Annotated in this window: 58 protein-coding genes (1 of these 58 only partly in view); 29 read left to right on the top strand and 29 right to left on the bottom strand. The window is 61.5% G+C overall.

Features of this window, described 5'->3' with window-relative positions:
• Positions 1-950 carry the 5' portion of a hypothetical protein gene (locus tag MJ639_RS09960; protein ID WP_243371110.1) on the bottom strand. Its footprint begins 211 nt before the window's first position, so only the first 950 of its 1161 coding nucleotides appear in the window; it begins with the start codon at positions 948-950; its stop codon lies beyond the left edge, outside the window.
• A 211-nt stretch (positions 951-1161) separates the two neighbouring features.
• On the opposite strand from MJ639_RS09960, the gene nfi reads away from it, so the two are divergent.
• Both nfi and MJ639_RS09950 read left to right on the top strand, forming a co-directional pair.
• Positions 1162-1839, top strand: a complete 678-nt coding sequence (nfi, locus tag MJ639_RS09955) for a deoxyribonuclease V (RefSeq protein WP_243371109.1) — start codon at positions 1162-1164, stop codon at positions 1837-1839.
• Positions 1840-1872: 33 nt separating this feature from the next.
• A complete protein-coding gene (locus MJ639_RS09950; RefSeq protein WP_243371107.1) occupies positions 1873-2889 on the top strand; it encodes a MaoC family dehydratase in 1017 nt (338 codons plus the stop codon).
• 114 nt (positions 2890-3003) lie between these two features.
• On the opposite strand, the gene MJ639_RS09945 is transcribed toward MJ639_RS09950, so the two are convergent.
• The 9 genes from MJ639_RS09945 to MJ639_RS09905 all read right to left on the bottom strand — a co-directional run bounded on the left by MJ639_RS09945 (position 3004) and on the right by MJ639_RS09905 (position 10985).
• A complete protein-coding gene (locus MJ639_RS09945; protein ID WP_243371105.1) occupies positions 3004-3579 on the bottom strand; it encodes an HD domain-containing protein in 576 nt (191 codons plus the stop codon).
• A gap of 13 nt (positions 3580-3592) precedes the next feature.
• Positions 3593-4138, bottom strand: a complete 546-nt coding sequence (locus tag MJ639_RS09940) for an adenine phosphoribosyltransferase (protein WP_243371103.1) — start codon at positions 4136-4138, stop codon at positions 3593-3595.
• Between the two features lie 26 nt (positions 4139-4164).
• The gene (locus MJ639_RS09935; protein WP_243371101.1) at positions 4165-5043 is read right to left on the bottom strand and encodes an S-methyl-5'-thioadenosine phosphorylase; all 879 of its coding nucleotides are present in this window, start codon (positions 5041-5043) and stop codon (positions 4165-4167) included.
• A 70-nt stretch (positions 5044-5113) separates the two neighbouring features.
• Complete coding sequence (locus tag MJ639_RS09930; RefSeq protein WP_243371099.1) at positions 5114-5722, bottom strand: 2'-5' RNA ligase family protein; 609 nt, start codon at positions 5720-5722, stop codon at positions 5114-5116.
• 64 nt (positions 5723-5786) lie between these two features.
• Entirely contained in the window at positions 5787-6065 is a 279-nt protein-coding gene (locus MJ639_RS09925; RefSeq protein ID WP_243371097.1) for a hypothetical protein, read from the bottom strand.
• A gap of 80 nt (positions 6066-6145) precedes the next feature.
• A complete protein-coding gene (locus tag MJ639_RS09920) occupies positions 6146-7030 on the bottom strand; it encodes a cytochrome c1 (protein WP_243371095.1) in 885 nt (294 codons plus the stop codon).
• 23 nt (positions 7031-7053) lie between these two features.
• Positions 7054-8334 (bottom strand): cytochrome b, encoded by a 1281-nt coding sequence (locus MJ639_RS09915; RefSeq protein WP_243371093.1) that lies wholly within the window; start codon positions 8332-8334, stop codon positions 7054-7056.
• Between the two features lie 26 nt (positions 8335-8360).
• On the bottom strand, positions 8361-8909 hold the full coding sequence (gene petA, locus MJ639_RS09910; protein ID WP_243371091.1) for a ubiquinol-cytochrome c reductase iron-sulfur subunit: 549 nt from the start codon (positions 8907-8909) through the stop codon (positions 8361-8363).
• 210 nt (positions 8910-9119) lie between these two features.
• Positions 9120-10985 (bottom strand): ABC transporter ATP-binding protein, encoded by a 1866-nt coding sequence (locus tag MJ639_RS09905; protein WP_243371089.1) that lies wholly within the window; start codon positions 10983-10985, stop codon positions 9120-9122.
• 99 nt (positions 10986-11084) lie between these two features.
• Here MJ639_RS09905 and MJ639_RS09900 point away from each other — a divergent pair, with 99 nt between their 5' ends.
• Positions 11085-11579, top strand: coding sequence for a tRNA (cytidine(34)-2'-O)-methyltransferase (locus MJ639_RS09900; protein ID WP_243371087.1), 495 nt, complete (start codon positions 11085-11087; stop codon positions 11577-11579).
• 141 nt (positions 11580-11720) lie between these two features.
• Positions 11721-12617, top strand: a complete 897-nt coding sequence (gene hemF / locus MJ639_RS09895; protein WP_243371085.1) for an oxygen-dependent coproporphyrinogen oxidase — start codon at positions 11721-11723, stop codon at positions 12615-12617.
• 313 nt (positions 12618-12930) lie between these two features.
• Here hemF and MJ639_RS09890 read toward each other — a convergent pair whose 3' ends face one another.
• From MJ639_RS09890 to MJ639_RS09875, 4 genes are read right to left on the bottom strand one after another with little or no spacing between them, the layout of a single operon-like run.
• Positions 12931-14172 carry a CCA tRNA nucleotidyltransferase gene (locus tag MJ639_RS09890; RefSeq protein ID WP_243371082.1) on the bottom strand — a complete coding sequence of 414 codons (1242 nt, stop codon included), beginning with the start codon at positions 14170-14172 and terminating at the stop codon, positions 12931-12933.
• Positions 14169-14426, bottom strand: a complete 258-nt coding sequence (locus MJ639_RS09885; protein ID WP_243371080.1) for a DUF6111 family protein — start codon at positions 14424-14426, stop codon at positions 14169-14171. Before MJ639_RS09885 ends, MJ639_RS09890 begins: the two co-directional genes overlap by 4 nt.
• Positions 14423-15061 (bottom strand): CoA pyrophosphatase, encoded by a 639-nt coding sequence (locus MJ639_RS09880; protein ID WP_243371077.1) that lies wholly within the window; start codon positions 15059-15061, stop codon positions 14423-14425. The genes MJ639_RS09885 and MJ639_RS09880 overlap by 4 nt, the downstream gene beginning before the upstream one ends.
• The gene (locus MJ639_RS09875; RefSeq protein WP_243371075.1) at positions 15058-15660 is read right to left on the bottom strand and encodes a DUF1285 domain-containing protein; all 603 of its coding nucleotides are present in this window, start codon (positions 15658-15660) and stop codon (positions 15058-15060) included. The genes MJ639_RS09880 and MJ639_RS09875 overlap by 4 nt, the downstream gene beginning before the upstream one ends.
• A 198-nt stretch (positions 15661-15858) precedes the next feature.
• Between MJ639_RS09875 and MJ639_RS09870 the strand changes: the two genes are divergently transcribed.
• From MJ639_RS09870 to MJ639_RS09855, 4 genes are read left to right on the top strand one after another with little or no spacing between them, the layout of a single operon-like run.
• On the top strand, positions 15859-16875 hold the full coding sequence (locus MJ639_RS09870) for an AAA family ATPase (protein WP_243371073.1): 1017 nt from the start codon (positions 15859-15861) through the stop codon (positions 16873-16875).
• A gap of 11 nt (positions 16876-16886) precedes the next feature.
• Positions 16887-17813 carry a DUF58 domain-containing protein gene (locus tag MJ639_RS09865; RefSeq protein ID WP_243371071.1) on the top strand — a complete coding sequence of 309 codons (927 nt, stop codon included), beginning with the start codon at positions 16887-16889 and terminating at the stop codon, positions 17811-17813.
• Between the two features lie 3 nt (positions 17814-17816).
• Entirely contained in the window at positions 17817-20621 is a 2805-nt protein-coding gene (locus tag MJ639_RS09860; protein WP_243371069.1) for a DUF4159 domain-containing protein, read from the top strand.
• A gap of 4 nt (positions 20622-20625) precedes the next feature.
• A complete protein-coding gene (locus MJ639_RS09855; protein ID WP_243371067.1) occupies positions 20626-22704 on the top strand; it encodes a hypothetical protein in 2079 nt (692 codons plus the stop codon).
• An 845-nt stretch (positions 22705-23549) separates the two neighbouring features.
• Here MJ639_RS09855 and MJ639_RS09850 read toward each other — a convergent pair.
• Together MJ639_RS09850 and MJ639_RS09845 are read right to left on the bottom strand one after the other, a co-directional pair.
• Positions 23550-24059 carry a GNAT family N-acetyltransferase gene (locus MJ639_RS09850; protein WP_243371065.1) on the bottom strand — a complete coding sequence of 170 codons (510 nt, stop codon included), beginning with the start codon at positions 24057-24059 and terminating at the stop codon, positions 23550-23552.
• A 158-nt stretch (positions 24060-24217) separates the two neighbouring features.
• Positions 24218-24700, bottom strand: a complete 483-nt coding sequence (locus MJ639_RS09845; protein ID WP_243371063.1) for an NUDIX domain-containing protein — start codon at positions 24698-24700, stop codon at positions 24218-24220.
• Positions 24701-25058: 358 nt separating this feature from the next.
• On the opposite strand from MJ639_RS09845, the gene MJ639_RS09840 reads away from it, so the two are divergent.
• The 3 genes from MJ639_RS09840 to MJ639_RS09830 all read left to right on the top strand — a co-directional run bounded on the left by MJ639_RS09840 (position 25059) and on the right by MJ639_RS09830 (position 27477).
• Positions 25059-25973, top strand: a complete 915-nt coding sequence (locus MJ639_RS09840; protein WP_243371061.1) for a metallophosphoesterase family protein — start codon at positions 25059-25061, stop codon at positions 25971-25973.
• A complete protein-coding gene (locus MJ639_RS09835) occupies positions 25970-26449 on the top strand; it encodes a YbaK/EbsC family protein (RefSeq protein ID WP_243371059.1) in 480 nt (159 codons plus the stop codon). Before MJ639_RS09840 ends, MJ639_RS09835 begins: the two co-directional genes overlap by 4 nt.
• 203 nt (positions 26450-26652) lie before the next feature.
• Positions 26653-27477, top strand: coding sequence for a DUF4142 domain-containing protein (locus MJ639_RS09830; protein ID WP_243371057.1), 825 nt, complete (start codon positions 26653-26655; stop codon positions 27475-27477).
• Positions 27478-27530: 53 nt separating this feature from the next.
• On the opposite strand, the gene MJ639_RS09825 is transcribed toward MJ639_RS09830, so the two are convergent.
• Positions 27531-28457 carry a sugar kinase gene (locus MJ639_RS09825; protein WP_243371055.1) on the bottom strand — a complete coding sequence of 309 codons (927 nt, stop codon included), beginning with the start codon at positions 28455-28457 and terminating at the stop codon, positions 27531-27533.
• A gap of 8 nt (positions 28458-28465) precedes the next feature.
• The gene (locus MJ639_RS09820) at positions 28466-29920 is read right to left on the bottom strand and encodes an FAD-binding oxidoreductase (protein ID WP_243371053.1); all 1455 of its coding nucleotides are present in this window, start codon (positions 29918-29920) and stop codon (positions 28466-28468) included.
• Positions 29921-30031: 111 nt separating this feature from the next.
• On the opposite strand from MJ639_RS09820, the gene MJ639_RS09815 reads away from it, so the two are divergent.
• The 7 genes from MJ639_RS09815 (at position 30032) to MJ639_RS09785 (ending at position 36211) form a co-directional block, all read left to right on the top strand.
• The gene (locus MJ639_RS09815; RefSeq protein ID WP_243371051.1) at positions 30032-30730 is read left to right on the top strand and encodes a fumarylacetoacetate hydrolase family protein; all 699 of its coding nucleotides are present in this window, start codon (positions 30032-30034) and stop codon (positions 30728-30730) included.
• Between the two features lie 104 nt (positions 30731-30834).
• Positions 30835-31683 (top strand): lysine/arginine/ornithine ABC transporter substrate-binding protein, encoded by an 849-nt coding sequence (locus tag MJ639_RS09810; RefSeq protein ID WP_243371049.1) that lies wholly within the window; start codon positions 30835-30837, stop codon positions 31681-31683.
• Positions 31684-31925: 242 nt separating this feature from the next.
• Positions 31926-32774 carry a lysine/arginine/ornithine ABC transporter substrate-binding protein gene (locus MJ639_RS09805; protein WP_243371047.1) on the top strand — a complete coding sequence of 283 codons (849 nt, stop codon included), beginning with the start codon at positions 31926-31928 and terminating at the stop codon, positions 32772-32774.
• 217 nt (positions 32775-32991) lie between these two features.
• Entirely contained in the window at positions 32992-33837 is an 846-nt protein-coding gene (locus MJ639_RS09800) for a lysine/arginine/ornithine ABC transporter substrate-binding protein (protein ID WP_243371045.1), read from the top strand.
• Positions 33838-33976: 139 nt separating this feature from the next.
• On the top strand, positions 33977-34699 hold the full coding sequence (locus MJ639_RS09795; protein ID WP_341482647.1) for an ABC transporter permease: 723 nt from the start codon (positions 33977-33979) through the stop codon (positions 34697-34699).
• Positions 34699-35424 (top strand): ABC transporter permease, encoded by a 726-nt coding sequence (locus tag MJ639_RS09790; protein WP_243371043.1) that lies wholly within the window; start codon positions 34699-34701, stop codon positions 35422-35424. The genes MJ639_RS09795 and MJ639_RS09790 overlap by 1 nt, the downstream gene beginning before the upstream one ends.
• Positions 35417-36211 carry an ABC transporter ATP-binding protein gene (locus tag MJ639_RS09785; RefSeq protein WP_243371041.1) on the top strand — a complete coding sequence of 265 codons (795 nt, stop codon included), beginning with the start codon at positions 35417-35419 and terminating at the stop codon, positions 36209-36211. Before MJ639_RS09790 ends, MJ639_RS09785 begins: the two co-directional genes overlap by 8 nt.
• Before the next feature lie 50 nt (positions 36212-36261).
• Here MJ639_RS09785 and MJ639_RS09780 read toward each other — a convergent pair whose 3' ends face one another.
• Both MJ639_RS09780 and MJ639_RS09775 read right to left on the bottom strand, forming a co-directional pair.
• A complete protein-coding gene (locus MJ639_RS09780) occupies positions 36262-36645 on the bottom strand; it encodes a hypothetical protein (protein WP_243371039.1) in 384 nt (127 codons plus the stop codon).
• A gap of 2 nt (positions 36646-36647) precedes the next feature.
• Positions 36648-37085 carry a DUF4112 domain-containing protein gene (locus MJ639_RS09775; RefSeq protein ID WP_243371037.1) on the bottom strand — a complete coding sequence of 146 codons (438 nt, stop codon included), beginning with the start codon at positions 37083-37085 and terminating at the stop codon, positions 36648-36650.
• Positions 37086-37439: 354 nt separating this feature from the next.
• Here MJ639_RS09775 and MJ639_RS09770 point away from each other — a divergent pair, with 354 nt between their 5' ends.
• Together MJ639_RS09770 and MJ639_RS09765 are read left to right on the top strand one after the other, a co-directional pair.
• A complete protein-coding gene (locus tag MJ639_RS09770; protein ID WP_243371035.1) occupies positions 37440-38105 on the top strand; it encodes a YcbK family protein in 666 nt (221 codons plus the stop codon).
• A 100-nt stretch (positions 38106-38205) separates the two neighbouring features.
• The gene (locus tag MJ639_RS09765; protein WP_243371033.1) at positions 38206-39150 is read left to right on the top strand and encodes an alpha/beta fold hydrolase; all 945 of its coding nucleotides are present in this window, start codon (positions 38206-38208) and stop codon (positions 39148-39150) included.
• A 14-nt stretch (positions 39151-39164) separates the two neighbouring features.
• On the opposite strand, the gene MJ639_RS09760 is transcribed toward MJ639_RS09765, so the two are convergent.
• The 5 genes from MJ639_RS09760 to MJ639_RS09740 all read right to left on the bottom strand — a co-directional run bounded on the left by MJ639_RS09760 (position 39165) and on the right by MJ639_RS09740 (position 43647).
• The gene (locus MJ639_RS09760) at positions 39165-39929 is read right to left on the bottom strand and encodes a LamB/YcsF family protein (RefSeq protein WP_243371030.1); all 765 of its coding nucleotides are present in this window, start codon (positions 39927-39929) and stop codon (positions 39165-39167) included.
• A gap of 4 nt (positions 39930-39933) precedes the next feature.
• The gene (gene pncB / locus MJ639_RS09755) at positions 39934-41226 is read right to left on the bottom strand and encodes a nicotinate phosphoribosyltransferase (RefSeq protein ID WP_243371028.1); all 1293 of its coding nucleotides are present in this window, start codon (positions 41224-41226) and stop codon (positions 39934-39936) included.
• A gap of 83 nt (positions 41227-41309) precedes the next feature.
• Positions 41310-41639, bottom strand: a complete 330-nt coding sequence (locus MJ639_RS09750; RefSeq protein ID WP_423790781.1) for a c-type cytochrome — start codon at positions 41637-41639, stop codon at positions 41310-41312.
• Between the two features lie 57 nt (positions 41640-41696).
• Positions 41697-42962 (bottom strand): PQQ-dependent sugar dehydrogenase, encoded by a 1266-nt coding sequence (locus MJ639_RS09745; protein ID WP_243371026.1) that lies wholly within the window; start codon positions 42960-42962, stop codon positions 41697-41699.
• 181 nt (positions 42963-43143) lie between these two features.
• The gene (locus MJ639_RS09740) at positions 43144-43647 is read right to left on the bottom strand and encodes a pyridoxamine 5'-phosphate oxidase family protein (RefSeq protein ID WP_243372001.1); all 504 of its coding nucleotides are present in this window, start codon (positions 43645-43647) and stop codon (positions 43144-43146) included.
• A 216-nt stretch (positions 43648-43863) separates the two neighbouring features.
• Here MJ639_RS09740 and MJ639_RS09735 point away from each other — a divergent pair, with 216 nt between their 5' ends.
• The 3 genes from MJ639_RS09735 to MJ639_RS09725 are packed head-to-tail and all read left to right on the top strand — an operon-like array spanning position 43864 to position 45880.
• Positions 43864-44991 carry an Mrp/NBP35 family ATP-binding protein gene (locus MJ639_RS09735; protein ID WP_243371024.1) on the top strand — a complete coding sequence of 376 codons (1128 nt, stop codon included), beginning with the start codon at positions 43864-43866 and terminating at the stop codon, positions 44989-44991.
• A 27-nt stretch (positions 44992-45018) separates the two neighbouring features.
• Positions 45019-45657, top strand: coding sequence for a molybdenum cofactor guanylyltransferase MobA (mobA, locus tag MJ639_RS09730; RefSeq protein WP_341482646.1), 639 nt, complete (start codon positions 45019-45021; stop codon positions 45655-45657).
• On the top strand, positions 45650-45880 hold the full coding sequence (locus MJ639_RS09725; RefSeq protein ID WP_243371019.1) for a sulfurtransferase TusA family protein: 231 nt from the start codon (positions 45650-45652) through the stop codon (positions 45878-45880). The genes mobA and MJ639_RS09725 overlap by 8 nt, the downstream gene beginning before the upstream one ends.
• Positions 45881-45922: 42 nt before the next feature.
• Here the strand turns inward: MJ639_RS09725 and MJ639_RS09720 are convergent, their stop codons facing one another.
• Positions 45923-46099: a CsbD family protein gene (locus MJ639_RS09720; protein ID WP_243371011.1), complete on the bottom strand. Its 177-nt coding sequence runs from the start codon at positions 46097-46099 to the stop codon at positions 45923-45925.
• 360 nt (positions 46100-46459) lie between these two features.
• Between MJ639_RS09720 and MJ639_RS09715 the strand changes: the two genes are divergently transcribed.
• A complete protein-coding gene (locus MJ639_RS09715) occupies positions 46460-47239 on the top strand; it encodes a sensor histidine kinase (protein ID WP_243371008.1) in 780 nt (259 codons plus the stop codon).
• Here MJ639_RS09715 and MJ639_RS09710 read toward each other — a convergent pair.
• Both MJ639_RS09710 and MJ639_RS09705 read right to left on the bottom strand, forming a co-directional pair.
• Positions 47236-48486, bottom strand: coding sequence for a glycerate kinase type-2 family protein (locus MJ639_RS09710; protein WP_243371006.1), 1251 nt, complete (start codon positions 48484-48486; stop codon positions 47236-47238). The two genes, MJ639_RS09715 and MJ639_RS09710, sit on opposite strands and share 4 nt — an antisense overlap.
• 42 nt (positions 48487-48528) lie before the next feature.
• Positions 48529-49338: a DeoR/GlpR family DNA-binding transcription regulator gene (locus tag MJ639_RS09705; RefSeq protein WP_243370993.1), complete on the bottom strand. Its 810-nt coding sequence runs from the start codon at positions 49336-49338 to the stop codon at positions 48529-48531.
• 200 nt (positions 49339-49538) lie between these two features.
• Between MJ639_RS09705 and MJ639_RS09700 the strand changes: the two genes are divergently transcribed.
• From MJ639_RS09700 to MJ639_RS09680, 5 genes are all read left to right on the top strand, one after another.
• A complete protein-coding gene (locus MJ639_RS09700) occupies positions 49539-50348 on the top strand; it encodes an HAD family hydrolase (RefSeq protein ID WP_243370991.1) in 810 nt (269 codons plus the stop codon).
• Positions 50349-50372: 24 nt separating this feature from the next.
• On the top strand, positions 50373-51374 hold the full coding sequence (locus MJ639_RS09695; protein ID WP_243370989.1) for an ABC transporter ATP-binding protein: 1002 nt from the start codon (positions 50373-50375) through the stop codon (positions 51372-51374).
• Between the two features lie 79 nt (positions 51375-51453).
• Positions 51454-52734, top strand: coding sequence for an ABC transporter substrate-binding protein (locus MJ639_RS09690; protein ID WP_243370987.1), 1281 nt, complete (start codon positions 51454-51456; stop codon positions 52732-52734).
• A 65-nt stretch (positions 52735-52799) separates the two neighbouring features.
• The gene (locus MJ639_RS09685) at positions 52800-53717 is read left to right on the top strand and encodes a carbohydrate ABC transporter permease (protein ID WP_423790780.1); all 918 of its coding nucleotides are present in this window, start codon (positions 52800-52802) and stop codon (positions 53715-53717) included.
• Positions 53714-54523 carry a carbohydrate ABC transporter permease gene (locus tag MJ639_RS09680; RefSeq protein WP_243370985.1) on the top strand — a complete coding sequence of 270 codons (810 nt, stop codon included), beginning with the start codon at positions 53714-53716 and terminating at the stop codon, positions 54521-54523. The genes MJ639_RS09685 and MJ639_RS09680 overlap by 4 nt, the downstream gene beginning before the upstream one ends.
• 78 nt (positions 54524-54601) lie before the next feature.
• Here MJ639_RS09680 and MJ639_RS09675 read toward each other — a convergent pair.
• A partial coding sequence (locus MJ639_RS09675; RefSeq protein ID WP_243370983.1) for an NAD-dependent succinate-semialdehyde dehydrogenase occupies positions 54602-55662 on the bottom strand: 1061 nt, incomplete at its 5' end.

Raw genomic sequence — 55662 nt, 5'->3', positions numbered from 1 at the left:
GTCGGCACCTTCACCGCGATGGCTTTTGCGTCACGGCACGGATCGGCGGCGACGACGAAGAGAGCCGCCATGATCATCGCATGACCGACGAGGTCGATGCGGCCGAACGGGTAAACCGCGGTGAAGAAGATCACGAGCAGCGACACGGCCGAGAGACGACGCACCAGCGGGCTCCAGAGCAGGCCGAAGCCGAGGGTGAACTCAGACACGCCAGCCATGGGGATGAATACGTCGCGCGGCATGCCGAAGGTCAGGAAGGGCTTCTCCTCGACGAGCGGGTAGAACCAATCCGGATAGGCGAACTTCTCGAGGCTCGACCACATGAGCGCAATCGCGATGCCCCAGCGCAGAGCCATGAAGCGGCGCGCATGCCATTTCGGGTTATCGGTCGATGCCATCACGAGATAAGCCGCGACGCCGACACCGAGCGCGAGATAGTCGAGCAGGTGGAAGAAGTCGTATTCGCGAAGCGCCACCACCCAGAGAGCAATGATGCCGGCAGCGGCGATCGGCATGGTCCGGCGTGAGAACACGCAGGCCGCGATCAGAAGCTGCGCCCAGGAAATCACTTCCGAATTCGTCTTCAGATCAGGCGTAAGATAAATGCCGCCCACCGCGAAGATCGCAACGAAGAACGCGCCGATGGACACACGCATGAAATCGTCCGAGCGGCTCCAGAGCGGCGCGCTGACACGATCCAGACCCGACAGAACGCTGCGGCCGATGAAGGTGCGCTCGACCGTGAGCGTCGCCAAGAAGAAGGCGAGCACGAGACCGATGCCGGTCCAGAACCAGGTATTGGTGAGCGTGGCGCTGATCGGCTGCGGCGCCGCGTCGACAATGTAAGGGGCAAACCACTTCACATGCGCTTCTACAGGCAGCGCCCACATGGCGGTTCCAAGTGCGGCAAAGGCAGCCCCTGCCCGCTTCGTCATCATCATGATGTGCATGATATCCTCGTGACTCAGGTACTATCGTTTCAAGTCACGAGGGGGATACATCCGCTTGGGCGTAGCGAACATTCAGATCAAGTGCCTAAGGAATTCCCCTATGTATCCAAGGCTTGGCCATGAGCCTGAGCTTGTGACCCTTTGAAGCGCAAGACTCACGGATCGTTCCCCGACCTTGAGCGTTAGCCTGGCGACAAACTCTCTTCACCTCATGCAGCTTCATCACCGCCACCCCTGGAATCTCTCCCCCTCCGAGGCCATCGCGCTCCAGCAGGAGCTGCGGCGGGAGGTCGTGTCCGACAGGCCCATCGATCTCGATGCGGTCAAGCTCGTGGCAGGCGTCGATGTCAGCGTGAAGAACGAGCAATCGCAGGCTGCCATCGTCGTCGTGACCTATCCGGGCTTTCTGCCCGTCGAGACGGTGCTGGCGCAGCGCCCTACCCCATTCCCGTATGTTCCCGGCCTGCTGAGCTTCCGCGAGGGTCCGGTGCTGGAGGAAGCCTTCGAGAAGCTGAAGTCGGAACCTGACGTGTTCCTGTTCGATGGCATGGGCATCGCCCATCCGCGCCGCATCGGCATCGCGAGCCATATGGGCCTGTGGCTGCAGCGGCCCACCATCGGCTGCGGCAAGACCCTGCTCTGCGGGCGCTACAAGGATCTAGGCGAGGAGAAGGGCTCGGCAGCACCCCTGATCGACCGGAAGGAAACCATCGGGGTTGCGCTGCGCACCCGCACGGCCAAGAACCCGATGTTCATCTCGCCGGGGCATCTGGCCGATATCCCCAGCGCGACGGAACTCGTGCTACGCTGCTCACCAAAGTATCGCTTGCCCGAACCGATCCGCCTGGCGCACAACGCAGCTGGACAGTTCAGTCCCTCGCTGGTCTGAATCCAAGCGCATAAAACCCGCATAGAGCGAGCCATGCCCCGTTACGCTTTCGAAGACCTCACGCCCGGTACCACGCAGATGCTCGGGCCCCACACTGTCACCAAGGACGAGCTGCTCGCCTTCGCGCGCGAATACGATGCGCAGCCCTTCCACGTGGACGAGGTAGCCGCCAAGGACAGCTTCATCGGCACGCTCATCGCCTCGGGCTGGCACACCTGCTCGATCAACATGCGCCTGATCGCAGATCACCTGATCCTCGATTCCACGTCCCTGGGCTCGCCCGGCATCGAGGAGGTAAAGTGGATCAAGCCCGTGCGCCCCGGCGATACGCTTCGCTCGCGCATGACGATCCTGGACAGCCGCCCGTCGAAGAGCCGCCCTTCGCTTGGCCTCGTGAGCTTCCAGTTCGAGATGCTGAACCAAACGGACGAGACCGTCTTCACGCAGAAGAACTGGATCATGTTCGGCCGCCGCGATGCGGAGCCCGTCAAGGGCGCAGGCCCCAGCGCTCTCGCGGCTGCGGCTTCCGCCATGCCGGACCGCACGCCGAAGCGCGAGCTGCCGCACATTTCCTCCAACCCGTTCTTCGAGGATCTCGTGATCGGAGAGACGGAGGAGCTCGGCACCTACACGTTTGAAGCCGACGACATCATCGGCTTTGCGAAGCAGTTTGACCCGCAGCGTTTCCATGTGGATGCGGAAGCCGCGAAAGACAGCCTCTTCGGCGCGCTCTGCGCCTCCGGCTGGCATACGGCAAGCATATGGATGAAGCAGATGGTGGGCTATCGGAGCCGCATCCGCGAGCATGCGCTCGCTCACGGCTCGCGGCCCGCCAGGCTTGGCCCCTCGCCCGGCTTCAACAACCTGAAATGGCTCAAGCCGGTTTATGCGGGCGACACCATCACCTACCGCTCGACAGTGACAGGCAAGCGCGTATCGAATTCGCGCCCCGGTTGGGGTTTGGTGTTCCACCACAACGCTGCCACGAACCAGCACGGCGAGGAGGTCTTCTCCTTCGACGGCATGGTGTTCTGGGAGCGTCGCGCTTAATCGCATCGTCATCCCGGACGAAGCGTAGCGAAGATCCGGGATCGTTTGCAGGATCCAGCGCTTGTATCGTCACGCGATCCCGGATCGGCTGCGCCGTCCGGGATGACGTCCTTGTTAAAGGCGTTTCTGTTCAGCCCGCGCGCGCGTCTCTTCATCAAGAATGGCGCGGATCTGCGCGAGCAGCGGATGGGCGGAAGTGTGCTTGCGCCCATAGCCGAGATTGAAAGCGTAGTCGAAATCGGCGGGGTTCTTGCCTTGAACGTGCTGGAGAATGGTCTCCAGCTTGTCGAGGCCCTTGGCGAGAATGGCTTCCGGCGTTTGCGCCGCTTCGTACTCTTCCCACAACGACAAAATCTCTGCGCGCTTTTCAGCATGAAGTGATGTCGTCAGCACTTCCAGATCAGCTCTTTCCTGAGCGGATTTGTTGCTGCCTTCCGTCTGCATGATGGCGGGAATGTCGCCGCTCAGCGCCTCGCCGAGATCGTGTACGATGCAGAGCTTGATGAGGCGCAACACATCGATGCCGTCGAACTCATCCGCGAAGACGAGCGCCATGAGGCAAAGACGCCACGTATGCTCCGCCGTACTCTCAGGGCGCCCATCGGATGTGAAACCGCTGCGCAGGGTGCATTTCAGCCTTTCCGCTTCGCGCAGAAATTCCAATGCACCCAGGATGCGATCAGCCGTCATGACAGGCGTATCCTCAATGCCCCTCGAAGCTCACGAGGCTGCGCACCTCAACGCCGAGATCGCGCAGCTTCTTCGCACCACCGAGATCCGGCAGATCGATGATGAAGCAGGCAGCCACGATGTTCGCGCCCATCTGGCGCAGAAGCTGTGTTGCGGCTACCGCCGTGCCGCCGGTGGCGATGAGATCGTCCACCAGGATCACGCGCTCACCCTGGCCGATGGCATCCGTATGGATCTCCATCTCGTCCACGCCGTATTCCAGCGAATAGGCGATGCGCACGGTCTCGTGCGGGAGCTTGCCCTTCTTGCGGATCGGCACGAAGCCGGAGGAGAGCTGATGCGCTATGGCGCCGCCCAGAATGAAACCGCGCGCCTCGATGCCCGCGACCTTATCCACGCGCCCGCCAGCGAAGGGATGGACAAGCTCGTCCACGGAGCGGCGGAAGGCGCGCGCATCGCCGAGAAGCGTGGTGATGTCGCGAAACACGATGCCGGGCTTCGGATAATCCGGGATCGAGCGGATCGCTGCTTTCAGATCGGTGATGAGACGCTGGTCCATGGTTGAGCCTGCCTTGAATGATATCTTTAAGCGCGGTTTAGCACGCGCCCCGCAACGGCATCGAGCTTTTTCAAAAGCTCCGGGTCGCGTGCGGAGGGAGCGGTCATGATGGCGCCGTCGAGCGCACGGTCGGACTTTGCGGGGCAAGGCTCGTGCTCGGCTGGGAAATCGCGCGCGATGCGGGCGACGAGCCGCGCCACCTTCGCGGCGTTCTGATGGGCCACCGCGACGACGGAGGCCACATCCACACTGTCGTGGTCGGGATGCCAGCAATCGTAATCCGTCACCATGGCGATAGTGGCATAGGTGATCTCGGCCTCGCGCGCGAGCTTGGCCTCCGGCATCGCCGTCATGCCAATCACGTCGTAGCCCAGCTTCTTGTAGGTCATGGACTCGGCGTAAGTGGAGAATTGCGGCCCCTCGATGCACACGAGCGTGCCGCCAAGCGTGAAGTGGATTTTCTCGGCCACCGCCGCATCGGCGATGCGCTGCCGCAGCAGAGGACCGACCGGATGAGCCATCGGCACATGCGCCACGCAACCCGCACCAAAGAACGAGTTCTCTCGCTTATGCGTGCGGTCCACATACTGATCCACCAGCACGAAGAAGCCGGGATAATACTCATCCTTGAAGGAGCCGCAGGCGGAAACCGAAATCAGGTCGGTCACGCCCGCACGCTTCATCACGTCGATATTGGCGCGATAATTGATGTCGGAGGGAGACAGGCGATGGCCGCGGCCATGGCGCGGCAGAAAGGCCACTTGGGTTTCGCCGATACGGCCCATGCGCAGCACGTCGGAGGGCTCGCCCCAGGGAGAAGCGATGCGCACCTCGCGCATGTCCTCGATCCCCGGAAGGTCATAGACCCCCGATCCGCCGATGATGCCTAAGATTGCCTTCCTCATGCTCCCGCCTTCTCGCCTTGAGTCTCAGGCTGAGACCATAGCGGCTGTGGGGCGGGATTCCCAATAGCCCCTAGCGAAGCGGGAACGAAAAGATCTCGTCCATCGCCAGGCAGGGAAAAACGGTTTCACGAACGATCTTGAGGCGCTCGATGGGGGCCGTGATCGAAACCGGGATGGATTGCACAGCACGAACCGCATCGTCAGGCACCGCATCCGATGTCCGGTAGCGTGCAAGCGTGGAGTGGATGAGATTGTAGCGCATGGGTTTGAGTCCCGGTGGAGGCGGGATGAGGTCCGCGATCCTCTCCCGAATTCTCATGATGAGACCGGTCTCGTCCGTCGCCGTGGCGATGATCGCCGTATCCGTGACCTTCAGGCCGGAGAACCGTAATTCCAAAGGCGCATGTCCGGTGCAGAGGTCGTCCAGCAAGGCGCGGCAGGGTTCGGCAATGCTGCTCCAATAGCCTTCCTTGTCGAAGCGATCCTTCACATTGATCAGCGCATAGAGCGTGATGTGAAGCGCCTCGGCGGGAGCGAAATAGAGGGGTACGGGCCAGCTTTTGGCGATGGCATGCTGAAGCTCTCCGAGGGACGCACGCGTCTCGAGCGAGAGCTCCGGCTGAACGTGATAGGCGAGGCATGGCTCGCCCCAGATCGTGTCGGCGATGGTCTGCAGCATGACGACCGACTTAAAATCATCGCTGCCGGAAGTCACCCTATCAGAAACGTACCCCTGCAGAAGCTTAGGCCGATGCCTTGAGGGCTTGCCAATCTTCCCAGCAATGATCGGGGTCGACATCGTCGTAGCCGCGATCCTCGGCCAGCTTCTCGGCAGCCGCGAGAGGAACGCGCATGGCGTTGGGCAGGAAGTGGTCGCGAATCTTCTCCACCTCTTCCTGATTCAGAGGCGATCCCTTGCGCTCTTCCATTTGCGTGAGAATGGCCACAAGCGCGGGCATGAAGACAAGAACCTCTTCACTTTCGTCGCTTTGCTTCTTCTTGCTGAAAGGATTCCAGATCATGCTTTAGCCCCCGTTTGATGTTCCTTTGTATCATGAAAAAAGGCCCCGGGAACCGGGGCCTTTTTAAACCTCTGGAGAACTTAGGGGTTGTGGGTCATCGGAGGCGTTGCGTGGCCTTCGACCTCGCCGCCCACATTCGCCCACACCTTCTTCTTCGTGAAGTAGAGCAGGCCCGAGAGCACCAGCAGGAACAGCATGACCTGGAATCCAAGGCGCTTGCGCGCTTCGAGGTGCGGTTCAGCCGTCCAGGTGAGGAAGGCCGTCACGTCCTTGGCGTATTGCTCGACGGTTTCCGGAGCCTGAGGCTGACCGGCCTCGTTCTTCGCATACTCGACCTGACCGTCGCTGAGCGGCTTCGGCATCGCGATCACATGGCCCGGATAGTAGTGGTTGTAATGGCCACCCTGCGGAACCGTGAAACCGGCCGGAGCCTCCTCGTAGCCGTTGAGCAGCGCGACGAGATAATCGGCGCCGTTCTCGGAATACTGACGGAAGACGTCGGTGATGAACCAGGGGAAGCCGCGCTCGTATGTGCGGGCTTTGGCCATCAGGGAGAGATCCGGCGGAGCCTTGCCACCGTTGGCGGCGGCAGCTGCGTTCTCGTTCGGGAACGGCGACGGGAAGCGGTCAGCCGGGCGGCCGGGACGCTCGAACATGTCGCCGGCCTCGTTCGGGCCGTCCTGGATCTTGTACTCGGCGGCCAGCGCCTTGACCTGGGCCTCGGAGAATTCCGGACCACCTTCCGCGGAGAGGTTGCGGAAAGCCACATAGCTCAGGCCGTGGCACGAGGCGCAGACCTCGCGATAGACCTTGAAACCGCGCTGCAGCTGAGCCCGGTCGAACTTGCCGAACGGTCCCTGGAACGTCCACTTCTGCTGCGGCGGGACCGGGGTCTCGCCGGCAGCGTATGCGGAAGCGGAGAAGCCGAGGACGGCTGCTGCGATGAGAAGAGTACGCTTCATCATTGTTCTATTCCTCAACTCTCGCATCAGCCCTTGGTGTTCGGCTCGGCATTGGCGCCGGCAGGCACACCCGCTCCACCTTTCTGCACGCCCATCACCGACTCGAGGATCGAGTTCGGCAGCGGCAGCGGACGCTCGACGAAGCCGAGCACCGGCAGGACGATGAGGAAGTGGGCGAAGTAGTACACCGTGCAGATCTGCGAGGCGATCACGTACCAGCCCTCGGCGGGACGGGAACCGAGCCAGCCGAGCAGGAAGCAGACCACCACGAACAGCCAGAAGAACTGCTTGTAGAGCGGGCGGTAGGCCGTGGAGCGCACCTTGGAGGTGTCGAGCCAGGGCATGAAGCACCAGATCACGATGGCAGCGCCCATGGCGATGACGCCGCCGAGCTTGTCGGGAATGGCGCGCAGGATCGCGTAGAAGGGCAGGAAGTACCACTCGGGCACGATGTGCGCGGGCGTGACCGCCGGATTCGCCGGAATGTAGTTGTCCGCATGGCCGAGATAGTTCGGCATGTAGAACACCCAATAGGCGAAGAAGAGCATGAACACGACGACGGCGAAGATGTCCTTGATCGTGGCGTAGGGCGTGAACGGAACCGCGTCCTTGCCCGACTTGATCGGAATGCCGGTCGGGTTGTTCTGGCCCGGCACGTGCAGTGCCCAGATGTGCAGGGCGACGACGCCCGCGATCATGAAGGGCAGCAGGTAGTGCAGGGAGAAGAAGCGGTTGAGCGTCGGGTTGCCCACCGAGTAGCCGCCCCAGAGGTAGCTGACGATGGTCTCGCCGACGACCGGGATCGCCGAGAAGAGGTTGGTGATCACGGTCGCGCCCCAGAAGCTCATCTGGCCCCAGGGAAGCACGTAGCCCATGAAGGCGGTGGCCATCATCAGGAGGAAGATGATCACGCCGAGGATGTAGAGCACTTCACGCGGCGCCTTGTAGGAGCCGTAGTAGAAGTTGCGGAAGATGTGCACGTAGACGGCCACGAAGAACATCGAGGCGCCGTTGGCGTGCAGGTAGCGGATGAGCCAGCCGTAGTTCACGTCGCGCATGATGTGCTCGACGGACTGGAAGGCCATGGCGGCGTTCGGCGTGTAGTACATCGCCAGCACCACGCCCGTCACGATCTGCGAGACGAGCATGAAGGCGAGAATGGCGCCGAAGGTCCAGAAATAGGTCAGGTTCCGCGGCACCGGGAAAGCGATGAACGAGGAATGGACGAGGCCTGCGATGGGCAAGCGGCTCTCGAACCACTTACCGAAGGCGCTCTTGGGAACGTAAGTTGTGGAATGCTGGCTCATGGATATCGCCTGATCGTCGCTTGCAGTTACGCCGTGGCTTCTTGGCCGATGATGATCTTCGTGTCGGACGCGAAGGCATAGGGCGGGATCGGCAGATTGATCGGAGCCGGACCGCCGCGCACGCGGCCGGAGGTGTCGAACACCGAGCCGTGGCAAGGGCAGAACCAGCCGTGATACTCACCCTGCTGGCCGAGCGGCACGCAACCCAGATGGGTGCAGTTGCCGTAAACGATGAGCCACTGGGCCTTGCCTTCCTTCACGCGGGCCGAGTCGGCCTGCGGATCGCGGAGCGAAGCCACGTTCACATCCTCGGCAGCCTTGATTTCCTCGGCCGTGCGGTGACGGATGAAGATGAGCTTGCCGCGCCAGAAGACTTTCACGATCTGCCCTTCGGCGATCGGGGTCAGGTCGACTTCGACGGGGGCGCCTGCAGCCACCGTCGCCGCGTCGGGCGCCAGGGACTGAACGAAAGGCCATACCAGGGTGGCTCCGCCGACAACGGCGGCCGCGCCCGTGGCGATGTAAAGGAAATCGCGCCGTGTCGGCTCAGCGACATGAGTGGTGGTCTCGGCCACGTGGCTCTCCAGCAATGATCAAAAACGAGAACCGCGCATCGGCAATGCCTTGCGAAACAAGGCATTCGGCACACCGGCTCCTTGATTAAGGAACAAGCATACGCGTCAACGCGCACGCAATGCGACTGGGAGTCGCCGCGCGCTGGCTCTTTGGCACGGCCAAGCCCCGCTGTCCATAGGTGGATTGGAGATGTTCCAACCTATATTCCCTTACAGGGACACCGTCTCCGGGGCGCCTTGCCCTTCCTCCGCCCCGAGGAAGCCGCCCGACTGGCGCCGCCAGAGGCGGGCGTAAAGGCCGCCGGCGAGCAGCAATTCCGCGTGGCTCCCCTCCTCCACGATCCGCCCTTCCTCGATCACGATGAGCCGGTCGAGGGCCGCGATGGTGGACAGGCGATGGGCGATGGCGAGCACCGTCTTGCCCTCCATGAGGGTCGAGAGTGACTCCTGGATCGCCGCCTCGACCTCCGAATCCAGGGCCGAGGTGGCCTCGTCCAGCACCAGGATGGGGGCATCTTTGAGGATCACCCGGGCAATCGCGATGCGCTGGCGCTGACCGCCGGAGAGCTTGACGCCCCGCTCGCCCACATGGGCGTCGTAGCCGCGCCGGCCCCGGTGGTCCTCCAGACCCATGATGAAGTCATGGGCATGGGCGAGCCGGGCCGCCTCGATGATATCCCGCTCGGTCGCTCCGACCCGGCCGTAGGCGATGTTGTCCCGGATCGAGCGGTGGAGGAGCGAGGTGTCCTGGGTCACGACCGCGATGGAGGAGCGTAAGGAATCCTGGGAGACCGCCGCGATATCCTGCCCGTCGATGAGGATGCGTCCGCTCTCCACATCGTGCAGGCGCAGCAGCAGCGAGGTGATGGTGGTCTTGCCCGCGCCGCTGGTGCCCACGAGCCCCACCTTCTCGCCAGCGCGGATCGTCAGGTCGAGATCTTCGATCACGCCCCCCTCCTTACCGTAATGGAAGGACACGTCCTCGAAGCGGATCTCGCCCCGCGCCACCTTCAGGCGGGGCGCCGCGTCCACGTCCACCAGCCCATGCGGGCGGGCGATGGTCTGCATGCTCTCCTGGACCGTGCCGATATTCTCGAACACGTCGCGCACCGTATGCATGACCCAGCCGGACATGGCGAGAATGCGCATGACGAGCGCCAGGCCCGTTGCCGCCTCGCCGCTCGTCATGATGCCTTGGCTCCACAGCATCACCGACAAGGCGGCGGTGGCGGCGAGCAGCAGGCTGTTCATGACCGCGAGAAGACCCGCGACGCTCGCGTTCAGCCTTAAGGACCGGAGAAAGGCCTCCGTATTCGTCCTCACCGCCTCCTTGACCGCCGAGCGCTCCTCGTCGGCGCGGGCGAAGAGCTTGACCGTGAGAATGTTGGTGTAGCTGTCGACCACCCTACCTATAAGGACGGAGCGGGTATCGGCCACCTTCAGCGAGCGCTCCTTGGCGCGGGGCACGAAGAAGCGCAGGAGCAGGCCGTAGCCCACGATCCAGAGCGCCATGGGCAGGGCGAGCCAGGGGCTGACGCTGGAAAACACGCCGAGCGCAGTCACCGCATAGATCACCACGTAGAGCAGCGTATCGATCAGGGTTGTGGCGATGGAGCGGATCGCGCCGCCGCCCTGCATGACACGGTTGGCGAGTCTCCCTGCGAAATCGGCCTGGAAATAGCTGACTGCATGACCCAGCGTGTAAACATGGGTCCGCCAGCGGATCATGTTGGTGCTCTGCGGGATGATGATCTGGCCCGAGATCAGGTCATGCCCGAAATGCAGGATGGGCCTGACGAAAATGACGAGCCCCGCCATCACCAGAAGCGTGGTGCCGTGATCGGCCCAGATGGTCTCAGGGGTCGAATGGGCGAGGATGTCCACCAGCCAGCCCAGCATGATGTAGAGGGACGATTCGAACAGGCCGCCGATCAGCGCCACCACGAACAGGACAGCGAGCCAGAAACGCACCGGCTTGAGATAATGCCAGGTGAAGCCGCTCACCGTGTTCGGCGGCGTGGCATTCTCATCGAACGGGGCGAACGGATCGACCCGCGTTTCCAGCCAACGGAACATGTCCTTCCCCGAATCTTGTCCTGACGTCCCCCTGCTTTAACACGAGGAGGAACGAACCGTTCACTTGACGCGAGCCCCGGCTGCCCCGATGACGGGTGCATGCCAGGTCTTTCCAAGCCACGTCTTGCCATTTTCCAGCCGGATATCCCGCAGAACACCGGCACCATGCTGCGCCTCGCCGCCTGTCTCGGCGTGCCTGTGGACATCATCGAGCCTGCGGCCTTCGACGTCTCGGATCGGAACCTGCGTCGCTCCGGCATGGATTACCTCAACCACGTGACCATCACACGTCACATTTCCTGGAGGGCCTTCGAGGAATGGCGCCGGGAAGGCAAAGGCCGGCTGGTGCTCGCCACCACCAAGGGCGCCGTGCCCTATACGGATTTTGCCTACGAACCCAACGACATCATCCTCGTGGGCCGGGAATCGGCAGGCGTGCCGGACGAGGTTCATGTGGCCGCCGATGCCCGTATTATCGTGCCCATGCAGGCGGGCATGCGCTCGCTCAACGTAGCCGTGACCGCCGCCATGATTCTCGGGGAAGCCTTGCGGCAGACCCATTCATTTCCCCATTCGGATACACTGAGTCCGTGAACGCAAACCCCGTCCTCATCCTGAGGAGGGCCGGAGGCCCGTCTCGAAGGAGGTTCCAGCGCACTCTGGACACTCCTTCGAGACGCCGCTACGCGGCTCCTCAGGATGAGGTCTCGATCTGATCTGAAGGATAGCCTTGCCATGACCGACAAAGCCGATATCGAGCGCATGCAGATCGAGGCCCCGCTCTGGTTCGCCTCTCTCCGCGACCGGATCTGCGCCGCCTTCGAGGAGATCGAGGACGAGGTGGCGGCTCCTCTCCCCTCCGAGGCTTCCGCACCCGGCCGTTTCGAGCGCACCCCCTGGGAGCGCAAGGACCACAGCGGCGCGCCGGGCGGCGGCGGCGTGATGTCGATGATGCGCGGCCGCGTGTTCGAGAAGGTGGGCGTGCATGTCTCGACCGTGCATGGCGAGTTCGCACCCGAATTTCGCGGCCAGATTCCCGGCTCCGATCAGGATCCGCGCTTCTGGGCCGGCGGCATTTCGCTGATCGCCCATCCGTGGAATCCGAACGTGCCGACCGTGCACATGAACACGCGTTTCGTGGTGACGACGAAAGCCTGGTTCGGCGGCGGCGCCGATCTCACGCCCGTGCTCGACCGCAGACGCACGCAGGACGATCCCGACACCATCGCCTTCCACGCGATCATGGAAGAGGCCTGCAGCCGCCATGCGCCGGAAGGCTCTTACGAGAAATACAAGAAGTGGTGCGACGAGTATTTCTATCTCAAGCATCGCCATGAGCCGCGCGGCATCGGCGGAATCTTCTACGATTATCACTGGACCGGGAATCCGGACCAGGACCTCGCCTTCACCAAGGATGTGGGCGAGGCTTTCCTGAAGGTCTATCCCGAGATCGTGCGCCGCAACGTGTTCGACAAATGGACAGAGGCAGACCGTCATGAGCAGCAGGTGCGGCGCGGGCGCTATGTGGAGTTCAACCTGCTCTACGACCGCGGCACGATCTTCGGGTTGAAGACAGGCGGCAACATCGCCTCAATCCTGTCGTCCATGCCGCCGACGGTGCGGTGGCCTTAAAATCTCTCAAGCGTCATCCCGGACGGCGGAAGCCGATCCGGGATCGCGAGCAGGATGAAGCGCTGGAATACCTCTCCCTGAGGGAGAGGTCGGACCGTCAGGTCCGGGTGAGGGGTTACTGTCCTTTTCGGAGAGGTCTCACCCCCTCACCCTCGCTCCGCTCGACCTCTCCCCACCGCAAGTCGGGTGTTCCCGACTTGCTCCAGCAAAAGACTGATCTCGGAAACATCCGAGATCAGGGGAGAGGTAATCAGAGCCACATTCTGACAACGATCCCGGGTTCTGCTTCGCAGCCCCGGGATGACGGCTAGTGTCAGGCCTGCGCCAGAACCCTATTCAACAAATCCTTCGCGTAAGCCTCATCCGTCCGGCATCCTTCCGCGAGCCATGCCTGACGAGCGGCACTAAGAATCTCGCCGACCTTCGGCCCCTTCGGAATGCCGCGCTCGACGAGATCAGCGCCGCGCAGCGGAAAGACCGGCACGCTCTCCGCGCCGCTCCGATAGTTCTCCAATGCGATCCACGCATCGCCGAGAATGTGAGGTGCAGGCTCTCCCCTGATCGCAGCCAAGACGATATTCAATGTCTCGACGCCGTGCTCGGCAACGAGGCGCCGAATGGCGCTGCCATCGAACGGCAACGCCCATGTCTTCAGAACGGCGAGCAATTGCGCATAAGCCGCAAGTTTTTTCTGCTCGTCGTTGGACAGGCGCAGATGCTCGCGCAGGCGCTCCGCATCCTGCTCGACCATGACGGCGAGCGCCGCCAACCGCCAGACAGGATTGCCCTGGTCGAAATCAGCCACGCGGGCGAAGCGTCCGAACTCTGCGGCACCGGCCAGAAGCCATGTGAGAAAGCCGTGCTCGGCCATCGTGCGGATCGTCTCCTGCGCCCTTTGCGCCACGAGAAGCTTCAAAAGCTCCTGTCGGATCCGTTCCTTCGACAGCGTCGCCAAGCCCTGGCGCTCAAGCCCTGAAGCTTCGAGGCCTTCTCTATCCAGACCATCGCGCGCATATTCCGCATGGAAGCGGAAGAAACGCAGAATCCTCAAATAATCCTCGCGGATGCGAGTGCGTGCTTCACCGATGAAGCGCACGCGCCGCGCAGCGAGATCGGCGACGCCGTTGGTGTAGTCATAGAGCTTGCCGTCGAGACCGAGCGACAAAGCGTTGATGGTAAAATCACGCCGCTTGGCATCGAGCTCGAAATCGTGTCCGAAACGGACAACAGCATGTCGTCCGTCCGTTTCCACATCCTCACGCAATGTCGTGACCTCGAAGGGCTCGCCGTCGACGATCACCGTGATCGTGCCGTGATCGATGCCGGTCGGCACGAACTTGAATCCGGATTTCTTGGCGCGCTCGATGATGGCCTCAGGCAGCATCGTCGTGGTGCAGTCGATATCGGAGAGCGGCTTGCCGATCAGCGCATTGCGCACGGCGCCACCGACGATGCGCGTCTCTTCGACCGCGCCGTTATAGGCCTCGAGCAGGCGGCGCAAAGCCGGGCGCTCGAGCAGCACTTGGAGCGCCTTGTGATCGAGAGTGTCACTCACTGAAACTGTCCCGGAACGACGCGTCCATTTTCCATATGTGTCGGCACGAAGGCGCCTTTATGCCGCTCTGTTACGAGGCCCGTGACGAGGAGCGAAGCGATGACCATAACGACCCCCGCGATGGCGAGCCAGAGCGATTGATCGCTCCAGGACGACCAGACAAGCGCATTGCGGCGACGGGCGACCAGATACAGACCGAAGAGAACGAAAGGCAGGAGAAACAACACCAATCCCTGCAGGAACGCGCGCGTCACGATGCATAGAGCCTTTCATAAAGATTGCGGATGATTCCCGCCGTCACCCCCCAGATATAGCGCTCCTCGTAGGGCATTGCATAATAGCGCCTGACCTTGCCCTTCCATTCCCGTGAATGCAGCTCGTGCCGTTCGGGATTCATGAGAAAGCTCAATGGCACCTCGAAAGCATCCGCCACCTCGTTGGGATTGATGTCGAGCGTGTAGGATTCGGAAACCCGCGCCACGACGGGAACGACGAGGTAATTGGTGGTGGAGAGATAGGCATCGAGGTAGCCTAGCGGCGAGATGAAACGGCTGTCGAGGCCGATCTCCTCCTGAGCTTCCCGGCAAGCGGCCGCCAGGATCGAGTCGTCCTCCGGATCGACGCGCCCGCCCGGAAAGGCGATCTGTCCCGAATGCTGGCGCAGGTGGGCCGAACGCTCGGTGAGCAGCAGGGTTGGCTCGTCGCGCATCACCACCGGCACCAGCACGGCGGCGGGTTTCGGATTGAGAGGATAGACCAGGGGCACGTTGTCGAGGCTGTGGTCGCCGCGCGGATTGGCAAGCGCATCCTCCAGATGCGGCGGTTCGGGCCGCAGCCGCTCGGCGGCGAGCGCCAGGAAGTCCTGCGCATCGAGGGAAGCGGCCCTCATGCCAAGCTCTCCAGGTCGGCGGCCGACGCAATGGGGAAGAAAGCCTGCCCGACAGCGATCCCGAACAGGCTTTGCCCCTCGACCTCCCGCTCCTCGGCGAGCGCGATCAGGTCGAGCGCCAGAGCGCGGGTGACGAGGGCCCACAGGTCGCCGCGTACCTTCACATAGGGCTTCACGCCTCCATGAGCGTCCTGCTCGAACCGCAGAGGATGGTCGGGCCCCACCTGCACGAGATCGTCCACATTGGTGCGGAAGGCGATCTGCCGCTCTGCCCCCTCGCCTTCCACCGCCATCTCGACCGCCAGGAACGGAGCATCCTCGACGATGATCCCCACCCGCTCCACGGGGGTGACGAGCACATAGCGCTCCGGGTCCTTGCGAAGGACCGTGGAGAACAGGCGCACGAGGGCAGGCCGGCTGATGGGCGAGCCCATGTAATGCCAAGAGCCGTCCGCCGCGATGCGCATGTCGATCTCGCCGCAATAGGGCGGGTTCCAGCGCTCCACCGGAGGGGGGCCCTTTCGCTTGGCATCGGAGCCGATGGCCTGCGTGAGGCGGGCCAGGGCAGAGCCGGGAGGTGAGGAATTGGAATCCGTCATGACGCAAGCGTGAACAAGATTGTGAAGGTTGAGGATCGACGAAGGGCTGCCATCGGCTAGTTCCTCAGCATAGAGTCCCCGGACGCCACGTCCACCCTCGGGTCCTTTCGCTGCGGCGCATCGACCCTTGCCACTCGATAGCAAACGAAGGCAGACTAGGTGTTTGGGGGCGATTGCAACGAGAGGGAGAATGACCTCATGACGGCCAGCATTTCTCAAGCGCCCACCGCCCTGGACGACGCGATCATCCGTAACGCGGAGGCGACCCTTGAGACTGTCGGGCGCGCCCGAGAGGCCATTCACACGGTCATTTTCGGCCAGGAAGATGTCGTCGACCAGACCCTGATCACCCTGCTCGCGGGCGGTCACGGCCTGCTCGTAGGCGTCCCCGGCCTCGCCAAGACCAAGCTCGTCGATACCCTCGGTACGGTGCTGGGCCTGGACGCCCGCCGCATCCAGTTCACTCCCGACCTGATGCCCTCCGACATTCTCGGTTCCGAGATCCTCGACGAGGGCGCGGATCGCCGCCGCTCGTTCCGATTCGTGAAAGGCCCGGTCTTCGCCCAGCTTCTCATGGCGGACGAGATCAACCGCGCGAGCCCGCGCACCCAATCCGCCTTGCTTCAGGCCATGCAGGAGCATCACGTCTCCGTGGGCGGCGAGCGGCACGACCTGCCCCAGCCCTTCCATGTGCTGGCGACCCAGAACCCCATCGAGCAGGAAGGCACCTATCCCCTTCCCGAGGCGCAGCTCGACCGTTTCCTTTTGCAGATCGACGTGAATTACCCGACCCGCGAGGCCGAGCGCCGCATTCTCATCGAGACGACAGGCGCCGAGGATCGCAAGCCCGTCACCGTGATGAACGCCGAGGCGCTCATGAACGCCCAACGCCTCGTGCGCCGCCTGCCGGTCGGCGAGAGCGTGGTCGAGGCGATCCTCGATCTCGTGCGCTCCGCGCGTCCCGAAGGCGAGAATATCGAGGGCATCAGCGACAAGATTCTCTGGGGCCCCGGCCCCCGCGCCAGCCAGGCCCTGATGCTGGCGGTGCGCGCGCGCGCGCTCATCGAGGGCCGTGTCGCGCCCTCCATCGCCGACGTGGTGGCGCTCGCCGAGCCCGTGCTGAAGCACCGCATGGCGCTCACCTTCTCCGCACGAGCCGATGGAGAGACGCTGTCCAGCGTCATCGGCCGGCTCACCGCGCGGCTGGCAGCTTAAGGATCGCGGCCATGGCCCGTGTCCGGGTCCTTCCCGAAAGCGCCCGCTCGCCGGGGCGCCAAGTCACCGAGAGCGCGCTCTCGCTCGCCCACCGCATGCCGCGCCTCGTGCTCGAAGCACGGCGCGTGGCCGCGAATCTCGCCCATGGCCTTCATGGCCGCAGGCGGGCGGGCATCGGCGAGAGCTTCTGGCAGTTCCGTCCCTTCGTGGCGGGCGAGGCCGCGCAGCGCATCGACTGGCGCCGCTCCGGCCGCGACGACCGCCTCTATGTGCGCGAGCGGGAATGGGAAACCGCGCAGACGCTCTGGGTCTGGATCGATCGTTCCGCCTCCATGGGCTATGCGTCGGATCTCGCGCAGGCTCCCAAGATCGAGCGCGCCATCGTGCTGGGCTTCGCGCTCGCGAGCTGTTTCGTGGAAGCGGGCGAGAAGGTCGGCATGCTGGGGCTCATGGCTCCGCGCGCCACGCGGCGCATCGCCGAGACCATGGCGCAGACCCTGGTGGCGGACCGCTTCTCCCTGGAAGAAGACCTGCCGCCTTCCGCACCCATCGCACCTCAGCACGAGGCGATCCTGATCAGCGACTTCCTCTCGCCTGCGCGCGACATCGCCGCCATGGTGGAAGGCATCTCGTCACGCGGAGCGCGGGGACATCTCGTGATGATCGTCGATCCGGTGGAAGAGACGTTTCCGTTCCAGGGCCAGGCCGTTTTGCACGATCTGGAAGATGGACTCTCGCTGCGCATCGGCGACGCGGAGGCCTGGGGCCGCGTCTATCGCGAGCGCATCGAACAGCACCGGGCCAAGCTCTTGGAAGTCACGCGCCGGCGCGGCTGGACGCTCACCATCCACCGCACCGACCGCCCGGCGAGCGAAGCGGCTTTGCGTCTCATGACGCTGGTTTCGACTGCGCGCGGCACCGTCATGGGAGGGCGCTAGATTATGTTCGGCCTTCCCCTCACCTTCACCGTTCCGCTCGTGCTCACGGCGCTCGCGGCGCTCCCCGCGATCTGGCTGCTGTTGCGCATCACGCCGCCGCAGCCCAAGCGCGTGGATTTCCCGCCGCTCAAGATTCTCGCCGATCTGCGGCCCGAGGAAGAGACGCCTGCGCGCACGCCCTGGTGGCTCCTGCTCATGCGTCTGCTGCTGGCAGCCTTCCTCATCCTTGCAGCAGCAGGGCCAATCTGGAATCCGCTGGCAGAAGACGGCAGCCGCGCACCGCTTCTCGTGGTCGTGGACAACGGCTTGGCCGCAGCGCATGACTGGCGCGACCGCATGAACCTCGCGTCCGAACGCATCGAGGCGGCTGGCCGCGACGGACGCACGGTTGCTCTCGTCGCGACGGCGGAACAGCCGGCGGCGCTCGAGCTTTCCAACCCGGCTGCGGCCATGGAACGGCTGCGCTCCTTGAAGCCCCAGCCCTATCTACAGGATCGCGGCGCGCATCTTCCCTCCATCCGTGGCTTCATGGAAAGCACGCCGGATGCCAACATCGTTTGGATCAGCGATGGGGTCGCGGGCGTTGATGGGCAGGCTTTCATCGACGGCTTGGCGCAAATGGCGGATGGTCGACGGATCACGGTGCTCAAATCCGAGCGGGCCTCCACGCTTGCCGTCGCAGGCGTCGAGAATGCGGGCGGTCGCCTGACTGCCCGTGTCATCAGGCCCGAGCCCAACGGCCGCGATTCCGGAACGCTGCGCGCAACGGACCTCAAGAACCTGCCGCTCGCCGACATGCGCTTCAGCTTCGATGCGAGCGCAACGGAGACGAGCGTTTCATTCGACCTGCCCACCGAGATCCGCAATTCCATCGCGCGCATCGAGATTCTCGGCGAAGGTTCCGCCGGAGCTGTGAACCTCGTCGACGAGAGCAGCAAGCGTCGGCGCGTCGGCCTCGTCTTCGGCGGCACCGCCGACCAGACGCAGCCGCTTCTCTCGCCACTCTACTACATCGAACGCGCGCTCTCGCCCTATTCGGAAATTCGAAACGGACGCGGCGGCGTGGCCGATGCGGTGAACCAGCTCATCGACGAGCAGGTCTCCATTCTCGTGCTCGCCGATGTGGGCGGCCTCGACCGCGAGACGCTCGGCAAGGTCACCGCCTTCGTCGAGCAGGGCGGATTGCTGCTGCGCTTCGCCGGCTCGCGCCTTGCCGCAGGCAACGACGAGCTCGTGCCCGTGCGCCTGCGTCGCGGTGGACGCAGCCTCGGCGGATCGCTCTCATGGGACACGCCGAAGACCTTCGCGCCGTTTACCCGCGAGAGCCCCTTCTTCGGCCTGAACGTGCCGGAGGAGATCGGCATCCGCCGCCAGATTCTGGCAGAACCCGACGGCGATCTGCCTTCGCGCACCTGGGCCTCGCTGGCTGATGGCACGCCGATCGTGACAGCGGACAAGCGCGGCGACGGCCTGGTCGTTCTCTTCCATGTGACGGCGGACACAACGTGGTCGAACCTGCCGCTCTCGGGCCTCTTCGTGGACATGCTGCGCCGGATCACGGCTCTGGCCGGTGCGCCAAACGACGTGAATGCGGAAGCGCGCAACACGGAGATCGAAACCGTCGCTCCGCGCCTCACCCTCGACGGCTACGGCGTGCTCACGACACCGCCCGCCAATGCCCGCGCCGTCGCGCGCAATTACAGCGAACGCGCCACAGCTGAGCATCCGCCGGGCTTCTACGGCCCCGTGGATTCGAGCCTCGCGGTGAACGCGCTTCTTGCGGGCGACAAGCTCGCGCCGCTCAACATCGCCCCGCTCAATGCGCGCATCGCGCCGCTTGCGGGTGCGCAAACCGTCGATCTGCGCATGCCTCTTTTCATGATCGCTCTCATCCTTCTTCTCGCGGACACGCTCGCCTCCCTGTGGCTCGGCGGACATGTCTCCAATCTCTCGGGGCGCATCCGGAAGATGGGCGCAGCCGCCTCCGTGCTTCTGGCTGCGATGATGTTCTTCACATCCGCCTTCGACGTGAGGGCTCAGGAGCTGATCCCACGCCGCATGGACGAGAATGCGAGCCCCGCGCTCGTGACACGACTGGCTTATGTGATCACCGGCGATGCGGGCGTGGACGAGGCGAGCAAGGCCGGGCTTGCCGGATTGACGGATGTTCTCTCCCAACGCACCGCGCTCACGCCCGGCGATCCCATCGGCATCGATCTCTCGCGGGATGAGGTTGCTTTCTATCCGCTGATCTACTGGCCCATCGTCCCCTCGCGTCCCATTCCCTCGGAAGCGGCGATCCGCAAGCTCGATGCCTTCATGAAGGGCGGCGGCACGGTGATCTTCGACACGCGCGATGCCTTCAACAACCGCCCCGACGGCGCGGTGAGCGCGGAAGGTCAGTATCTGCGCCGCATGCTGGCGACTCTCGACATTCCGGAACTCGAGCCCGTGCCCACGGATCACGTGCTAACGAAGACGTTCTACATTCTCGAAAACTTCCCCGGCCGCTACGCCACAGGCCAGACCTGGGTCGAGGCCCTGCCGCCCGTACCGGAAGGCGAGGAGAACCGTCCCGCCCGCTCCGGCGACAGCGTCTCGCCGATCATCATCACATCGAACGATCTCGCCGCCGCATGGGCCACCGGCACGCGTGGAGAATATCTCTTCCCCGTCGTCGGCAGCGATCCGCGTCAACGCGAGATGGCCTATCGCAGCGGCATCAACATCGTGATGTATTCGCTCACCGGAAACTACAAGGCCGATCAGGTGCACGTGCCTGCTCTGCTCGAGCGATTGGGGCAATAAGCTAATGTCCGTTCTTTCGCTCAGCTTCTCCCCGCTCATTCCCATCTATGCCCTCTGGGCTGTCGGCGCTGTCGCCGCTTTGCTGGCGCTCCTCGCGCTGATGTCGCGCGGCCCCATCGCGATCCTTCGCGCCGTCGCTCTCGCCTTGGTGCTTCTTGCTCTGGCCAATCCGTCACTCGTTCAGGAAGAGCGCGAGAAGGTGAAGGATATCGTAGCGGTGGTTACCGACCGATCCACATCGCAGACGCTCGGCGACCGCACGGCCATGACCGACCGGGTGAGGACTGAACTCGAACGGCGTTTCGGCGCGCTCACTGACGTGGAGCCGCGCTATATCGAAGCCGATGACGGCAGCGGCGATGACGGCACACGTTTGTTCGCGGCGCTCTCCAATGGCCTCGCCGATGTTCCGCCGGATCGTCTGGCAGGTGTGATCTTCATCACCGACGGCGTGGTGCACGACATTCCGCCCTCCGCCGAAGCGCTCGGCTTCCGCGCGCCGCTGCATGCTCTCATCACGGGACGCCCCGACGAACGTGACCGGCAGATCAAGCTGCTTGAGGCGCCGCGCTTCGGCATCGTCGGCAAGGAGCAGACGATCCGCGCGCAGGTGATGGAGCGCGGCGGCACCGGCTCCGCGCTCGTCACCTTACGTCGCGATGGTCAGGTTCTCTCCCGCCAGACGGTGCGCGCCGACACGCCCTTCTCCCTTCAGGTGCTGATCGAACATGGCGGCACGAATGTGGTCGAGCTGGAGGTCGACGGCCTTCCCAACGAGCTGACGCAGGCCAACAACCGCGCCGTCGTTCCCATCGAGGGCATTCGCGAGAAACTGCGCGTGCTGCTCGTCTCCGGCGAGCCTCATGCGGGCGAGCGCACATGGCGCAACCTGCTCAAGTCCGATGCCAATGTGGATCTCGTTCACTTCACCATCCTGCGCCCGCCGGAAAAACTGGACGGCACGCCGATCAACGAATTGTCGCTCATCGCCTTCCCGACGCGCGAGCTGTTCCAGCAGAAGATCAAGGATTTCGATCTCATCATCTTCGATCGCTACGCGAACCAGAGCATCCTGCCCTCCGGCTATTTCGAGAACATCGTGCGCTATGTGCGCGAGGGCGGTGCGATCCTCGTGGCGGCGGGTCCTGAATTCGCAAGTTACGGCAGCCTCGCACAGACACGTCTCGCGCCTGTCATTCCCGGCGTTCCCAACGGCCGCGTCGTGGAGCAGCCCTACAAGGCAAGCATCACCGAGACCGGCAATCGCCATCCGGTGACGCGCGAGCTTCCCGGCTCAGAGACATCGCCGCCCTCATGGGGCGAGTGGCTGCGCATCATCGGCTCGGATGTGCAATCGGGCTCGACGCTCATGTCGGGTGCGAACGATCTGCCGCTTCTCGTGCTGCGTCGCGAGGAGAAGGGACGCGTTGCGCTGCTTCTCTCCGATCACGCCTGGCTCTGGGCGCGCGGCTATCAGGATGGCGGTCCGCATCTCGACCTGCTGCGCCGTCTCGCTCATTGGCTGATGAAGGAACCCGCGCTCGAAGAGGAAGCCCTGCGCGCCTCCGCCAGCGGCCGCAACATCCGCATCGAACGGCAGACGATGGAAGACACGGCTGAAGCCGCGACTCTCATCGCGCCGAGCGGCGCCGAGACCAGCATCGCATTGTCGGAGAGCCGACCCGGCCTGTTCACAGCGGAAGTCGAGGGCAAGGAGCTGGGGCTTCACACGGTGCGCTCGGGCGAGCTCATCGCATTTGTCAGCATCGGCCCTGCCAATCCGCGCGAATTGATGGATGTGTTCAGCAATACGGAAGCGCTCGCGCCCATCGCCGAGGCGACCGGCGGCTCCGTGCGGCGCGTGGCGACAATGGGCGATCAGAACATCACCATCCCCCGTATTCTCGCCGTGCATTCGGGCTCGCGCCTGGCAGGCAGCGACTGGATCGGCCTCAAGCCCAGCGACAGCGCCATCGTGCGCGGCGTTTCCGTCTTCCCGCTGGCGCTGGGCTTCATCGGCCTCGCGCTGCTGATCGGCGCAACGCTCGCGGCTTGGCTGACAGAGGGCCGGCGGCGGGCGTGATGCATTGAGCGCGTTATCATCGGCATAAGGCCGGTGATCCCGATGATCTCAAGCGCAGCGCTTCTCGGATCGGGATGGCCGAGACAGGAGACGACTGGCGTCCTCCCGGGGCTGCGGAGCAGAACCCGGGATCGTTGGACCAGAGTGGCGCTTGTCACCTCTCCCTGAGGGAGAGGTCGGACCGTCAGGTCCGGGTGAGGGGTTACAGGTCTTTCCGGAGAGGTCTCACCCCCTCACCCTCGCTCCGCTCGACCTCTCCCCACCGGGGAGAGGTGACCAGAGCCTTATTCGACACGCGATCCCGGCTCGGCGGCACCGTCCGGGAGGACGGCCTATGAGGAATGTTCCGCTTTTGTTCTTGACAATGGTCCTAACCTTGGCTATATGTGTTGGTGTCCTGGCTCGATGAGGGGCGCGCTCGCGAGGCGTCGTGAATGATGGAGCCGGGAACGGTCCTGGTTCGGCCTCGCAAGCCGGCCCAGGAGGCCCATCGTTGCAAGACGCGGTGTCCGCCTAAAAGAACCGTGCGCGAGGGGCCGTCAGGTTCTTCTCACTCTCACAAGCGAACCGGACGACCTCTCGCGTCTCCCTCACCCCAAACCTCGGAGCCACACGCTCGCGAGAACATTCCCGCTCGCTCTTTGACATCTCACAAGCCGTGCAAATTCCTGGTGAACAACCATCGCTCGATCACGCTCCGCCCTCATCCTGAGGAGCAGCCGTGAGGATGCGTCTCGAAGGAGGCTCCAGAGCGCACCGAAACATCCGTAAAGACGGCAATCACGCGCCTCCTCAGGATGAGGACGGAGGTTCCAAGAGACCGGCAGGCGCAAGAAAATCCGAAATCAGGCCGTCTTCGGCAGAGGCGTGACGATCCCCTTGGCGCGGGCAAGCGCTCCCTCCTCCAGCTCCAGGGCGAGGAAGCGCATCGGGTTGACCGGGCCGGGCAGTTGCAGCGGCTGGGGCGGAACGCGCTTGAAGCCGAAGCGGCTGTAATAGGGCTCGTCACCCACGAGCAGGACCAGCGCGTGTCCGCTGGCCTTGGCCGCATCGAGCGAGCGGCGCATGAGAGCGGCGCCGATGCCACGGTTCTCGAAAGCAGGCTCGACGGTCAGCGGACCCAGCATCAAAGCGGGCACCTCGCCCGCCATCACCGGCGTCAGGCGCACGGAGCCGACGAGCAGCGTGCCCACCATGGCGGTGAAGGAGAGATCGAGATGATGGCCCGCGCCCTCCCGCAGGCGGGAAGCCGTGCGGGCAAAGCGGCCTGGACCGAAGGCGCGCTCATGAAGGCGCTCGATGGCCTCGGCATCGATGGGCTGCTCGGAACGGATGATCAGGGAAAGCTCGGTCATGGACGGACTCAAAGCGCATGAAATGACAACAAGGGCGGCGTGACGAATGCGTCAGCCCTGTCGTCGTCGCTGAATCCGGATGCGGGTCATGGGTGCGGCGTTTCCTTTTATGGTCTTGGCCATAGCAGCCTCGCGGGTGCCACGCAAACCCTACTCTTCTACCAGGTCGCCGACGGGGCTTGGCCCTCGAGAATTTCGGCAAGGCGTCGGCGGGTCGCCGCCGTCGTGCCCTCGGGCAGGTTGTCGAGGGGAAAGAACCCGGCCTCCGCGATCTCTCGGTCAGGCTGCTTCTCAGCCAGAACCGTGAAGCGGCGGGCCACATAGACCAGCACATGGTCGCGCCGCGACACCCGGCTGTTGAAGAAGACGCCCGCCAAGGCCGGCGGCTCGTCGAGGACGATGCAGGCCTCCTCCACCAGCTCGCGGGTCAGGGCGTCGATGGCGGTTTCCCCCGTCTCCACTCCTCCGCCGGGCAGGTGCCAGCCGGGCACATAGGTATGTCTGATCAGGAAGACCCGGTTCTGGCTGTCGAGGACGACGGCCCGGACCCCGAGAGTCATGCCCCGGGCGAAGCGCCAATAGGTATGCAAGCCCCAGGTCAGGAAACGGGTGGCTTTGCTCGAAGGCGCAGAGTCGGACATTGGCGGAATAGATCACATGAAACTTACGGGAAGATGAACGGAGACATTCGTCCCATGCATAGCTGCTCCATGGGAATAGCGCGTGACCGACACCCTACTAAGGTCTAAGACAGCGCCAACCAAAGGTGTTCCAATGTTTCTGACCATTTTCCTGTCCCGTCTCAACCGCTCGGCTCGTTTCTCCTGGAAGCCGGCCCTCAACCTGGAAGATCGCGCGATCTATTCGACGCTGATCCCGGGCGCCCAGTACTAATTCGGCAGAATTTCTGCCCTGCCGTTGCCGCCATCTGATGCGGCAACGCTTGACGACGCGCTTGGCGCGGGCGAACTCTCCCGAGTTCACTTGCACCAGGTCATCATGTTCCGCATCGCTCATCTCACCGACCCTCACGTCGGGCCCCTCCCCCGGCCCCGCCTGAAGCAGCTTTTGAGCAAGCGCCTGACCGGCTGGTACAACTGGCACCGCAGCCGGCAAGATCTGCATGACATGGAACTCCTGGCGGAACTCGTCGCCGACATCCATGCGCAGAAGCCCGATCACATCACCTGCACCGGCGACACCTGCAACATCGGCCTGCCCGACGAATGGGAAACCTCGCGCATATTCATGGAGAGCCTCGGCGACCCATCCCGCGTGACCTTCGTGCCCGGCAATCACGACGCCTATGTGCGTGGATCGTTGGAAGGTTTGCTCAAGAAGATCGGGCCATGGACACGCGGCGATAACGGGCGCGAAGCCGTCTTTCCTTATCTGCGCCGCTACGGACAGATCGCGATCATCGGCCTCTCCTCCGCCATTCCGACATTGCCCTTCGTCGCCACCGGCCGCGTCGGCTCGCAGCAGACGAAAGACGTGGAGGCCATGCTCGCCGAACTGGGACGAGATCCATCCTGCTTCCGCATCGTGCTCATTCACCACCCGCCGCATGTAGGTGGTGCGAATCCCGGGCGCGAGCTCACCGATGCCAAGCGCTTCGGGAGCATGATCAAGCGCGTCGGCGCGGAACTCATTCTGCACGGCCACAACCATGTGGGCTCGCTCGCGCATTTCGACGGACCGCGTGGGCCCGTTCCCATCGTCGGTGCGCCTTCTGCCTCCGCACGCGGTGGAACGCTGACGCACAAGGCCGGCTATCACCTCTTCACCATCGATCGCGACGAGACAGGCTTTCTGCTGACGGCGGAATTGCGAGGCCTGAATCCCGATGGCACGGTCGGCGGCATGGGCATGCTCTCGCTCGCCCGCATCAGACAGACCCAGGCGCAACCATGAATGCACCGCTTTCAACGAGTTCGCGGAAGGTCAAGGATTTCGCGGCCAAACTCGGGCTGGAGATTCACGTCCGTGCAATGCCGCAATCGACGCGCACCGCAGAGGAAGCGGCCGCAGCCTGCGACTGCGACGTAGCGCAGATCGTCAAGTCGCTGGTGTTCCAGGGCGCCGCAAGCGGTACGCCATATCTGCTACTCGTATCCGGCAAGAACCGTGTCGATCAGGACGGCGTAGCGCACAGCATCGGTGAAGCTCTCACACGACCGGATGCGCGCATTGTGCGCGACTGGACGGGCTTCGCCATCGGCGGCATTCCGCCTTTCGGTCATGATCGTCCGATGAAGACCTTCATCGATCCCGATCTTCTCGCGCACGACATCGTGTGGGCTGCAGCCGGCACACCGCACGCCGTTTTCTCAGTCGAACCGAAAGCTCTGGCCAAGGCTGTGGAAGCCGTGGCGATCGCCATGTCCTAGCCTTCGCAAAGATAGGATTGATACCTTTCTCGCACCACAAGCTTGGCATGAATTCATGAATTGAGCTTGGCAGCGATATCTTTTCCTTTTCTGGAACCGCTCAGATCGCTCCTCGTTGAAGGGGGTACAGCAGCCACCTATGATCGTAGCAAGCCCCACAGGCTTCGCACGGTGTTCTGCGCCTTACACAGAGGAGTTCCACCATGAAGAAGCATGTTGCTCTTGTAGCTCTGCTTGCATCCATCTCTGCTCCCGCTTTCTCTCAAACGGTGATGGATAGCTCAACCTATCGCATGATGGCGGCCCAGGGCGATGCTTTCGAAATCGCATCGAGCCAGCTTGCTCTCGAGCGTTCGCGCAACGCCAATGTTCGCCGCTTCGCAACCGAGATGATCCGCGATCACGGCATGACCAGCCAGGCGCTGAATGGCGGACGCCCGGTCTATAACGCATCCGGTGAGTTCATTGCCGGTTCGCTGAGCGGCACGCTTGCCGGCGCAGGAATTGGTGCTCTCATCGGTGGTCCCGTTGGCGCAGCCGTAGGCGCCGGCGTCGGTGCGGCTGCCGGCACCACCGCAGGAGCAGCAGCCACTGCAGCTCCCGGCACTGCTGGCGGCACGGCCACGGGCGCCCTGGCTGGTGCTGGTGTCGGCGCGTTGGTTGGCGGCCCCGTGGGCGCAGCCGTGGGTGCGGGCGTCGGAGCAACCACCGGTGCAGCAGCGGGAACAGCGACCGATGTGCAGGCCACTGGCTCCGTGAGCCAGGTTCGCGTCGCCATGCCGCTCAGTCCTGAAAAGATGGCTATGCTGAACCAGCTCGCCTCCACGTCCGGCACGCAATTCGATCGTCTCTACGGTCAGTATCAGCGTGCAGCGCACCAGGAGGCCTTGAACCTGCACGCCAGCTATGCTCAGTCCGGGGGCGATCCGTCCCTGCGCCAGTTCGCGGCTTCCGTAGTGCCGCATATCGAGCATCACCTTGCAGAAACCCGCCGCCTTCCGGGCGGCACGGCAAGCCGTCGCCGCTAAGCGATCTTGCTGATGTGAGAACTTTAACGGCGGGCCATTCGAGCCCGCCGTTTTCATGCACCCTGAAGAAAGCCCTCGACCTTGGCGCGTTGTGGAATGGGTGCAACAGCACCGTGACCCAGAGTGGACAAAGCTGCAGCCGCATTGGCATAGGCCGCTGCGCGGAACGGATCGCGATGCACGAGCCACTCGGCGAGGAAGGCGCCGTCAAACGTATCGCCTGCACCTGTCGCATCAATAGCCTCGACCGGCTTTGCGGCGATTACGTCCAGCCTCTCCTTCGTGGCGACCATCGTGCCGTTCTTGCCCATGGTCAGAGCTACTACGCCGCAACCGAGATTGAGATAGAAAGCGCAGACATCTTCAGGCCGTTCCAGTCCGGTGAGCTGTCGCGCATCGTCTAGGCCTGGCAGCAGGATATCCGATAGGGCGGACGCGCCATGAATGATGGCGCGGGCGCGCTCCAGCGGCCAGAGCTTCAGGCGAAGATTCGTGTCGTAGCTCACCACCGTGCCATTTGCCTTAGCATGCTGAATGGCTACGAAGACAGCATCGGTGCAACTTTCCGAAATGGCCTGCGTAATGCCCGATGCGTGCAGGATACGCGCAGAGGCGATCTGGACCAGAGGCAGCTCATCGACAGTGATCAGGCTCGCCGCCGAACCGGCGCGGGCATAGGAGAAAACATGCCCCTCTGCACCATAGCTGATGAAATAGGCACCGGTGCGACCATCCTTGCGCAGGATGACGGAAGAGCAGTCGATTCCTTCACGATGCCAGAGATCGAGAAAATCCTGCCCGAAGAAATCGCGGCCAAGAGCCGTGAAGATCGCAGCCTTCGCACCCTGGCGTGCGGCCGCAACGGCGGTGTTGGACACATCGCCTCCAAAGCCCGGCAGGTAGAGGCGCTCGCCATTGCGCTGCACCTCCGCAAATTCCATCAAAGGTTCGCCGAAGGTGAGAAGATCGATGCTTTTCATGACAGACCTTATTTTGGCAGAGCCGCAGGCGCATTGTCTCCGATGGAGACAACCTTGCCTGGATTGAGGATGTTCTGAGGATCGAGGGCACGCTTGAGGCTGCGCATGAGATCGAGCGCGACCGCATCCTTATAGAGCACTAGCTCATCGCGCTTGATAAGGCCGACGCCATGCTCAGCGGAGATCGATCCGTTCACGCCATGGACGATGTCATGCACGATCCGGTTGAAGCGTTCCCACTCACTGAGATACGCAGCCTTGTCCATGCCGACAGGTTGAGTGAGATTGAAGTGAATGTTCCCATCACCGAAGTGACCGAAGGCACAGACGCGCACGCCCGGCATCTCAGTCTCGCAGGCCTTCGTCGCGATATCGATGAACTCGGCCACGCGCGAGACCGGCACCGCCACATCGTGCTTGATGGAGCCGCCTTCCATTCGCTGCACCTCGGAGAGATGTTCGCGCAAGCCCCACAACGCCTGGCTCTGCGCCTCGCTTGAACCAATGACGGCATCCTGCACCAGACCTTCCTCGAAAGCCTCGCCTAGTACGGCTTCGAGCTGACCCTGCAGATCCGCATCCTTCTGCGGCGAGGAGAGCTCAATCAAGGCATATGAATTGTGCTTCTCGGCGAGTGGGCGGATCGAGCCCGGCATGTGCTTGAGCACAATCTCAATTCCGAACTCGGGCACATACTCGAATGCGGTGAGCTGATCGCCTGTCGCTTCCCGCAGGCGCTGGAACACCTTGAGCGCATCATAGGGAGAGGAGCAGCCGATGAAGGCCGTGACGCGCGAATACGGCTTCGGGAAGAGCTTGAGTACCGCCGCTGTGATGATTCCGAGTGTGCCTTCTGATCCGATGAACAGATCCTTCAAATCGTAACCGGTGTTGTCCTTGCGCAGGCCTTTGAGACCATCCCAGACACGGCCGTCCGCGAGCACAACTTCTAGACCGAGCGTCAGATCGCGCATGTTGCCGTAGCGCAGAACGGCAGTGCCGCCTGCATTGGTGGCCAGATTCCCGCCGATGCGGCACGATCCTTCGGATGCCAGCGACAAAGGAAAAAGATAACCCGCGTCGTTTGCCGCATCCTGCACCGCTTTCAGAATACAGCCAGCCTCAACCGTGATCGTGGCATTGATCGGATCGATCTCGCGCACCTTGTCGAGGCGCGCGAGCGAGAGCACTACACCGCCATAGGGCACACCGCCGCCGACGAGCCCGGTATTACCGCCCTGCGGTACGACAGGCACACCGGCCTTCGCGCACTCTTTCAGCACGAACGCAACTTCGTCACGATTCTTAGGTCTGACCACGGCTAGGGCCTCGCCACGGTAAAGGCCGCGCGCCTCGGTGATGTGACCTTCGATGTCGCCGGCGGCCGTCAGCACATAGGCCTCGCCGAGCCTGTTCGTCAGAACCTGGACAAGAGCCGTGCCGATGCTGCCATATGCGGTCATTGCCATTCCTCATGTGGAGGCTTCGTTCATGACGTCTTGTCGTGGAAACCGCAAGGTGTAGGTAGAGGAAAGACCTCTCTGCCTCTTCATCAGGAAAGCCAGAAAACCCTCATGGCCTATGCGATTCCCACTCCCCCCGTCACGGCGCTCCCGATTGCCGGCTCCAGCGATCTTTTCCCGGTCAGGCGTGTCTATTGCGTAGGCCGCAACTATGCCGCCCACGCCCGCGAGATGGGGGGCGATCCGACCCGCGAGCCGCCGTTCTTCTTCATGAAACCAGCCGACGCCCTGCAGGTCGTGCCGGAAGGCCAGACGATCGATCACCCCTACCCGCCGAAGACCCAGAACTATCACTTCGAGATCGAGCTGGTGGTCACTCTCGCCAAGGGCGGCAAGGACATCCCCGTGGCCCAGGCGCTCGACCATGTGTTCGGCTATGCAATCGGCCTCGACATGACCCGCCGCGATCTCCAGGACGAGGCCAAGCAGCTGCGCCGCTCCTGGGAGCTCGGCAAAGCGGCCGATTTTTCAGGCCCTCTGGGCCCGATCCATCCGGCATCGAAAGTCGGGCATCCTGCCAAGGGAGCGATCTCGCTGTCCGTCGACGGCACCGTGAAGCAGAAGGCCGACCTGTCGGACATGATCTGGTCGGTTGCCGAGCAGATCGCCTATCTCTCCTCTTATTTCGAGCTTGCGCCCGGTGACGTGATCTTTGCGGGTACGCCCGAAGGGGTTGGCGCCGTCACGAAAGGCCAAACGATGGTGGGATCCATCGAAGGCTTGGGAGATATCCGCCTGAAGGTGGTGTAACCCTCTTGCCTTTCTGCCATTCCGCGAAACATAGTTGCCTGCAGCCTCATGGCAGCAGGCAATAAGGCCCGGCAAAAGCACGGGCCGCATTCAAGGGAATGGCTATGAATTTCGCAAAGACCCTCGGCTTGGCCCTCCTCGGCTCGGCCCTCGTGACCGGGAGCGCGGTCGCTCAGCAGAAGACCATCAAGATTGCGACCGAAGGAGCTTATGCTCCCTATAACTTCACAACACCGGATGGAAAGCTCGACGGCTTCGAGATCGAACTGGCCAAGGATCTCTGCGCCCGCATGAAAGTGACCTGCGAGATCGTGGCACAGGATTGGGACGGCATTATTCCCGCGCTCACCGCAAAGAAGTACGACGCCATCATGGCCGGCATGAGCATCACCGACGAGCGCAAGAAGACCATCGATTTCGCAGGCCCATACGGTGATTCACCAAACGGCTTCCTCGTTCCCAAGTCTTCGCCGCTCGCCAAGATGCCCGGCACGGGCGAGTCGTATAACCTCGGCACGCAGCAGGCTGCCGCCGAGAAGGCCATCGAGGCAACCAAGGCGCTGCTGAAAGGCAAGACGCTTGGCGTTCAAGGATCGACCATCCACTCCGCTTATGCCGACAAGTATCTGAAAGGTACGGTCGATATCCGTGAGTACAAGTCCACCGAGGCCCATGACCTCGACCTCGCCGCCGGCCGTGTCGACGTGGTTCTTGGCGATGCCACCAGCATCATCGGCACCCTTGAAAAGCCCGAGTTCAGCAAGGATTACGTTCTCGTCGGCCCCTCCGTCACGGGCGGCATGCTCGGCCTGGGCGTCGGCGTTGGTCTGCGCAAGGAAGACCAGGAGCTGAAGAAGGCTTTCAACGAAGCCATTCAGGGCGCCATCAAGGACGGCACGCTCAAGACCCTGGCCCTGAAGTGGTTCAAGGTCGACATCACACCCCGGAGCTGATCTCCAACCGGAAGGGCGCGGCGCCAGCCGCGCCTTTTCCTTTTTAAGCCGCCTCTGCTCGGGCGCGATTTGGCAAGCTCTACCTTGGACTTAGCCCTGCAGACCGGCTCTTGTGCAAGGCCCCTCAAGCGCCCCTTGCCTTTTTTCTGAGATTGGCCGTTACTTCCTTCCGGAGCGGCCTCAAGAAGGCTGCGAGCAACAGGCTCAAGGTGTATCCGAGCCTCAAAAACAAGGGAACGACTATGACAATCGCTAAAACTGTTGGCCTGGCCATTATTGGTACGGCTCTCGCTGTTGGCGGAGCTTCGGCCCAGCAGAAGACCATCAAGATCGCGACTGAAGGCGCTTACGCTCCGTGGAACTTCACGGGCGCTGGCGGCAAGCTCGAAGGCTTCGACGTCGATATCGCCAACGAGCTTTGCAACCGCATGAAGGCCAAGTGCGAGATCGTGGCTCAGGATTGGGACGGCATCATTCCCGCTCTGACGGCCAAGAAGTACGACGCCATCGTCGCCGGCATGAGCATCACCGACGAGCGCAAGAAGACCATCAACTTCTCCCTTCCCTATGCCAGCGGCCCCAACGGTTTCCTCGTTGCCAAGTCTTCGCCGCTCGCCAAGATGCCGGGCACGGGCCAGACCTTCAACCTCGCCACGCAGAAGGAAGCCGCAGAGAAGGCTATCGAGGCTGTGAAGCCTCTCCTGAAGGGCAAGTCCATCGGCGTCCAGGGCTCGACCATTCACGCGAACTTCGCCGACAAGTACTACAAGGGCGCCGCCGAGATCCGCGAGTACAAGACCACCGAGGCCCATGACCTCGACCTCGCCGCCGGCCGCATTGACGCGGTTCTGGCGGATTCCACGGCGCTCATCGGCACGCTCGAGAAGCCCGAGTTCAGCAAGGATTACGTTCTCGTCGGCCCCGCCATGAGCGGCGGCTTGCTCGGCGAAGGCGTCGGCATCGGCCTGCGCAAGGAAGACACCGAGCTGAAGAAGGCTTTCGATGACGCCATCCAGGCTGCCGTCCAGGACGGTACCGTGAAGAAGCTGTCTGAGAAGTGGTTCAAGATCGACATCTCGCCGAAAGGCTGATCCTTCCTATCTTCATCAAGGCGCGGCTCAGGCCGCGCCTTTTTTGTATGAAAACGGATCAACTGCGACCGAAAACGCCAATCCAGCCCGTTGATTCGGCAGGATTAGGCCTTGCGCCGGCTTCGCTTTTGGCTGTTACCTTGAGAGATCGCCTGGCGAGCTGTCGTGGCCTGCCAGGGGGTAAAAGGATCAGTTAAAGCTGACCAGGGGAACGACGATGAGGATACTCAAGGCACTGGGTCTCACCCTGCTGGCCACCACACTTTCCGTGGGTGTGGCTTCGGCTCAAGAGAAGACCATCAAGATCGCGACCGAAGGCGCCTATGCACCGTGGAACTTCACAGGCGCCGGCGGCAAGCTCGAAGGATTCGAGATCGACCTCGCCAACGACCTGTGCGCACGCATGAAGGTGAAATGCGAGATCGTGTCCCAGGATTGGGACGGCATCATCCCGGCGCTCAATGCCAAGAAATACGATGCCATCATGGCTGGCATGAACATCACGGAGAAGCGGCTGGAGACTATCAACTTCTCGCGCCCCTATGCCTCCGGCCCGCATGGCTGGGGCGTTCTCAAAGGCTCTCCCCTCGAGAAGCTCGCAGGCCAGGGCCAGCGCCTGAGCCTCGACAAGGATCCCGATGCCGCCAAGAAGATGATCGAGGACTGGAAGCCGATGCTGAAGGGCAAGACCGTTGGCACGCAGGGCTCAACCGTCAATGCCCAGTTTCTCGAGAAGTACTTGAAGGACACGGTGACGATTCGCGAATACAAGACCACCGAGCAGCACGACCTCGACCTTGCCGCAGGCCGTCTGGACGCGATCTTCGCGGCGCATTCCTCCCTGAAGGCCTCCACTGAGAAGCCCGAATTCAAGGACATGGAGATCGTCGGCGGTGCGATCAGCGGCGACGTTCTCGGGCGGGGCGTGGCGGTCGGCCTTCGCAAGGACGATGCCGAACTCAAGACCATGTTCGATCAGGCCATTCAGGCCGCCATCACCGATGGAACGGTGCAAAAGCTCACCCAGAAGTGGTTCAAGATCGACATGACGCCGCAAACCTGACAAGAGAGCGAAAAAAATACCGCTCCCCGGCATGGCCCTGCTGTTCTGGGGAGCAGACACCGGCAAAGCCGGGTGAATAATATGAGGAAACGGCCCGCTTTCCGCTTTAGAGAGCGCGCATAGTCAAGAAAGTTAAAGCGTGCAACAATTGAGCTATTTCGAACTCGTCGGGTTCGGCCCCAATGGCTGGGGATGGGCTCTTCTCACGGCAACGGGCATGACGATTGCGGTCGCCACCTGCGGCTTCCTCGCGGGCGCCATTGTCGGAACCTTCGTGGCCTGGGGAAAGATCGGTGGCAATGCGCCGGTGCGCTGGCTGGCTGACGGCTACACCACCATCCTGCGCGGCATTCCCGATCTTCTCGTGATCTACCTGTTCTATTTCGGTGGCAGCGCGGCGCTCGGCGCCATCGGCAGCCTTTTCGGAGCGGATGGCTTCATCGGCGTGCCGGCCTTCGCCTCGGGCGCCATGGCCATCGGCATCGTCTCAGGCGCCTATCAGGCGGAAGTGTTCCGCGGTGCCTATCAGGTGGTAAGCCGCGGCGAATTGGAAGCCGCGCGCTCGGTCGGCATGCATCGCTGGCTGATGTTCCGGCGCATCATCGCGCCACAGGTCCTGCGCTATGCAATTCCAGGCCTCGGCAATACCTGGCAGCTGGTACTGAAAGAATCCGCACTGATCTCGGTCACGGGCTTGGTCGAATTGCTGCGCCAGTCGCAGGTCGCGGCAGGGTCCACGCGCCGCCCCTTCGATTTCTACATCACGGCAGCGATGCTCTATCTCGTAATCACCGTTGTTTCGACCTATTTCTTCCAGCGTGCGGAAACCTATTCGCTGCGCGGCATGCGGAGGGCTTCCTGATGGATTTCGCCTTCATGCAGGAAGCGTTCCTGCGTCTCATCGCCGGCGTTCCGCTCACGCTCAACCTCGCCTTCACGTCGATCGCGTTCGGCGCGATCTTCGCGATGCTGCTCGCGCTCATGCGCATGTCGAACATCAAGGTGCTCGACTGGCCGGCGCAGGCTTATGTCTTCGTATTTCGCGGAACGCCTCTGCTCGTGCAGATCTTCCTGATCTATTACGGCCTCGGCCAGTTCCGTCCGACACTGGATGCTCTCGGCCTTTGGGGCTTTTTCCGTGAACCTTACTGGTGTGCGGTTCTTGCTCTGACCATGAACACAGCGGCCTATGGCAGCGAGATCATTCGCGGTGGTCTGCAAGCCGTTCCTCACCATCAGGTCGAGGCCGCGCGCGCTTGTGGCATGTCGGGCTTCCTACTCTTCCGCCGCATCATCTTCCCGATCGCCGTGCGCCAGGCGCTTCCTGCCTATGGCAGCGAGATCATTCTGATGGTGAAGGCCACATCGCTCGCTTCCGTCATCACCATGATGGAAGTTACGGGACTTGCCGCGAAGATGATCTCTCAAACCTTCCGCGCCGTTGAAGTCTTCGTTGTCGCCGGTGTGATCTATCTCGTCATGAACTTCATCATCACGCGCATCATCATGGCCATCGAATGGTGGCTCTCGCCTCATCTTCGCCGCCCGCCGGCCATCGAGCCGCGCCTGGAGGCTGCGCATGTCTAACGGAGTTTTGCCTTTGTCTTCTCAGACCGTTCCTGCTGTTTCGATCAGCAATCTGCGCAAAAACTTCGGCCCGCTCGAAGTTCTCAAGGGCGTTTCCTTGAGCGCCAACGAGGGTGACGTGATCTCGATCCTTGGCGCCTCCGGCTCCGGCAAGTCGACCATGCTTCGCTGCATCAACATGCTCGAGGTGCCCGATGGCGGCGATATCACCATCGGAGGCGAGACGATCAGGCTGAAGAAAAGCCGCAAGGGCATGATGCCGGAGGATCAGCATCAGGTCGACCGTATACGGTCTCGTGTCGCCATGGTGTTCCAGAGCTTCAATCTCTGGTCTCACATGACGATCCTGGAGAACGTTATCGAAGCGCCTGTCCATGTGCAGAAGCGTCCGAAAGCGGAGTGCATCGCCGAAGCGGAAGAACTGCTCGCGAAGGTCGGCATCGCCGACAAGCGCAACCAATATCCTTCTCACCTGTCCGGCGGCCAGCAGCAGCGCGCGGCGATCGCGCGCGCGCTGGCCATGCGCCCTGACGTGATGCTCTTCGACGAGCCGACCTCTGCCCTCGACCCTGAACTTGTGGGCGAAGTGCTGCGTGTGATGCGCTCACTCGCGGAAGAAGGCCGCACCATGCTGGTCGTAACGCACGAGATGGGCTTTGCCCGCGACGTGTCGAACCGCGTGGTGTTCCTGCACAAGGGTGTGGTGGAAGAGGAAGGACCGCCCGCAGAGGTGTTCGGCGCTCCGAAATCGGAACGCTTCAAGCAGTTCATCTCCACTCATCGGTAAAAAGAAAAAGCGCGGTTCATGACCGCGCTTTTCTCTTCTTGCCTCGTTTCTCAACGTCGCTCGATTTGACGCGGCGGCGTTCTGAGATGTGGCAGATTGGTATCGGGACCGCCTGCCCTTTCAGGGAAATCACGCCACTGGCTGTTCTGGTGGGCCTGACGCGAAGGTGAGAGAACCCGTCCGAGCAGGGCCGCAACGGCGAGGATGACCAAAGATACCGAGGCCCAAACGAACACGATGGCGCCCAGTCCTAAACTTCGCAACGTCGCGAGTGCCCAGGACAGCCATTCCACCGTTTCAGGATGATCTGTCACGATATCGGCGTTGCGAACGGCGAGGCCTCCGAACAAATCGAGCAAACCATAAGCACCCCACGCGAAGAGCGACCAGATCGCGACGCCCGTCCAGGCGAGAATCCAAAGTAGCTTTCTCATGATCAGCGCTCGTCGATGCGCACTGCTGTGCCGTCGATTTCCATGGGTCCGCGCTTGGGCGTGCCGAGATGCTCGTGAATGATGCGCAGATTGCGCTGATTGGATTTAAAGAACACGTCGAACACATCGCCGGCCAGCGGAATAGCGCCGATCGCCGTGTCTACAGCGACATTCGCGACCATGCGCGCGATCTTCCAGCGCGGCAGACCAAGCTGGCGCGCTTCCCAAATGATGTAGCTGGCGAGTGCTGCAGATAGAGCATCGCCAACGCCTGGGATGAGGCCGAGGACGGCATCGAGGCCGACCCGGCGGTTCAAGCCTGGAATGAGGAAAGCGCTGTCCATCAGCTTTGCCACGAGGGCGACGCGCGCAAGAGAATCCTCTCGGCTTGGGCCGGCGGTTTTGATGGCATCGAACAGGTCGCTACGGACAGCGGGCATTCCAATCTCCAGTCGCCGATGTTACGGCTCGCAACATGATATGTGTATGGCCGGGAATGTCGACAAGAGCGCATGGAACGTAATACGTTACGTTTAAGTAATAATTATATTACGTTAAAGTAATAAATTTTTCACAGGCTAAAATCCTTTTAAAATAAGGATCTCATAAACGATAACTCTTTTGAGTTATGGAAAATTCTGACGCCTCTCTTGCATCATCTAGGCTACGGCATAGGTACTTGCGACTAAGCGGTAAACGCAACTGCCAGTTTACTGGCCAATAACATTATTGCCGTTGCGGGAGGACCACCCATACGGCGTTCCCTTGTGGGGGCTCAAAACGGGGAGAACCCGATGAGCACCGAATTCAAAGTTCGTCGCGCACCTTGGCTTGGCTTCGTGGCCGGCGCATGCCTTGCCGGACTGTCAGCCCAAGTCGCTCATGCCCAAAGCCCAATGACGGCACCAATCGGGATCGTCATTCCAATTCCAATCTCCGATCCCAAACCGGACTCTTCACCTGCCGCCAATCCCGCCCCGAAACCTCTTCCGAAAGTTAAATCCCTCCATAAGGCCGTTCCCACAGCCGAATATTCCAGCCTCCCCTCGAATGACCGGATCACAGACCCCGCCAGCACCGGCAGCCTGCCGGATGCCGGCAACCTCGGAAGTCGGACGCTCTCAGGCTTTGCATCTCTGGTCGCGAAAGGCACAATCACCCTGCGCGAGAGCGCGCCGACCAATTGCCTGCCGGGTGATCTCCGGGAGGTCGTGGCTGATGTTGCCAGCAAGTTCGGGCCCGTCAGCGTCGAATCCACGCATCGCAGCAGCAGTCGCAACTGGCGGGCAGGCGGGGCCCGCCATTCCCTGCATCTTTCCTGCCGCGCCATGGACTTTCGTGTCAGGGCGCGCGCACGCGGAGTGCTCGCCTATCTGCGAGCACGCCCGGAAGTCGGAGGCCTCAAGATCTATCGAAATGGCATCATCCACATCGACAACGGCGAACGTCGATCCTGGTAGCCCTCTCATGGCGGGCGGGACAGGACTATGCCTAGCAAACCTGTCTCGCCTGCTTTCGCCGCACTGGAATAGGCCGTGAAAGTGTAAGACACTTCGACTCATGTTCGAGAACTTCACACATCGCCGGATCGAGACATCCGAGGCCCTTATCAACCTTCGCCATGCAGGCGAAGGACCACCCGTCCTGCTTCTGCACGGGCATCCGCAGACACACGCGATGTGGCACCGCGTAGCGCCACATTTGGCCGAGGACTACACCGTTGTCTGCGCGGATCTGCGGGGTTATGGCGACAGCTCCAAGCCGCCGACAAATGCGGATCATGCGCCCTATTCCAAACGTGCCATGGCGCGCGACATGGTCGAGGTCATGCAGGCTCTCGGCTTCGAACGTTTCGCCGTAATCGGCCATGATCGCGGCGGTCGTTGCGCCTATCGGATGGCGCTTGATCACCCGTCACTGATCGTAGCACTTTCCGTTCTGGACATCCTGCCGACCTACGAGCATTTCGTGCGCACGGATATGGCTTTCGCCATGGGCTACTGGCACTGGTTCTTTCTGGCGCAACCGAACCCGATCCCGGAAACGTTGATCTCAGCCGACCCCGACACGTTCTATCTGCGGCGCGGGCGCACGATGTTCGATGCGGATGCACTCGCTGAGTACAGGCGCTGCTACACCGATCCTGAGACCATCCATGCCATGTGCGAGGATTACCGCGCCGGCGCAACCATCGATATGCAGTTGGATGAAGCCGACAAGAAGGCTGGAAATCGCATTATGTGCCCAGTGCAGGCGCTCTGGGGCTTAAGGAATGGCCTGGAGCGCTGGTATGACGTGTTATCCGTCTGGCGCGAATGGGCAGATCATGTGGAAGGTCACGGGATCGATTGCGGCCACTATCTTGCCGAGGAGGCCCCCGACGAGACGCTGGCCGCCCTCAAATCATTCCTCACTCGGTCCTTCAGCGCAAACGCGTTGGCGACATCGCGTTCGCAGCGTCCAGAAGCAGGGATGCCAACGCTGCGTCTGGTTCCAAAGAGCTGATACTCACTGTAGCTTTACGTCCCTGAGAACGGTGCGATCTCGATTCCATTCGCTTCGAGTTTGGCGCGGATCGTGCGTGCCATGGCAACCGCGCTCGGCTCATCGCCGTGGACACAGATCGTGTCGATCTCGATGGGAATACGCTTGCCCGATGTGGTGAGGACCGCTTTATCCTGGAGCGTGCGCAGCACGCGCTCGGCTGCGGCATCGGCATCGTGCAGAACGGAACCCGGCTTCTTGCGTGACGTCAGCGTGCCATCATCCTCATAGGTGCGGTCGGCGAAGAACTCACGCGCGACCCGGACACCGATTTGCTCCGATGCCTTCTCCATCAGGAGGCCCGGCATGCACATGTTGATGAGTCTTGCATCGACACCCTTGATGGCGCGAGCGATGGCGAGCGCGAGGCTCTCGTCCTCGTTCGCCATATTGTTGAGCGACCCGTGCGCCTTCACATAAGTGACCTGATGGCCGGCTAGCGCGGCAATAGCCTGCATGGCGCCGATCTGGTAAGCCACCATGCGCTCGATCTCGGCAGGACTGTCACCGCGGATGACACGCCGTCCGAAACCGTGAAGATCGTTGAAGCCGGGATGTGCGCCGATCGCCACGCCCTTGCGCTTCGCCGTCTCTGCCGTGCGGAACATGATGGACGGGTCGCCCGCATGAAAGCCGCAAGCGATATTCGCTGACGACACGATATCGAGCATTGCCTCGTCATCACCCATGGGCCAGGGACCAAAGCCTTCGCCCATATCGCAGTTCAGATCGATTTTCATGGCCTCACACCACAACCGGCTGCGCCGTTTGCGCCCCTACATGAAACACTCGCTTGTAACGCTCGATCTCAGCCTCCGGCCCGAGAGCCTTCGTCGGATTATCGGAGAGCTTCACTGTTGGACGACCATCGGCCGAGATGACCTTGCAGACGATGGAGATCGGATCGAGCCCACCATTGGGAGCAAGCCCGCGGAAATCGTTCGTCAGCAGCGTGCCCCAGCCATAGCCGATGCGCATGCGCCCGCTGAAATGCTGATGGATGCGCTCGATCACATCAACGTCGAGGCCATCTGAGAAGATCGCGAGCTTGTCCTTCGGATTCTGTCCCCGCTGCTGCCACCAGGCAATGGCTTCCTCACCGCCCTCGATCGGATCCTTTGAATCGATGCGAATACCAGTCCAGGACGCAACCCAATCAGGCGCGTTCCGCAGGAAATTCGTCGTGCCGTAGGTATCGGGCAGGATAACGCGCAAATTGCCTTCGTAATCCTGCTGCCAATCGGCGAGCACGTTGTAGGGGGCCTTCGCCAATTCCTCATCGCTGTCGGTGAGTGCCGCATAGACCATCGGAAGCTCGTGGGCGTTCGTGCCTACGGCTTCGACCTCCCGACGCATGGCGATGAGGCAATTGGACGTACCAAGGAAGGACGATCCCATTCCTTCGATCATCGCCTGCACGCACCAATCCTGCCACAAGAAGCCGTGGCGGCGGCGCGTGCCGAAATCGGAAATGGAGAGACCCGGCAGCTTTCTCAGGCGCTCGATCTTCTCCCACACGCGTGTCATGGCGCGGGCATAGAGCACCTGCAGCTCGAACTTGCCCATGCCTCTCAGGACGCCGCGTGAACGCAGCTCGTTGAGGATCGCAAGCGCCGGGATTTCCCACATGGTGGTCTCGATCCACGGTCCATGGAAAGTCAGCACATACTGGCCGTCTTCCTTCTCAAGCAGATACTCCGGAAAGCGGAAGGTCTCGAGCCAGTCCATGAATTCCGGCGAGAACATCTGCCGCTTGCCGTAGAAGGTATTGCCGCGCAGCCAAGTGGACTCACCGCGGGTCAGGGAGAGGCTGCGCACATGATCGAGCTGCTCGCGCAACTCGCCTGCATCGATGATGTCGGCCAGCGGGATCCGTGTTGTACGGTTGTGAATACCGAAAGTGACCTGCACATCCCGATGGCGGCGAAAGATCGTCTGCGCCATCAGGAGCTTGTAGAAGTCCGTATCCAGCACCGACCGGACGATCGGGTCGATTTTCCAGGTGTGGTTATAGACCCTGGTTGCGATGTCCACCATCGCCTGCTCCTAGCCGTTTCAGGAGGCAGGACAATAGCGAAGCCAGCCCTCCGAAGAAAGGGCGGCCAGCTTCAATCCCCCGCTCAAGGAGGCAGAACGTCGACCTGAATGGAGGAATAATAGGCCGCAATATCGGCCATATCCTGTTCTGACAGGTCTTTTGCTACAATGTTCATAGTCTCGTTCTGCCGTGCGCCGGATTTGTATTCCGTCAGCGCCTTTACGAGATAACCCTGGATCTGCCCCGCGAGGTTTGGGGCTTCGGGGTTCTTCGAAAGCCCGTCCAGGCCATGACAGGCTTGGCACGTGGTGATTTTCTGTCGACCGGCCCTGGCATCGGCTGCCTCGGCGACCATGGGAAAGAACCCGATCAAGCAAGCCCCGGCAGCAGCCAGAGCAAAAGTGATCTTCATGGCGTTTCCTTTGAAAGAAGCCAGGCGTGCCGATCGGCACGCCTGGCGTAAGGAGCCCTACTGACCTTCGTAAGAGATGCGATAAACTGCACCCGCCGTGTCGTCAGAGACGAGAAGCGAGCCGTCAAGCAGCACGGCCACGTCAACTGGCCGGCCAAGATATTCGCCGTTCTCGTTGAGCCATCCCTCGGCGAAGACCTGCGGCTTGTCGGCCGTGCCGTCGGGTTTGAGAGGCGTGAACATCACCCGCGCCCCTACTGGTTTGGTTCGGTTCCACGATCCGTGCTGAGCCGAGAAGATGCCGCCCTGATAGGATCGAGGGAACATCTTACCGCTGTAGAAGACCATTCCGAGATCGGCGGCATGCGGTGCCATCTCGGCCTGCGGCGCAATGGTGCCTGATGGCACTTGGTCGTCCTTGTACTCGACGGTGCGAACCATGCCGCCGCCGTAATACGGGAAGCCGAAATTCTGCCCCATCTGAACGACGCGGTTCAACTCGCCGGGAGGCTGGTCATCACCCATGCCATCGACTTGATTGTCGGTGAACCACAAGGACTTGTCGGCAGGATTGAAGTCCATCCCAACCGAGTTGCGAATGCCGGTCGCATAGACCTCGCGATTCTTGCCGTCCTGATCCATGCGAATGATGCCGCCGATGCCGACTTTGCGGTAAAGCTCCATCTTCTCTTTCGGCGGAACATTGTAGGGCTGGCCAAGCGCAATGTAGAGCTTGTTGTCGGGGCCGACCCGACAGACTCGGGCAGTGTGGTTGAAGCTCTCCTCCGTCGGTGGAATCAACTCGCCCTGCTTGGCAACGATGCCGGCTGCCACATCAGGTCCTTCGTAGAAGAACTCGGCCGCCGGGAATTGCAGCACCCGGTTCTGTTCCGCAACATAGAGCATACCGTCTCGCGAGAAGCAGACACCATTGGGAATCTTGAACTCGACGGACGGAGCGAACTGCTTCACCTCATCGGCCATGCGGTCCTTATCGCGATCCGTCACGACATAGACATTGTTCTTGCGGGTTCCGACGAAGACGACACCGGCATTGGGACCAACCGCCATGTGACGGGCATCAGGTACGACGGCATAAAGATCAATCTTGAACCCTGCCGGTAGCTTGATCTTTTCAAGATTCTTGCGAATGGCGTCGGCACGACGGCCTTCCTGGGGAATCTGCTTAGGCTCGACAGTACCTGTGCTCTGGAATGTTTGCAGCTTTTCGAGATTGCTGGTCGGCGGCTGAGTGGCAGGCTGGGTAAGACCCGTGGACGCGAAGGCTACAGTGGAGACGGCGGCAAGCCAGATGGATTTCATCCTTCCCTCCCTGGGAACGCCCCTTTCCTGTTCTTTTGTCAACCTGCGGATAAGTTCCGGGTCACTTTTGTTGGCTTGGCACCGATCATACTCAAGCTGGGGCGTCCAAGAAAGAAGCAAATAAGAGGCATGAAAAAGGGCCGCTTAAGCGGCCCTCGTTGCTTGAATTGTCGTTATAGCATCAATTGAGATTGACCTTTGCCTGATCACCCGGATGAGGAGGTTTTCCGGTGAGCGCGGCCTTGGCATATCCATAAAGATGCACGATCGTCGAGGACGGGCTGTCCCAGTACTCGCCCTTGGAAGGATGCACGCGGATCAGCGCGATCTGCGGATCGTCCACGCCTTTCGGAAACCAAGCACGCAAGGGCTCAGACCACTTCTCCTCGATCTTGGCCTTGTCGCGTACAATCTCGGCCCTGCCGGAGATGGAGACATAGGTCTGGCTGCTCGGATCGCTGAAGCCTAGATTGACCTCGTTGTCGCGAGAAAGCTCAGTCGTCTTGGGCGACTGGATCTGCGTGAAGAACCAGAGATCGCCATGTTCATCGGCTTCCTGGTTGTACATGGGCCGGCTATGCAGCGTGCCATCGGTATCAATGGTGGTCATCATGGCGATTTTCACGTCATTGATGAGATCATAGAGCTTCTTGGCATTCGGATCGTTATGGCCGTGCTGGTGCATCATCCTCTCCTGATTGGGCAGTGTCGTCACGGGGCGACCTGCAAGCGCGGCTTTCGGCTGGCTTCGGCAGGCCCCGAGGGAGTGTTTTGACAACGGACAGGCTCGGTTTTGGTTCGGATATCCTCTATGACGGCCAAGCAACGCCTTAACGAATGGGTCGCAAGGCTATACATGATGCTCAGAAATCTGTTTGCTCGACTTTCAGGAGCCTCCATCGTGGCGATCACGCGTAACCATGTGCTGCAAGCGCTCTCCACCGTACCGGTCGGAGCCAGTGGGACGGACCTCGTCGCATCAGGACGCTTGTCGGACGTCCATATCGACGACGCGGGCCGGGTGATGTTCTCTATCGCGATCGATCCAACCGAAGCACAGGCCATGGAACAGGTTCGCCAGGCTGCGGCAACGGCCGTCCAGGGTCTGCCTGGCGTGAAGGGTGTCTTCGCCAGCCTCACGGCAGACCGCCCTGCAGGCGCGGCGGCATCGCCTCCCTCCCCGGCTGCAGCACAGCGCCCCCATGCAGCGGCTCAAGCCAAGGGCCAGCGCATCCCTGGCGTGAAGCACGTGATTGCCGTTGCATCCGGCAAGGGCGGCGTCGGCAAGTCGACCACGGCCTGCAATCTCGCCCTCGGCCTCAAGGCTCTCGGCCTGAAGGTCGGCATTCTCGATGCCGACATCTATGGCCCTTCCATGCCGAAGCTCCTCGGCATTCAAGGAAAGCCCAAGTTGCTCGAGAACCGCATTCTCGAGCCCATGGAAGCCTATGGCCTGAAAGTCATGTCCATCGGGTTCCTCGTTGAGGAGGAAGCGGCGATGATCTGGCGCGGACCGATGGTGATGTCCGCAATCACGCAAATGCTGCGCGAGGTTGCCTGGGGTGATCTCGACGTACTCGTCGTCGACATGCCGCCCGGCACCGGCGATGCGCAGCTCACCATGGCCCAAGCGACGCCTCTGGCAGGTGCGGTAATCGTATCCACACCGCAAGATCTGGCGCTCATCGATGCACGCCGCGGTGTCTCCATGTTCAAGCGCGTGGAAATCCCGATCCTGGGCATCATCGAAAACATGGCGACCTTCGTATGCCCCCATTGCGGCCAGGCTTCGCACATCTTCGGACATGGTGGCGCAAGAGATGAAGCCGCACGCCTCGGCGTTCCCTTCCTCGGAGAGGTCCCGCTCAATATGACGATCCGCGAACTTTCGGATTCAGGGCGCCCTGTCACGGCCACAGATCCGAGCGGACCGCATGCGCAGATCTACAAGGCCATGGCGCAGCAGATATGGACATCTTTGTCCGGCGGCGCAGTTGCGCGTCCCGCCCCGCGTATCGTCATCGAGTAATCCAGCATGGGGTCCACTCCCACTACCTTGGGCGTCATTCTCGCAGGCGGCCTTTCAAGGCGCATGGGCGGCATAGACAAGACGCTTTTGGAGCTCGGTGGACAAGCCCTTCTGTCTCATGTCGTCCGGAAATTAGAACCTCAATGCGAAAGTATGATTGTCAACGCGAACGGTAATGCGGGCCGCTTCGCGCAGACACACCTCACCGTCGTACCAGACACCGTTCCCAATCATCCTGGTCCGCTTGCAGGGCTTCTCGCAGCGATGGAGTGGACTGCAAGAAACAACCCCTCCATCGAATGGATCGTCAGCGTTCCAGGCGATACGCCTTTCATCCCCATGGACCTTGTCGAGCGCCTTCATGCGGCGCGTGCTGCTTCACGTAGTTTGATCGCGTGTGCCGCTTCAGGATCGCGACATCATTTCGCGACAGGCCTTTGGCCGGTATCCCTATGCGGCAATCTGCGCGATGCGCTGATATGCAAAGGCTTACGTCGTGTGGAGGATTGGGTAAGACTGCATGGACTCGCAACAGCATCATGGTCCGTGGATCAGGTAGACCCTTTCTTCAATATCAATACCCCTGAAGATCTCGATGCGGCGGAGAGCTTCATGAAACGTACAAATATCAATGCTGAATGCGGGCAGGAAAGCCTCGATGATTGAACTCGATCTGTCCGGATTGAAGTGCCCGCTTCCGGTTTTGCGCACGCGCAAAGCGTTGCTTTCCATGAACCCAGGCGATCAATTACGAGTTATCTGTACGGATCCTCTGGCGGGTATCGATGTTCCTAATCTCATCCGAGAGCTTGGGGACGAACTCTTAGAGCAACAGCAGAACGAGAAGAATATCAGCTTCCTGATTATGCGAGCGGGCAAGCCTGCATAAAAAGAACCCGGCCATGGCCGGGTTCTTTTTAGAACTTCAGGATCAGCTGCCTTTGCGCATGCTGTCTTTCATGCCGCCAATCGTATTCTGGATACGACCCTCGGTCTTATCCATTTTGCCCTCGGCTTCCATCTTGGAATCGCCGATAGCCTTGCCGACGCCTTCCTTCACGCGGCCCTTGATGTTCTTCATGCTGCCTTCAGTGCGATCACGATCCATGATCATTCTCCTTGGCTATGATATCCGGCAAGGAAACGCTTTAACGAAGTGCAGGTTTCAAGCGTGACAGGAAAGTGTGGCCTCTGACGAATACCCTAAGAACCTGTCCACAAAATCGAGAGCATTCCGATAGGATTCCAAAATAATACTCTCCGCAGACGCGCGTTAAATATTATTAATTCGCCATATTTATTTCGGAAATGCGAAACTTCACGGGTTCAAAAACAAATCTGAACAGTCGGAACCACTTCAATGTGCGCAGCTTCACATTTCTAAAGCCCAAAGCATGGACACGGCATTTTACTGCTCTAATTCGGGAGCTGGATTGAACGTTATATACTTAAAAAGTACGAGTTTTCTGTGCCTCCTGCCCAAAGGCCCCCTAAAAAGCCCTCCAAGCCTCAGCAGGCCGCGGCTGTCCGACCCAGCGAGAGGAAGATCTTCCAACCGCTGGATCGTATCGCTCTTCTTGCTCATCAGCTCAGGACGCCGCTTTCGACCATCAATGCCCTTGCTCAAGGGATGATGCGACGCGCCGAGAAGATGAGCGCGGATGACGTCCGGCATAGGGCCGAGAGAATCTGGCGGTCCAGCCTGCGGCTGGACGAGCTGATCGAGATGATCCTGTCCTATACGCGCGCCAGCGCCGGCGGGATGCTTCTCAATCCCAGCGAGTTCAACCCTGAAGCCCTGATCCTGCGCGCCTGCCGCGAGCAGAACAGCCATGAGCCCGAACGCCCGTTTGACATCGACATCAGCGAACTGCCGGAAGCGATCGTGGGAGATCCTATTCTCCTGGAGCAAGCGCTCGTGATCGTGCTCTCCAACGCCATGAAATATTCGGAGGCCGGCCAACCGATTACCGTTACATCCTATGCGCTCGATGACTGCATCGTAATTACGGTGAAGGATGAAGGCATCGGCATTTCCGACCGGGACCTACCCTTCCTGATGCAGCCTTTCTTCCGTGGGCAGAATGCCAAGCAACTGCCCGGTACGGGCCTTGGATTAAGCCTGGCCTGGCATATCCTGAAGCTTCATGGCGGCGGGCTCGATATCGACAGCGTGGAAGGCCACGGCACGAGCGTCACCCTGACGATTCCGGAGAAAAACATTACCGGCGCGGTCGGTGCACTTTAACGGATGAGAATAGCGCGAAAGTCATTCACGTTCGTTAGGGTCGGCCCCGTTACGATCAATCTGTCGATCTGCGCGAAAGCACTGTAGGCATCGTTGCTGGCGAGATATTCCGAAAGGTTCAGCCCTTTCGCGTCTGCAGCTGCGAAAATGGATTGATCAAACCATGCCCCGGCATTGTTTTCCGATCCATCGATTCCATCCGTATCGCAGGCAAGAGCGGACATGCCCTTCGCGCCGCGCAACGACAAAGCCAGGGCCAGCAGGAACTCCGCATTACGACCACCACGGCCCTGGCCGCGAACGGTCACCGTCGTCTCACCGCCTGAGAGTAGCACGCATGGAACAGCAACAGGCATTCCATGTGTATTTGCGGATCGCGCAATTCCAGCCATCACGCGCGCAACTTCACGCGCCTCCCCTTCAATCGCATCCCCGAGGATCAAGGGTGTCAGGCCAAATTCGCGTGCTTTGTCTGCCGCCGCGTCAAGAGCCATCTTGGGCGTTGCGAGCATATGCATCTCTCCCCCTGCTGCCGAACTCTCAACGATGTTGACGCGCATGGCCTGAACCACATGGGGAGAAACCTCGATGCTATATTTTCCGAGGATCGATAAAGCGGTCTCCGGGTCGATACGCTCGGGAATTGTTGGCCCGGATCCTATGCTGGATGGATCGTCTCCTGGAACATCGGATATCAAATAGGTAACGAGCTGCGCCGGAGCGACAGCTGCGGCCAGCCTGCCGCCCTTGATAGCGGAGAGCGACTTGCGGACGAGATTCATCTCGCCGATGGGGGCGCCTGATTTCAGAAGAGCACGGTTCACTGCCTGCTTGTCTGCGAATGTGATGCCTGCAGCGGGAAGCGAGAGAAGCGCCGAGGCCCCGCCTGAGATCAAGCAAACGACGAGATCGTCGGGGCCTGCTTCATGAGCGAGTGCCAGAATACGTTTGGCCGCGTTCAATCCGGCCTCGTCGGGAACAGGGTGAGAGGCCTCCACGATTTCAATGGATTGCACAGTAACAGCATGACCATATCGGGTGACGACAAGCCCCTCGCAGGTGCCGCCTTCTTTCGCCCAGGCCTGCTCGAAAGCCGCCGCCATGCGTGCCGAAGCCTTGCCGGCACCGAGAACGATCGTCCGCCCCTTCGGCTTGGGCGGCAAACAGGTCTCGAATTTCCCGTCAGGCAGAGCGACCTTCAAGGCAGCGTCGAACAAGGCACGGAGGATTGCTGCATCATCTGTCATGCCGTGAGCTTACGCGATAAATTCCTGACGTGAAGAGCCTGTCTAAGCCGTTGCAAGAACGCGCGGCTTATCACCCTGCTCTGCAACATGCAGAGCCACATTGCTGGCTGCGATCCTGTCGACCAGAGCCCCATCCGGCACGTGATCCGTGATGATGTCTGACAATTCTGCCATGGAACAGACGAGTTCGAGATGGCGGCGGTTGAACTTCGCGGAATCGAGGAGGAGGACGCTGCGCTCCGCCCGCTCGATCATGGTTCTTTTCACCCAGCACGCCTGGGTTTCCACATCGTTCGGCCCTTCGAGGGTGAGACCGCTCGCACCGATGAAGGCGATATCTGCATTGAAGCGTCGGAGAAAGGCGTTGGTTTCCGAACCATAGACGCCTCGCTCACGGGCCGAGAAATCGCCCGGGCAGAAAAGAACCCTGACGCTGTTCTGCGATACAAGAGCGCTGGCAACCGCGAAGCAATTCGTGATCACCGTGATTCGTTCTGCCCTCTCGGCCAAAATCTGGGCGAACCGCGCCGTGGTGGATCCTGAGTCGATCATGATCACATCACCCGGCTGGACCAGTTTGACGGCGATCTGGGCAATGGCCTCTCGTTCTTCGACGGCAAGGGTGTTCCGGTCCTGGAATTCGGGCTGAAGGCCCAGCTGTCGCCCGGCCGCGCCGCCATAGGTGCGGCTCACCAGCCCGCGCTGGGTCAGTTCTTCGATATCGCGCCGCACCGTCTCCGCAGAGACGCCGAGCCGTCGTGCAAGGTCGGAGGTTCGCACGGCCGGGCTCAGGCCCAGCTCAGCCACGATCAGGCGCTGGCGCACAGCCTTCTTGCCTTCTGGGAAGGACACGCTTCAAGCCTCCATGCACAACCGAGAATAGCGTAACCTGGTCAAAAAAGTTGGAACATTCCACAGAAGTATGATTGAAGCTCCAAATTCCGTCATCTAGGTTTTACATAAGGCACCGATGAGTGCCGCAGAAGGAAACGCCTGCTTATGCACGAAAGCGCCCTGCAACCCTGCAGCTCCACCTCTATGGGAGGAGCAGCATGATCCCCCTTTCTCAGCTTCCGCTGGAAAAGGCGCGGTCCGTGCGCGTCATCCTTACCGACATCGACGACACCATTACGACGGAAGGCATGCTTACGGCCTCGGCCTATGCCGCCCTGGAAAATTTGCAGCGTGCAGGCTTCCTGGTCGTTCCCGTCACCGGTCGCCCGGCCGGGTGGTGCGATCACATCGCCCGTATGTGGCCGGTGGATGGTATCGTGGGCGAGAATGGCGCCTTCTATCTCCGCTACGACCGCCAGCGGAAAAAGATGGACCAGCATTTCTGGGCCAGTCCTGAAGACCTGAAGAAGAACCGCGCCAAGCTCGATGCCATCGAGAAGGAAGTGCTCGAATCTGTTCCCGGTTCAGCGCTCGCCAGCGATCAGGCTTATCGTCTCGCCGACCTTGCCATCGATTTCTGCGAGGACGTTCCTGCGCTGCCGGAATCCGAAGTCGACAGAATTGTCGCGATCTTCGAACGCCACGGGGCGCAGGCAAAGGTCAGCTCCATCCATGTGAACGGCTGGTTCGGCGACTACAACAAGCTCAGCATGGCCAAGACATTTCTGGCCGATGCGTTCGGCATGGATTGGGAAGAGGCGAAGAAATCCGTGATCTATGCGGGCGACTCGCCGAATGATGAGCCGATGTTCGAGGCCTTCCCACTCAGCGTCGGCGTCGCCAACATTCACGCTTTCGAGCACCGGCTGAAGAACAAGCCGGCCTATATCGCCAAGGGCCATTCCGGTGACGGCTTTGCCGAGCTGGCCGAGCTCCTCCTCAACGCAAAACGCCGTCAGGCCGTCTGATCTCCAACGCCAAGGATCGTTCTCATGTCCGAGATTGTCGTCAACGCAGTATCGAAAACATGGGGTGGCGTCGGCGGCGTCAACAATATCAGCTTCAAGGCCGATGCGGGCACGCTTCTCGTCCTGCTCGGCCCCTCCGGCTGTGGCAAGTCGACAACCTTGCGGCTGATCGCAGGTCTCGAAGAAGTCGACTCAGGCACGATCACCATCGGCGGGCGGGAGGTCACGCATCTCTCGCCCGCGCAGCGCCACATCTCCATGGTGTTCCAGTCTTACGCGCTGTTTCCGCACCTGAACGTTGCTGAAAATATCGTCTTCGGCCTGAAGGTCCGTGGCGTCGGACGCGCCGAGCGTGACGAGCGCCTGAAGAAAGTGGCGGATATCGTGGGCCTGAGCCATCTGCTCGAGCGCAAGCCGAGCCAGCTCTCCGGCGGCCAGCGCCAGCGCGTCGCGCTGGGTCGCGCCATTATTGCCGAAGCGCCTGTCTGTCTCATGGACGAGCCGTTATCGAACCTCGACGCAAAGCTCCGCCATGAAATGCGCACGGAAATCCGCAGCCTGCAGCAGCGCCTTGGCATGACCATGGTCTATGTCACGCACGATCAGACCGAAGCCATGACCATGGCGGATCGCGTTATTCTCATGCGCGACGGTCATATCGAGCAGAACGGCGCCCCGCATGAGCTTTACAATGAGCCCGCGAGCGATTTCACGGCACGCTTCATCGGCACGCCGCCCATGAACATCATTTCCTGGCAGGACAACGCCATGCTAGGCGTGAGGCCGGAGCATGTGTCGATCGTTGAAGGCAACGGCGTTCCGGCTACCGTCAAAGCCGTCGAGTATCTCGGGGCCGACAGCATCGTCCTGTGCGACGTGAAAGGCGAGAACGTCTCCGTTCGCCAGACCGGTTACTGCTCGCTACCGACCGGTGCACAAGTCTCGCTGGAGTGGCAAAACCGTCATATACATCTGTTTGACAGGGACAGCGGAAAGCGTCGCGCGGGCACTGCATCGCACGCGTGAGGCTCATCCTCTGAAAGGACGCTCGCGGCTCGCCAAGGTCGCAAGCGTGTGGCTTCCATAAACCCCGAGGGGGAGGACAATGAAGTTCAAAACCAAAGCCCTGCTCACGGCAGGCCTCATGACGGCGGCAAGCCTGAGCGCCACCGTGGCCCATGCGGTCAACCTGACTATGTATTACCCCGTCGCCGTCGGCGGACCTGTCACGAAGATCATCGACGACATGGTCCAGGGCTTCCAGAAAGAGAACCCGGACATCAAGGTCGAGTCCGTTTATTCGGGCAACTACACCGACACGATGACCAAGGCGATGACCGCCATGAAGGGTGGTCAGCCCCCGCAGCTCTCGGTGCTGTTCTCCACGGACCTCTTCACGCTCATGGACGAGCAGGCCATCGTGCCGATCGATCAGATCGAGGGTGTAGACAAGAAGTGGCTCGACAGCTTCTATCCGGCCTTCATGGAAAACGGCCGTGTGGAGGGCAAGACCTGGAGCATCCCGTTCCAGCGTTCTACCATCGTCCTCTACTACAACAAGGACGCTTTCAAGGAAGCAGGCCTCGACCCCGAGAAGCCGCCGACAACCTGGGCTGAGATGGCCGAGATGTCGAAGAAGCTCGTGAAGAAGGACGCTTCCGGCAACGTGACCCGCTGGGGCGTGGAAATTCCCTCCACCGGCTACGGCTACTGGATGCTTCAAGCCCTCGCCATCGAGAACGGTCAGAAGCTCATGAACGAGGCCGGCACTCAGGTCTCCTTCAACGCACCGAAGACTGTTGAAGCCCTGCAGTACTGGGTCGATCTCGCCGCCAAGGACGGCGTGATGCCGAAGGGCGCCGTGGAATGGGGCACTCTGCGCACGGACTTCCTCGAAGGCAAGACGGCCATGATGTGGCACACCACCGGTAACCTGACCGCAGTGAAGGAAGGCGCGAAGTTCAACTTCGGCGTCGCCATGCTGCCAGCCAAGGAGCGCCGTGGTTCGCCGACCGGTGGCGGCAACTTCTATGTGTTCAAGAGCGCCTCTCCTGAGCAGCAAAAGGCAGCCGCGAAGTTCATCCAGTGGATGACGGCTCCCGAGCGCGCCGCCGAGTGGAGCATCAAGACCGGCTATGTCGCCGTGACGCCTGCCGCCTACGAAACGGAAGTCATGAAGAACTACGTCAAGGACTTCCCGCAGGCCGTCGTCGCACGCGACCAGCTGCAGCATGCCGTCGCCGAACTCTCGGTTCACGAGAACGGCCGCATCTACAAGATCATGAACGATGCGGTTCAGGCAGCCGTCACCGGCACGCAGACCCCGCAGGAAGCTCTCGAGAGCGCGCAGAAGCAGTCTGAGCGCATCCTCAGCCGCTACAAGTAATGTTGCTCAAGTGCTGCGGCGGACCTCTGCCGCAGCACCTCCCCTCTTCCGACTAGGAGCCGACAATGGTTGCAGCCGTCATGAGCGCCGCAGAGCCCAGAGCCGCCAAGCGCAGGAATTGGATGACGAGCATCAATGCCTGGCTGCTGCTTCTGCCTGCCATCGTGTTGCTGGGTACCTTCACCCATTACCCGATCCTGTCGACGCTCTATCACAGCTTCTTCTCGCTCGGCCGTGGCGGCACATCGAATTTCGTCGGGTTCGAGAACTACGCCTACATGCTGGATGACGATGTTTTCTGGCAGGTGCTGCGCAACAACATCGTCTTTGCTCTGGCGACCGTCCCGACCAGCATCGCGCTGGCGCTACTGATGGCCGTGTGGGTGGACAAGAAGATCGCAGGCCGTTCCTTCCTGCGTCTTGCCTTCTTCACACCCACCGTTCTTCCCATGATCGCGGTGGCGAATATCTGGCTGTTCTTCTACACGCCGGGCTACGGCCTGCTCGATCAATTCCTGAAGAATTTCGGTTTTGCGAGCAATAATTGGCTCGGCGATCCTTCCACCGTCATGACGTGCCTTGCCGTTATGGTGGTGTGGAAGGAGGCTGGCTTCTTCATGATCTTCTATCTGGCGGCTTTGCAGACCATTCCGCCCGAGCTGAAAGAAGCCGCAGAGGTTGAAGGTGCGAGCCGGTGGTACTTCTTCCGTCGCGTGACACTGCCGCTCCTGATGCCGACGACGCTTTTCATCTCGATCAACGCGCTCATCAATTCCTTCAAGCTCGTGGATCAGCTCGTCATCATGACCAAGGGCGGGCCGAATAACGCGAGCTCGCTCCTGCTCTACTACATCTATGAAGTCGCCTTCACCTTCCAGGACACCACCTACGCGGCAACGCTGACTGTGACGCTGATCGCGATCCTGGCAGGTGTGGCACTGACCAAGTTCGTCTATCTCGACCGCAGGATTCATTACCAATGAGACAGAAAGATCATTCGGTCGAAACCATCGCCGCCTGGGTACTGGCCCTGCTGTGGCTGCTGCCGCTGGCCTACAGCCTGTGGAGCGCATTCCATCCGTCAGAATACGCCACGCGTTTCGATCTGACCGCGCCGCTGACACTCGACAACTTTGTCAAGGCTTGGCATCAGGCGCCGTTCGCGCGCTACTACCTGAACACCCTGATGCTGGTGAGCCTGGTTCTCGTATGCCAGCTCGTGATTGCTACGCTGGCGGCTTATGCCTTTGCGCGGTTCAAATTTTTCGGCCGCGACGTTCTCTTCGCACTTGTGCTCGTACAGCTCATGATCATGCCGGATGTGCTGATCGTGGAAAACTACCGAGTCATCAGCGCATTGAACCTGCTCGACACGATCCCGGCGATCGCCCTGCCCTATATCGCCTCGGCCTTCGGCATCTTTCTGCTACGCCAGACCTTCAAGGGCGTGCCGAACGAACTCGTGGAGGCCGCGCGTGTGGAAGGCGCATCGTCCTTCGGCGTGCTATGGCGAGTCTTCGTGCCGCTCGGCAAGACCACCTACATCGCCTTCGGTCTCGTCTCCGTGAGCTATCACTGGAACAACTTCCTCTGGCCGCTCATCGTCACCAACTCCGTCGAGAGTCGTCCTCTTACGGTGGGTCTTGCCGTGTTCGGCGCTCCTGAAACGGGCGTGGATTGGTCAGTGATCACGGCCGCGACCGTCATGACCATGGCGCCCCTGCTTCTGGCCTTCCTTCTCTTCCAGAGACAGTTCGTTCAATCCTTCATGCGCGCTGGTATCCGGTAAGAGATTTCGATCAATTAGGACTGCGCGAAAAGAAAAGCCGGGCTGAGCTGCCCGGCTTTGTTCGTTTTGTGCTGTGGCTTAGAGGCCTGAGAGAGCGATGTATTTGATTTCGAGGAAGCCCTCGATGCCGTATTTCGAGCCCTCGCGGCCCAGCCCCGATTGCTTGATGCCCCCAAACGGCGCCATCTCGTTGGCCAAGGCCGGCGTGTTCACGCCCACCATCCCGCTCTCCAACGCCTCCGCCACCCGAAACACCCGCGCCATGTCACGGGCATAAAAATACGACGCCAGCCCGAACTCCGTGTCGTTGGCCATCCCGATCACATCCGCCTCGTCCTTGAATGGGATGATCGGCGCCAGCGGCGCGAACGTCTCCTCCTTCGTCACCCTCATCGCCTGGTTCACGCCCGTCATCACGGTGGGCTCGAAGAACGTGCCGCCCAGATCCGAGCGCTTACCGCCCACCAGCACCCGCCCGCCCTTGGCCAGCGCGTCCTGCACATGCTCCTCCATCTTCGCCACCGCGCGCTCGTCGATCAGCGGGCCCATGGAAACGCCCTCCTCCGTGCCCCGGCCGAGCTTGAGGCTCCTCGCCTTCGCGGCGAGCTTCTCGGCAAAGGCTTGAGCCACGCTCTCCTGCACATAGATCCGGTTGGCGCACACGCAGGTCTGGCCCGCATTGCGGAACTTCGAGGCCATCGCGCCTTCCACCGCCGCATCAAGATCGGCATCGTCGAACACGATGAACGGCGCATTGCCGCCCAGCTCCAGCGACAGCCGCTTGATCCCGTCTGCCGCCTCGCGCATCAGCCAGCGGCCCACGTTGGTCGAGCCGGTAAACGTGATCTTGGCCACCTGCGGGTTGCGGCAGAACTCCTCCCCGATGGGCTTGGCCTCGCTCGTGGTGATGACCGAGAAGGCGCCCTTGGGGATGCCCGCCCGCTCGGCCAGCACCGCCAGCGCCAGCGCCGAGAGCGGGGTCTGGGCTGCTGGCTTGAGCACCATGGTGCAGCCGGCCGCCAGCGCCGGGCCCACTTTCCGGGTGATCATGCCATTGGGAAAGTTCCAGGGGGTGATGGCCGCGCACACGCCCACCGGCTGCTTGAGCACCAGGATGCGCTGGCTTGGATTGGCGCCGG

This window comes from Microvirga solisilvae (genome assembly GCF_022808595.1).
GTDB lineage: Bacteria > Pseudomonadota > Alphaproteobacteria > Rhizobiales > Beijerinckiaceae > Microvirga > Microvirga solisilvae.
The sequence above is the reverse complement of the archived record's forward strand: the minus strand, read 5'-3'. Positions and strand labels throughout refer to the sequence as shown.

Bases quoted from the DNA above. Each gene is read 5' to 3' on its own strand.
- MJ639_RS09930 (WP_243371099.1), bottom strand. From the start codon at position 5,722: ATGCTGCAGACCATCGCCGACACGATCTGGGGCGAGCCATGCCTCGCC.
- MJ639_RS09940 (WP_243371103.1), bottom strand. From the start codon at position 4,138: ATGGACCAGCGTCTCATCACCGATCTGAAAGCAGCGATCCGCTCGATC.
- MJ639_RS09770 (WP_243371035.1), top strand. From the start codon at position 37,440: ATGAGCACCGAATTCAAAGTTCGTCGCGCACCTTGGCTTGGCTTCGTG.
- MJ639_RS09740 (WP_243372001.1), bottom strand. From the start codon at position 43,647: ATGCACCAGCACGGCCATAACGATCCGAATGCCAAGAAGCTCTATGAT.
- MJ639_RS09935 (WP_243371101.1), bottom strand. From the start codon at position 5,043: ATGAGGAAGGCAATCTTAGGCATCATCGGCGGATCGGGGGTCTATGAC.
- MJ639_RS09840 (WP_243371061.1), top strand. From the start codon at position 25,059: ATGTTCCGCATCGCTCATCTCACCGACCCTCACGTCGGGCCCCTCCCC.
- MJ639_RS09750 (WP_423790781.1), bottom strand. From the start codon at position 41,639: ATGAAGATCACTTTTGCTCTGGCTGCTGCCGGGGCTTGCTTGATCGGG.
- MJ639_RS09765 (WP_243371033.1), top strand. From the start codon at position 38,206: ATGTTCGAGAACTTCACACATCGCCGGATCGAGACATCCGAGGCCCTT.
- MJ639_RS09690 (WP_243370987.1), top strand. From the start codon at position 51,454: ATGAAGTTCAAAACCAAAGCCCTGCTCACGGCAGGCCTCATGACGGCG.
- MJ639_RS09720 (WP_243371011.1), bottom strand. From the start codon at position 46,099: ATGGATCGTGATCGCACTGAAGGCAGCATGAAGAACATCAAGGGCCGC.
- MJ639_RS09905 (WP_243371089.1), bottom strand. From the start codon at position 10,985: ATGTTCCGTTGGCTGGAAACGCGGGTCGATCCGTTCGCCCCGTTCGAT.
- MJ639_RS09855 (WP_243371067.1), top strand. From the start codon at position 20,626: ATGTCCGTTCTTTCGCTCAGCTTCTCCCCGCTCATTCCCATCTATGCC.
- MJ639_RS09785 (WP_243371041.1), top strand. From the start codon at position 35,417: ATGTCTAACGGAGTTTTGCCTTTGTCTTCTCAGACCGTTCCTGCTGTT.
- pncB (WP_243371028.1), bottom strand. From the start codon at position 41,226: ATGGTGGACATCGCAACCAGGGTCTATAACCACACCTGGAAAATCGAC.
- MJ639_RS09820 (WP_243371053.1), bottom strand. From the start codon at position 29,920: ATGACCGCATATGGCAGCATCGGCACGGCTCTTGTCCAGGTTCTGACG.
- MJ639_RS09745 (WP_243371026.1), bottom strand. From the start codon at position 42,962: ATGAAATCCATCTGGCTTGCCGCCGTCTCCACTGTAGCCTTCGCGTCC.
- MJ639_RS09780 (WP_243371039.1), bottom strand. From the start codon at position 36,645: ATGAGAAAGCTACTTTGGATTCTCGCCTGGACGGGCGTCGCGATCTGG.
- MJ639_RS09850 (WP_243371065.1), bottom strand. From the start codon at position 24,059: ATGACCGAGCTTTCCCTGATCATCCGTTCCGAGCAGCCCATCGATGCC.
- MJ639_RS09915 (WP_243371093.1), bottom strand. From the start codon at position 8,334: ATGAGCCAGCATTCCACAACTTACGTTCCCAAGAGCGCCTTCGGTAAG.
- MJ639_RS09815 (WP_243371051.1), top strand. From the start codon at position 30,032: ATGGCCTATGCGATTCCCACTCCCCCCGTCACGGCGCTCCCGATTGCC.
- MJ639_RS09830 (WP_243371057.1), top strand. From the start codon at position 26,653: ATGAAGAAGCATGTTGCTCTTGTAGCTCTGCTTGCATCCATCTCTGCT.
- MJ639_RS09825 (WP_243371055.1), bottom strand. From the start codon at position 28,457: ATGAAAAGCATCGATCTTCTCACCTTCGGCGAACCTTTGATGGAATTT.
- MJ639_RS09860 (WP_243371069.1), top strand. From the start codon at position 17,817: ATGTTCGGCCTTCCCCTCACCTTCACCGTTCCGCTCGTGCTCACGGCG.
- MJ639_RS09950 (WP_243371107.1), top strand. From the start codon at position 1,873: ATGCCCCGTTACGCTTTCGAAGACCTCACGCCCGGTACCACGCAGATG.
- MJ639_RS09710 (WP_243371006.1), bottom strand. From the start codon at position 48,486: ATGACAGATGATGCAGCAATCCTCCGTGCCTTGTTCGACGCTGCCTTG.
- MJ639_RS09760 (WP_243371030.1), bottom strand. From the start codon at position 39,929: ATGAAAATCGATCTGAACTGCGATATGGGCGAAGGCTTTGGTCCCTGG.
- MJ639_RS09870 (WP_243371073.1), top strand. From the start codon at position 15,859: ATGACGGCCAGCATTTCTCAAGCGCCCACCGCCCTGGACGACGCGATC.
- nfi (WP_243371109.1), top strand. From the start codon at position 1,162: ATGCAGCTTCATCACCGCCACCCCTGGAATCTCTCCCCCTCCGAGGCC.
- MJ639_RS09790 (WP_243371043.1), top strand. From the start codon at position 34,699: ATGGATTTCGCCTTCATGCAGGAAGCGTTCCTGCGTCTCATCGCCGGC.
- MJ639_RS09775 (WP_243371037.1), bottom strand. From the start codon at position 37,085: ATGCCCGCTGTCCGTAGCGACCTGTTCGATGCCATCAAAACCGCCGGC.
- MJ639_RS09945 (WP_243371105.1), bottom strand. From the start codon at position 3,579: ATGACGGCTGATCGCATCCTGGGTGCATTGGAATTTCTGCGCGAAGCG.
- MJ639_RS09875 (WP_243371075.1), bottom strand. From the start codon at position 15,660: ATGACGGATTCCAATTCCTCACCTCCCGGCTCTGCCCTGGCCCGCCTC.
- MJ639_RS09845 (WP_243371063.1), bottom strand. From the start codon at position 24,700: ATGTCCGACTCTGCGCCTTCGAGCAAAGCCACCCGTTTCCTGACCTGG.
- MJ639_RS09865 (WP_243371071.1), top strand. From the start codon at position 16,887: ATGGCCCGTGTCCGGGTCCTTCCCGAAAGCGCCCGCTCGCCGGGGCGC.
- MJ639_RS09805 (WP_243371047.1), top strand. From the start codon at position 31,926: ATGACAATCGCTAAAACTGTTGGCCTGGCCATTATTGGTACGGCTCTC.
- MJ639_RS09880 (WP_243371077.1), bottom strand. From the start codon at position 15,061: ATGAGGGCCGCTTCCCTCGATGCGCAGGACTTCCTGGCGCTCGCCGCC.
- MJ639_RS09920 (WP_243371095.1), bottom strand. From the start codon at position 7,030: ATGATGAAGCGTACTCTTCTCATCGCAGCAGCCGTCCTCGGCTTCTCC.
- MJ639_RS09800 (WP_243371045.1), top strand. From the start codon at position 32,992: ATGAGGATACTCAAGGCACTGGGTCTCACCCTGCTGGCCACCACACTT.
- hemF (WP_243371085.1), top strand. From the start codon at position 11,721: ATGACCGACAAAGCCGATATCGAGCGCATGCAGATCGAGGCCCCGCTC.
- MJ639_RS09680 (WP_243370985.1), top strand. From the start codon at position 53,714: ATGAGACAGAAAGATCATTCGGTCGAAACCATCGCCGCCTGGGTACTG.
- MJ639_RS09900 (WP_243371087.1), top strand. From the start codon at position 11,085: ATGCCAGGTCTTTCCAAGCCACGTCTTGCCATTTTCCAGCCGGATATC.
- MJ639_RS09700 (WP_243370991.1), top strand. From the start codon at position 49,539: ATGATCCCCCTTTCTCAGCTTCCGCTGGAAAAGGCGCGGTCCGTGCGC.
- MJ639_RS09685 (WP_423790780.1), top strand. From the start codon at position 52,800: ATGGTTGCAGCCGTCATGAGCGCCGCAGAGCCCAGAGCCGCCAAGCGC.
- MJ639_RS09695 (WP_243370989.1), top strand. From the start codon at position 50,373: ATGTCCGAGATTGTCGTCAACGCAGTATCGAAAACATGGGGTGGCGTC.
- MJ639_RS09835 (WP_243371059.1), top strand. From the start codon at position 25,970: ATGAATGCACCGCTTTCAACGAGTTCGCGGAAGGTCAAGGATTTCGCG.
- MJ639_RS09810 (WP_243371049.1), top strand. From the start codon at position 30,835: ATGAATTTCGCAAAGACCCTCGGCTTGGCCCTCCTCGGCTCGGCCCTC.
- MJ639_RS09925 (WP_243371097.1), bottom strand. From the start codon at position 6,065: ATGATCTGGAATCCTTTCAGCAAGAAGAAGCAAAGCGACGAAAGTGAA.
- MJ639_RS09725 (WP_243371019.1), top strand. From the start codon at position 45,650: ATGATTGAACTCGATCTGTCCGGATTGAAGTGCCCGCTTCCGGTTTTG.